The sequence below is a fragment of the Flintibacter porci genome (assembly GCF_041925195.1).
Classification (GTDB): Bacteria; Bacillota; Clostridia; order Oscillospirales; family Oscillospiraceae; genus Lawsonibacter; species Lawsonibacter porci.
In genome coordinates this window covers 1-55,419 of sequence record NZ_JBHEVB010000003.1, presented here as the reverse complement: position 1 = coordinate 55,419, position 55,419 = coordinate 1, and the positions used below count along the sequence as shown (strand labels likewise).

The 55,419-nt window shown below is 54.8% G+C and carries 57 protein-coding genes, 1 tRNA gene, 3 pseudogenes and 1 riboswitch (1 of these 62 only partly in view); of the genes and pseudogenes, 24 read left to right on the top strand and 37 right to left on the bottom strand.

Features of this window, described 5'->3' with window-relative positions:
• The 3 genes from ACEVJL_RS03765 to ACEVJL_RS03755 form a co-directional block, all read left to right on the top strand.
• Positions 1–1,515, top strand: the 3' portion of a protein-coding gene (locus tag ACEVJL_RS03765) for a hypothetical protein (RefSeq protein WP_374736907.1). Its footprint begins 621 nt before the window's first position; 1,515 of the gene's 2,136 nt are visible here — the last part of the coding sequence; its start codon lies beyond the left edge, outside the window; its stop codon occupies positions 1,513–1,515.
• A gap of 719 nt (positions 1,516–2,234) precedes the next feature.
• Entirely contained in the window at positions 2,235–3,317 is a 1,083-nt protein-coding gene (locus ACEVJL_RS03760) for a hypothetical protein (protein ID WP_374736906.1), read from the top strand.
• A 248-nt stretch (positions 3,318–3,565) separates the two neighbouring features.
• Complete coding sequence (locus ACEVJL_RS03755) at positions 3,566–3,784, top strand: hypothetical protein (protein WP_374736905.1); 219 nt, start codon at positions 3,566–3,568, stop codon at positions 3,782–3,784.
• 99 nt (positions 3,785–3,883) lie between these two features.
• Here the strand turns inward: ACEVJL_RS03755 and ACEVJL_RS03750 are convergent, their stop codons facing one another.
• Both ACEVJL_RS03750 and ACEVJL_RS03745 read right to left on the bottom strand, forming a co-directional pair.
• The gene (locus tag ACEVJL_RS03750) at positions 3,884–4,012 is read right to left on the bottom strand and encodes a hypothetical protein (RefSeq protein WP_374736903.1); all 129 of its coding nucleotides are present in this window, start codon (positions 4,010–4,012) and stop codon (positions 3,884–3,886) included.
• A 16-nt stretch (positions 4,013–4,028) separates the two neighbouring features.
• A complete protein-coding gene (locus tag ACEVJL_RS03745; protein ID WP_374736902.1) occupies positions 4,029–4,253 on the bottom strand; it encodes a helix-turn-helix domain-containing protein in 225 nt (74 codons plus the stop codon).
• A 207-nt stretch (positions 4,254–4,460) separates the two neighbouring features.
• Here ACEVJL_RS03745 and ACEVJL_RS03740 point away from each other — a divergent pair, with 207 nt between their 5' ends.
• The 5 genes and pseudogenes from ACEVJL_RS03740 to ACEVJL_RS03720 form a co-directional block, all read left to right on the top strand.
• Positions 4,461–4,739 carry a hypothetical protein gene (locus tag ACEVJL_RS03740; RefSeq protein ID WP_227151598.1) on the top strand — a complete coding sequence of 93 codons (279 nt, stop codon included), beginning with the start codon at positions 4,461–4,463 and terminating at the stop codon, positions 4,737–4,739.
• A gap of 128 nt (positions 4,740–4,867) precedes the next feature.
• Positions 4,868–5,515: a SprT-like domain-containing protein gene (locus ACEVJL_RS03735; protein WP_374736900.1), complete on the top strand. Its 648-nt coding sequence runs from the start codon at positions 4,868–4,870 to the stop codon at positions 5,513–5,515.
• A gap of 159 nt (positions 5,516–5,674) precedes the next feature.
• A complete protein-coding gene (locus ACEVJL_RS03730) occupies positions 5,675–6,238 on the top strand; it encodes a tyrosine-type recombinase/integrase (protein WP_374736899.1) in 564 nt (187 codons plus the stop codon).
• 89 nt (positions 6,239–6,327) lie between these two features.
• Positions 6,328–7,353, top strand: a complete 1,026-nt coding sequence (locus tag ACEVJL_RS03725; protein ID WP_374736898.1) for a helix-turn-helix transcriptional regulator — start codon at positions 6,328–6,330, stop codon at positions 7,351–7,353.
• Between the two features lie 263 nt (positions 7,354–7,616).
• Positions 7,617–8,144, top strand: a pseudogene (locus ACEVJL_RS03720) (GMP synthase (glutamine-hydrolyzing)); the annotation flags it as partial.
• A gap of 176 nt (positions 8,145–8,320) precedes the next feature.
• On the opposite strand, the gene ACEVJL_RS03715 reads toward ACEVJL_RS03720, so the two are convergent.
• Complete coding sequence (locus ACEVJL_RS03715; protein WP_374736897.1) at positions 8,321–9,151, bottom strand: pyridoxamine kinase; 831 nt, start codon at positions 9,149–9,151, stop codon at positions 8,321–8,323.
• 205 nt (positions 9,152–9,356) lie between these two features.
• Here ACEVJL_RS03715 and ACEVJL_RS03710 point away from each other — a divergent pair, with 205 nt between their 5' ends.
• The 3 genes from ACEVJL_RS03710 (at position 9,357) to ACEVJL_RS03700 (ending at position 11,365) form a co-directional block, all read left to right on the top strand.
• Positions 9,357–10,535 carry a helix-turn-helix domain-containing protein gene (locus ACEVJL_RS03710; protein WP_374736896.1) on the top strand — a complete coding sequence of 393 codons (1,179 nt, stop codon included), beginning with the start codon at positions 9,357–9,359 and terminating at the stop codon, positions 10,533–10,535.
• A 97-nt stretch (positions 10,536–10,632) separates the two neighbouring features.
• Positions 10,633–10,884: an IreB family regulatory phosphoprotein gene (locus tag ACEVJL_RS03705; protein ID WP_008981805.1), complete on the top strand. Its 252-nt coding sequence runs from the start codon at positions 10,633–10,635 to the stop codon at positions 10,882–10,884.
• 46 nt (positions 10,885–10,930) lie between these two features.
• Entirely contained in the window at positions 10,931–11,365 is a 435-nt protein-coding gene (locus ACEVJL_RS03700) for a 2-thiouracil desulfurase family protein (protein WP_235397616.1), read from the top strand.
• A gap of 63 nt (positions 11,366–11,428) precedes the next feature.
• On the opposite strand, the gene ACEVJL_RS03695 is transcribed toward ACEVJL_RS03700, so the two are convergent.
• Positions 11,429–11,869, bottom strand: a complete 441-nt coding sequence (locus tag ACEVJL_RS03695) for an Hsp20/alpha crystallin family protein (protein WP_374736895.1) — start codon at positions 11,867–11,869, stop codon at positions 11,429–11,431.
• Between the two features lie 209 nt (positions 11,870–12,078).
• Between ACEVJL_RS03695 and ACEVJL_RS03690 the strand changes: the two genes are divergently transcribed.
• The 3 genes from ACEVJL_RS03690 (at position 12,079) to ACEVJL_RS03680 (ending at position 15,682) form a co-directional block, all read left to right on the top strand.
• Positions 12,079–12,882 carry a branched-chain amino acid transport system II carrier protein gene (locus ACEVJL_RS03690; RefSeq protein ID WP_374736894.1) on the top strand — a complete coding sequence of 268 codons (804 nt, stop codon included), beginning with the start codon at positions 12,079–12,081 and terminating at the stop codon, positions 12,880–12,882.
• Between the two features lie 95 nt (positions 12,883–12,977).
• Positions 12,978–14,198: a M20 metallopeptidase family protein gene (locus tag ACEVJL_RS03685; protein WP_302668698.1), complete on the top strand. Its 1,221-nt coding sequence runs from the start codon at positions 12,978–12,980 to the stop codon at positions 14,196–14,198.
• A 92-nt stretch (positions 14,199–14,290) separates the two neighbouring features.
• The gene (locus ACEVJL_RS03680; protein ID WP_235397626.1) at positions 14,291–15,682 is read left to right on the top strand and encodes a YfcC family protein; all 1,392 of its coding nucleotides are present in this window, start codon (positions 14,291–14,293) and stop codon (positions 15,680–15,682) included.
• A 297-nt stretch (positions 15,683–15,979) separates the two neighbouring features.
• Here the strand turns inward: ACEVJL_RS03680 and ACEVJL_RS03675 are convergent, their stop codons facing one another.
• The gene (locus ACEVJL_RS03675; protein ID WP_008981812.1) at positions 15,980–17,176 is read right to left on the bottom strand and encodes an acetate/propionate family kinase; all 1,197 of its coding nucleotides are present in this window, start codon (positions 17,174–17,176) and stop codon (positions 15,980–15,982) included.
• Positions 17,177–17,350: 174 nt separating this feature from the next.
• On the opposite strand from ACEVJL_RS03675, the gene ACEVJL_RS03670 reads away from it, so the two are divergent.
• Both ACEVJL_RS03670 and ACEVJL_RS03665 read left to right on the top strand, forming a co-directional pair.
• Positions 17,351–18,559: a tRNA(Met) cytidine acetate ligase gene (locus tag ACEVJL_RS03670; RefSeq protein ID WP_374736893.1), complete on the top strand. Its 1,209-nt coding sequence runs from the start codon at positions 17,351–17,353 to the stop codon at positions 18,557–18,559.
• Between the two features lie 11 nt (positions 18,560–18,570).
• Entirely contained in the window at positions 18,571–19,710 is a 1,140-nt protein-coding gene (locus ACEVJL_RS03665) for a DUF3810 domain-containing protein (RefSeq protein ID WP_374736891.1), read from the top strand.
• A gap of 92 nt (positions 19,711–19,802) precedes the next feature.
• Here the strand turns inward: ACEVJL_RS03665 and ACEVJL_RS03660 are convergent, their stop codons facing one another.
• Complete coding sequence (locus ACEVJL_RS03660; protein ID WP_302668695.1) at positions 19,803–20,663, bottom strand: rhomboid family intramembrane serine protease; 861 nt, start codon at positions 20,661–20,663, stop codon at positions 19,803–19,805.
• 231 nt (positions 20,664–20,894) lie between these two features.
• On the opposite strand from ACEVJL_RS03660, the gene ACEVJL_RS03655 reads away from it, so the two are divergent.
• From ACEVJL_RS03655 to deoC, 3 genes are all read left to right on the top strand, one after another.
• Positions 20,895–22,139, top strand: a complete 1,245-nt coding sequence (locus ACEVJL_RS03655) for an adenosylhomocysteinase (protein WP_374736889.1) — start codon at positions 20,895–20,897, stop codon at positions 22,137–22,139.
• A 51-nt stretch (positions 22,140–22,190) separates the two neighbouring features.
• A riboswitch (SAM riboswitch) is annotated at positions 22,191–22,290 on the top strand.
• A 73-nt stretch (positions 22,291–22,363) separates the two neighbouring features.
• The gene (gene metK, locus ACEVJL_RS03650; RefSeq protein WP_302668693.1) at positions 22,364–23,551 is read left to right on the top strand and encodes a methionine adenosyltransferase; all 1,188 of its coding nucleotides are present in this window, start codon (positions 22,364–22,366) and stop codon (positions 23,549–23,551) included.
• 209 nt (positions 23,552–23,760) lie between these two features.
• The gene (gene deoC / locus ACEVJL_RS03645; protein ID WP_008981818.1) at positions 23,761–24,414 is read left to right on the top strand and encodes a deoxyribose-phosphate aldolase; all 654 of its coding nucleotides are present in this window, start codon (positions 23,761–23,763) and stop codon (positions 24,412–24,414) included.
• A gap of 71 nt (positions 24,415–24,485) precedes the next feature.
• Here deoC and ACEVJL_RS03640 read toward each other — a convergent pair whose 3' ends face one another.
• Positions 24,486–25,802, bottom strand: coding sequence for a sodium-dependent transporter (locus tag ACEVJL_RS03640; protein WP_302668692.1), 1,317 nt, complete (start codon positions 25,800–25,802; stop codon positions 24,486–24,488).
• Between the two features lie 135 nt (positions 25,803–25,937).
• The gene (locus ACEVJL_RS03635) at positions 25,938–26,471 is read right to left on the bottom strand and encodes a hypothetical protein (RefSeq protein WP_235397636.1); all 534 of its coding nucleotides are present in this window, start codon (positions 26,469–26,471) and stop codon (positions 25,938–25,940) included.
• A gap of 236 nt (positions 26,472–26,707) precedes the next feature.
• Here ACEVJL_RS03635 and leuS point away from each other — a divergent pair, with 236 nt between their 5' ends.
• The 3 genes from leuS (at position 26,708) to ACEVJL_RS03620 (ending at position 29,977) form a co-directional block, all read left to right on the top strand.
• The gene (gene leuS / locus ACEVJL_RS03630; RefSeq protein WP_374736887.1) at positions 26,708–29,131 is read left to right on the top strand and encodes a leucine--tRNA ligase; all 2,424 of its coding nucleotides are present in this window, start codon (positions 26,708–26,710) and stop codon (positions 29,129–29,131) included.
• A gap of 348 nt (positions 29,132–29,479) precedes the next feature.
• Positions 29,480–29,662: a 30S ribosomal protein S21 gene (gene rpsU, locus ACEVJL_RS03625; RefSeq protein WP_008981822.1), complete on the top strand. Its 183-nt coding sequence runs from the start codon at positions 29,480–29,482 to the stop codon at positions 29,660–29,662.
• A gap of 239 nt (positions 29,663–29,901) precedes the next feature.
• A tRNA-Ala gene (locus ACEVJL_RS03620) sits at positions 29,902–29,977 on the top strand.
• 53 nt (positions 29,978–30,030) lie between these two features.
• Here ACEVJL_RS03620 and ACEVJL_RS03615 read toward each other — a convergent pair.
• The 10 genes from ACEVJL_RS03615 to ACEVJL_RS03570 all read right to left on the bottom strand — a co-directional run bounded on the left by ACEVJL_RS03615 (position 30,031) and on the right by ACEVJL_RS03570 (position 38,529).
• Complete coding sequence (locus ACEVJL_RS03615) at positions 30,031–31,635, bottom strand: recombinase family protein (protein WP_278903994.1); 1,605 nt, start codon at positions 31,633–31,635, stop codon at positions 30,031–30,033.
• A 75-nt stretch (positions 31,636–31,710) separates the two neighbouring features.
• On the bottom strand, positions 31,711–31,923 hold the full coding sequence (locus tag ACEVJL_RS03610) for a hypothetical protein (RefSeq protein ID WP_278903992.1): 213 nt from the start codon (positions 31,921–31,923) through the stop codon (positions 31,711–31,713).
• Positions 31,924–32,059: 136 nt separating this feature from the next.
• On the bottom strand, positions 32,060–32,260 hold the full coding sequence (locus ACEVJL_RS03605; RefSeq protein ID WP_119346631.1) for a hypothetical protein: 201 nt from the start codon (positions 32,258–32,260) through the stop codon (positions 32,060–32,062).
• A 331-nt stretch (positions 32,261–32,591) separates the two neighbouring features.
• Complete coding sequence (locus tag ACEVJL_RS03600; RefSeq protein WP_278903989.1) at positions 32,592–33,014, bottom strand: RNA polymerase sigma factor; 423 nt, start codon at positions 33,012–33,014, stop codon at positions 32,592–32,594.
• Between the two features lie 402 nt (positions 33,015–33,416).
• The gene (locus ACEVJL_RS03595) at positions 33,417–34,403 is read right to left on the bottom strand and encodes a hypothetical protein (RefSeq protein WP_278903988.1); all 987 of its coding nucleotides are present in this window, start codon (positions 34,401–34,403) and stop codon (positions 33,417–33,419) included.
• Entirely contained in the window at positions 34,400–34,957 is a 558-nt protein-coding gene (locus ACEVJL_RS03590) for an RNA polymerase sigma factor (RefSeq protein WP_278903987.1), read from the bottom strand. The genes ACEVJL_RS03595 and ACEVJL_RS03590 overlap by 4 nt, the downstream gene beginning before the upstream one ends.
• Positions 34,958–35,258: 301 nt before the next feature.
• Positions 35,259–36,623 (bottom strand): relaxase/mobilization nuclease domain-containing protein, encoded by a 1,365-nt coding sequence (locus ACEVJL_RS03585; RefSeq protein ID WP_278904193.1) that lies wholly within the window; start codon positions 36,621–36,623, stop codon positions 35,259–35,261.
• 140 nt (positions 36,624–36,763) lie between these two features.
• A complete protein-coding gene (locus ACEVJL_RS03580) occupies positions 36,764–37,051 on the bottom strand; it encodes a CD1845 family protein (protein WP_278903986.1) in 288 nt (95 codons plus the stop codon).
• 294 nt (positions 37,052–37,345) lie between these two features.
• Positions 37,346–37,867: a helix-turn-helix domain-containing protein gene (locus tag ACEVJL_RS03575; protein ID WP_195560860.1), complete on the bottom strand. Its 522-nt coding sequence runs from the start codon at positions 37,865–37,867 to the stop codon at positions 37,346–37,348.
• Between the two features lie 200 nt (positions 37,868–38,067).
• Positions 38,068–38,529 carry an SLOG family protein gene (locus tag ACEVJL_RS03570; protein ID WP_278903984.1) on the bottom strand — a complete coding sequence of 154 codons (462 nt, stop codon included), beginning with the start codon at positions 38,527–38,529 and terminating at the stop codon, positions 38,068–38,070.
• A 150-nt stretch (positions 38,530–38,679) separates the two neighbouring features.
• Between ACEVJL_RS03570 and ACEVJL_RS03565 the strand changes: the two genes are divergently transcribed.
• A complete protein-coding gene (locus tag ACEVJL_RS03565) occupies positions 38,680–38,994 on the top strand; it encodes a helix-turn-helix domain-containing protein (protein WP_195560858.1) in 315 nt (104 codons plus the stop codon).
• A gap of 139 nt (positions 38,995–39,133) precedes the next feature.
• On the opposite strand, the gene ACEVJL_RS03560 is transcribed toward ACEVJL_RS03565, so the two are convergent.
• From ACEVJL_RS03560 to ACEVJL_RS03515, 10 genes are all read right to left on the bottom strand, one after another.
• A complete protein-coding gene (locus ACEVJL_RS03560; protein WP_110440530.1) occupies positions 39,134–39,481 on the bottom strand; it encodes a plasmid mobilization protein in 348 nt (115 codons plus the stop codon).
• Positions 39,478–39,657, bottom strand: coding sequence for a DUF4316 domain-containing protein (locus ACEVJL_RS03555; RefSeq protein WP_278903982.1), 180 nt, complete (start codon positions 39,655–39,657; stop codon positions 39,478–39,480). The genes ACEVJL_RS03560 and ACEVJL_RS03555 overlap by 4 nt, the downstream gene beginning before the upstream one ends.
• 8 nt (positions 39,658–39,665) lie before the next feature.
• The gene (locus ACEVJL_RS03550; protein WP_278903981.1) at positions 39,666–40,442 is read right to left on the bottom strand and encodes a defense against restriction DarA-related protein; all 777 of its coding nucleotides are present in this window, start codon (positions 40,440–40,442) and stop codon (positions 39,666–39,668) included.
• Between the two features lie 134 nt (positions 40,443–40,576).
• On the bottom strand, positions 40,577–40,930 hold the full coding sequence (locus ACEVJL_RS03545; protein ID WP_278903980.1) for a cysteine-rich VLP protein: 354 nt from the start codon (positions 40,928–40,930) through the stop codon (positions 40,577–40,579).
• A 4-nt stretch (positions 40,931–40,934) separates the two neighbouring features.
• Positions 40,935–41,111 (bottom strand): hypothetical protein, encoded by a 177-nt coding sequence (locus ACEVJL_RS03540; RefSeq protein WP_195560854.1) that lies wholly within the window; start codon positions 41,109–41,111, stop codon positions 40,935–40,937.
• Positions 41,108–41,848 (bottom strand): DUF4366 domain-containing protein, encoded by a 741-nt coding sequence (locus ACEVJL_RS03535; RefSeq protein WP_374736885.1) that lies wholly within the window; start codon positions 41,846–41,848, stop codon positions 41,108–41,110. Before ACEVJL_RS03535 ends, ACEVJL_RS03540 begins: the two co-directional genes overlap by 4 nt.
• The gene (locus ACEVJL_RS03530; protein ID WP_204876498.1) at positions 41,845–42,102 is read right to left on the bottom strand and encodes a DUF4315 family protein; all 258 of its coding nucleotides are present in this window, start codon (positions 42,100–42,102) and stop codon (positions 41,845–41,847) included. The genes ACEVJL_RS03535 and ACEVJL_RS03530 overlap by 4 nt, the downstream gene beginning before the upstream one ends.
• Before the next feature lie 11 nt (positions 42,103–42,113).
• Positions 42,114–43,727, bottom strand: a complete 1,614-nt coding sequence (locus ACEVJL_RS03525; RefSeq protein WP_278903976.1) for a C40 family peptidase — start codon at positions 43,725–43,727, stop codon at positions 42,114–42,116.
• On the bottom strand, positions 43,708–46,092 hold the full coding sequence (locus ACEVJL_RS03520; protein ID WP_368076352.1) for a VirB4-like conjugal transfer ATPase, CD1110 family: 2,385 nt from the start codon (positions 46,090–46,092) through the stop codon (positions 43,708–43,710). The genes ACEVJL_RS03525 and ACEVJL_RS03520 overlap by 20 nt, the downstream gene beginning before the upstream one ends.
• Positions 46,022–46,396 (bottom strand): PrgI family protein, encoded by a 375-nt coding sequence (locus tag ACEVJL_RS03515; RefSeq protein WP_374736883.1) that lies wholly within the window; start codon positions 46,394–46,396, stop codon positions 46,022–46,024. The genes ACEVJL_RS03520 and ACEVJL_RS03515 overlap by 71 nt, the downstream gene beginning before the upstream one ends.
• Positions 46,397–46,485: 89 nt before the next feature.
• Between ACEVJL_RS03515 and ACEVJL_RS03510 the strand changes: the two genes are divergently transcribed.
• A complete protein-coding gene (locus tag ACEVJL_RS03510; RefSeq protein ID WP_278903974.1) occupies positions 46,486–46,956 on the top strand; it encodes a hypothetical protein in 471 nt (156 codons plus the stop codon).
• Between the two features lie 52 nt (positions 46,957–47,008).
• Here ACEVJL_RS03510 and ACEVJL_RS03505 read toward each other — a convergent pair whose 3' ends face one another.
• From ACEVJL_RS03505 to ltrA, 9 genes and pseudogenes are all read right to left on the bottom strand, one after another.
• On the bottom strand, positions 47,009–47,581 hold the full coding sequence (locus ACEVJL_RS03505) for an MT-A70 family methyltransferase (protein WP_425475190.1): 573 nt from the start codon (positions 47,579–47,581) through the stop codon (positions 47,009–47,011).
• Positions 47,582–47,583: 2 nt separating this feature from the next.
• The gene (locus ACEVJL_RS03500) at positions 47,584–48,369 is read right to left on the bottom strand and encodes a DNA-methyltransferase (RefSeq protein WP_278903973.1); all 786 of its coding nucleotides are present in this window, start codon (positions 48,367–48,369) and stop codon (positions 47,584–47,586) included.
• Positions 48,359–48,610: a hypothetical protein gene (locus tag ACEVJL_RS03495; RefSeq protein ID WP_278903971.1), complete on the bottom strand. Its 252-nt coding sequence runs from the start codon at positions 48,608–48,610 to the stop codon at positions 48,359–48,361. The genes ACEVJL_RS03500 and ACEVJL_RS03495 overlap by 11 nt, the downstream gene beginning before the upstream one ends.
• A 14-nt stretch (positions 48,611–48,624) precedes the next feature.
• A pseudogene (locus tag ACEVJL_RS03490) lies at positions 48,625–48,900 on the bottom strand (hypothetical protein); the annotation flags it as partial.
• A gap of 102 nt (positions 48,901–49,002) precedes the next feature.
• Positions 49,003–50,835 carry a group II intron reverse transcriptase gene (locus ACEVJL_RS03485; RefSeq protein ID WP_278904188.1) on the bottom strand — a complete coding sequence of 611 codons (1,833 nt, stop codon included), beginning with the start codon at positions 50,833–50,835 and terminating at the stop codon, positions 49,003–49,005.
• 574 nt (positions 50,836–51,409) lie between these two features.
• On the bottom strand, positions 51,410–52,078 hold the full coding sequence (locus ACEVJL_RS03480) for a VirB6/TrbL-like conjugal transfer protein, CD1112 family (RefSeq protein ID WP_484489532.1): 669 nt from the start codon (positions 52,076–52,078) through the stop codon (positions 51,410–51,412).
• 12 nt (positions 52,079–52,090) lie between these two features.
• The gene (locus ACEVJL_RS03475) at positions 52,091–52,303 is read right to left on the bottom strand and encodes a Maff2 family mobile element protein (RefSeq protein ID WP_050004291.1); all 213 of its coding nucleotides are present in this window, start codon (positions 52,301–52,303) and stop codon (positions 52,091–52,093) included.
• Positions 52,304–52,400: 97 nt separating this feature from the next.
• Positions 52,401–53,507: pseudogene (locus ACEVJL_RS03470) on the bottom strand (VirD4-like conjugal transfer protein, CD1115 family); the annotation flags it as partial.
• A 135-nt stretch (positions 53,508–53,642) separates the two neighbouring features.
• Positions 53,643–55,419 (bottom strand): group II intron reverse transcriptase/maturase (gene ltrA / locus ACEVJL_RS03465; RefSeq protein ID WP_374736881.1); only part of this gene is annotated, 1,777 nt, incomplete at its 5' end.

The window sequence follows — 55,419 nt, the reverse complement described above, 5'->3', positions numbered from 1 at the left end:
GACGCAATTCAAAAGGAAAAAGAAAAAATCAAGTTACACCTGATGGAAGAACGTCCGCAGGAAGAACTGATGGAGGCACTGCAATTCTCACAACCTGAGGCTAATTTTACCTCAAGTGGTACGATGCTGATTTATGTAACAGTCAGCAGCAAAAAGCAATGGAAAATCAGCGGCGTGGATGCTGTTATTGATGGTAGCTTTCTGGCGGAGATTTACGAGGGTGACAGGCTTATCGGCTGTGCATACCTCAATCTGCCCCGTGATGGTATCGTAGAGACTGTGTCTATGGAAGGACATTGTCCGGCAGCCAAACCGGGAGGAGATTACACAGTCGTAATAATCCCTAACGCATTGTGGCTGATTGAAAAGTACACACCGCCTCAGATTTCTTACAATGACGCTTACCATGTAAGAGAGCAGAAATATTGCGATATTCTCGATTTCCATGGCCTGTTTAAGGCACTTGCGCGGGTAGACACTTCTTGGAAGCCAATTCCTGTAAGGCTTACCTGGCAACAGCGCCTGAAGGAGATTGAGAAAGAAAAGAGCCGAAAGGCCGAAGCCGAACAGCAGCAAAAACAGAGAAACAAGAAAATGGCGTTGATAGCGCTTCTTGCTGTGGCTGTTTGCATTGTGGTGGTTATGGTACTTTCCAATAAGCAAAAAGAAGCTGAGAGACTGGATGCTTACAATACTGCCATTTCCATGGCGGAAGCCGGAAAGTATGATGAAGCAATTTCCGCGTTTGAGGATCTTGGGGATTACAAGGACAGCGTTGAGATGATCCGCGCCGCGAAGTATGATAAGGCTATCTCTCTTGTGACCAGCGAGCGCTATGAGGCAGCAATTTCTATTTTCGAAGAATTAGGAGATTATCAAGACAGCGCAGAGCAAATAGCCAATGCAAAAGCGGCTATAGAGGAGAGTGCTTACAACGATGCTTACAACGTTGCACATGATCTTCTGAGTGACGGATATTATGAAGAAGCGATAGATGCGTTTTCTGAGCTTGGAGACTATAAAGACAGCGCCGCTTTGGCTGCAAAGATTTCTGAAGAGTTATCCGCTTGCAATACGGCGTGGGTGAAATGCCTGGAAGGTGATATTGAACCGCTGAAAACTGCCATCGACACCCATGAGTATGTCATGTTCGACGAAGATATCCGGGCGATTGTGAATTTCAGTTATCCCTATCTTGGAGAGTGGGAATATCTCTCTGGCAATGCCCAGGCATTTTCTATGCGTAAAACGGATAGCAGCACATACACCACCTGCAATTCGCTCACCGCAGAATTACGTTTTAAGAGCGACGGTCAACCATTCATTTTCGTACAGAGTGACGGCCAGTCTATGGATTTTAAAATCAACTCCGAAGAGTGGAAAATTAAGCCTGTCACCGGATGGAGCGGCGGAGATTTTAATATTAAACTCACGGAGAATGATACGTTTGTGATTACCGTCGATCGGGATGACGGTACGGTCGTTACCTGTGAATATCAGCGCGCGGCAAAATAACCAATACAAAGCAGGGCGGGATTTTCCCGCCCTGTTTTTATGCCTTGCCGTTCCAAACCTCCGCCGCGTCCTCCGTAATCGGTCGTTTCCGCCGTGTTTCTCAGCGGTCTGGAAAACGGTCAACCAAAACCAAGATCGAAAATCACCGATGAAATTTCCCAAAACCATCCCCCGCCGCCGCGTGGTATTCCATTGTCCCGCTCCCCCGCCGGGCCTCCCGCTCCTTGAAGCTACACTTTCAATGTGCCGCTTCCCTTCACCCGCTCGAAAGAGCCGAGGGTATGAATGAGGGTAAAACTGACAACTTCTGAGAACTCAGGGCAACTTTGCGTGATCTTGCATCAACTATCAAGCAGAAAGAGGCAACTTTGTTGCAGAATTGAGGAAATCAGAGCGTTCAGCGGCTTCTTTGTGCCAAAAAAATTTTTGAGGTATAATAAAGATAGAAAAAAGAAGAATAGCCAATCCAACAGTAAAGAACCCTTTTGCTTTGTAGGTTTAGTTAAGCCACGGATTGAAAAGTCCTTTCCGCTTTTCATCTGGGTAGAATGTACTTCTATCATCGTCCGGGCGGCTGGCTTAGTGCTGGTAACACGTTATCCGTGGTTTACCCAAATCTATGAAGAAAGGACGAGTACCAGATGAAGAATTAGCATCCGTTACCAGAGGATAGCAAAGAAGAACAGAAGTACAGTTTTCGCGGCAACCCCATTGAATGGGTGACAACAGAACGGACAAACAAGGCAGCAAACGCCTTTGGTGAAGCTGATGAGTGGGTGTCAGCGCATCAACACAAAATACGATACGAAGGAAAGGACTACGAACCAGACGAGTTTTTCGCGGCTCACTTTCCCGAATACAAGAAGTTCCCCAAACGCGTCAAGTTTCTGGGCCAAGCGGCGAAAGATGTTCTCAGGCTATCCACCAATCAGCGCAACAGGCTACAATACGACATTTTGGCAAAAAGGTTAGGTTTGGTCGATGTGGCCGAACAGGACGCACAGGAGATCAAGGCGTTTTTCCGCTCCGGCAACAATCTTACAGCGGCCAGAATTGCACACAAGATGGGCTATCCAGACGGAGTGCAGAAGATCGTTACCTTTGGGTGCGGCTTGAAAATGGATGGCAAATATCCGGGCGTGTGGTGTTACAAGGTTCACCGCGAAGAAAACCAATGCACCTATGAGGGCGTTCCCATGACATGGGAACAATGGGGAAACATGGTTGCACAGAATATTGATTTTTGCCGCACAAATAGGGCTATGCGTTTGCATGGCCTTGAGCTGCAAGATTATCTCAAACGCGACCCAGAGGAACTTGACGGCTTTATGAGCGCATTGTACTACTCAGACCACAAATACATGACGCTGCCGCTGGCCGAAAAAGAACTGTTGGAACGCTGGGTGCATCAATATGTGCGTCTTAGCTTTCAGAAATACAACGAATACTACGCCGATCATGCCGCAAAACCACCGCTTCTGTTCCCGCTCCACGGTGATACAGGTAGTGACGAATACAGCTTCACTATCGACTTTGACAAGGATGTTGAGATCGTCCCAAATGTGAGCTGGAAGCGGAACGCAGCCGAATACAACAGAGATCAGAACGCCGCCAAGGGCAGGCAGCGAGTGGAGCAACGAGCCAGTGCAACGCTGCCTGATGGTGATTTCACAAGGGACGATCTGGCCGCGCTGGGGTATGGGCCTAAAGCCATTTCAAACCTCCGCCGCGACAAGCTGATCGTTGACACCGGACGCCGTACACCGGAACGCAAGTTCATTTTCAGGAAGAATTTTGTGTAAGTCTGCCGCCGATGTACCACACCCGAAGGTATAATAATTAAGAATAAATAATACCTCCGGGCATGGTACATCTACCGCCGCCGGCACTTGAAAATACACTTTCAAACAAGATCCATGAAGGAGGAAAAACGATGTTCATTGAAGTTGCAAAGATTTTTTAGGAGTTTGAACAGGAAGAAAAGCTGTTTGCGCTCCATGCTGCCAATCTGAAAAACGCCGTCCCAACCGATGACCCGGAACAGACCGCCGTGGAGAACTATAAGAAGGCCAAGCGGGAAGGTTTGGGAACCGACGATAAAAAGCAGCGTTTCACCGAATTTCTGAACCGCCGCCGCGATCTGCTGGAAACCCTGACCCAAAGCGTGATCGACAGCAGCGGCAAGGCAATACAGGCCACCGTGGAAAAGGCTTTGGATGACGAGGCCCGCAAGCTGACCGACAAGATGGTGTATTGGTATTTTAAGTAAGAGCGGCGCGGCCTGTCCCGCTCCCGCTCGAAGTTATTGTAAGAAGTCAAAAAGTCGGAGGAAGATGCAAAATCTTCTCTCCGACTTCTCTTTTTGTATTCAAGACTTTTCAGAAGTTGTCCCAAGTTGCTGATTGTTGTTGCTTTCGGCCTCTTTGTCCTCTTTCTTCTCCCATTCCAAAATCTCTTCCATGATAAGGGCAAGGGGAAGCTGAGTATTGTCAAACATGGGCGGCAGCTCCTTTTTACTGGTCGTTCTCCGCTGGCTCCTTGACGTATTCCATGAGATCACCGGGCTGGCAGTCCAGCAACTCGCAGATTTTGGAAACATTCTGCAAGGCTATGTATTTGTTTTCTCTCAGGGCTTGAATGACCCCTTCTGACAGCAGCTTTTCTTTTCTGAGCTTGTTGGTATTGTACCCCGCTTCTTTGAGCGCGGCCAGAATGTCGATCTTGTATTTGATTGGCATGGTGCTCTCCCTTCCGGGGCCGCTCAAAAATGGTGGCCCTTCTCCATTGTCCTCATTCTAACACAAGATTACACAGAAATCAATGTAAAAGTTAAACAAATAATTACACAGATATTTGTGTAATCTGCGAATTGAAATTACACAGAAAATGGTGTAATATATAATCAGTCAAGGGGAACACCCCTCAAAAGAAAAGGAGAATGAACAATGAGCAGAAATGAACTGATTGCTAAGATCGAAGCCCTGAACGAGTGGGAGGCTGTTATTGAGGAAGCCAAGGCCGAAGCCGAAGCCATCCGGGACAGCATCAAACAGGAAATGCTGGAACGCGAAACCGAAGAGCTGACCGCTGGACAGTACATCGTCCGCTGGACTTCCGTTCTTACCAACCGCTTTGATACAACAGCCTTCAAGAAAACCTACGGTGATCTTTACAAGGCGTTCACCAAGCAGAGTGCGTCCCGCCGCTTCACGATCAGCGCATGAGAAAAGCCCCTTGCCTGACTGCCGACCAAAGCTAACAGGCAAAGAGCTTCCACCCCAATCCAAACGGAGAGGGCAAGGACATTATAACTTGCCCTCTCTCCAAAATCAAGAACAGGAGAGAAAAAGACATGAAGGAACTGACGAGCTACAACCGCGTTGCCGGGTATCTGAACAAGGTATTTGACCTGCTGAACCGCGAATTTTTTGAAGGTGTACTTTCAAGACCGACCATCACCATCCAGTCAACACCAAAGGCATACGGCCACTTTTCCCTCCGGGAAGATACATGGGTATCCAAGCTGGGCGGCACCCATGAGATCAACATTGGCGCGGGCACGCTGTCCCGGCCCATTGAGGAAGTCACCGCCACGCTGCTGCATGAGATGGTGCATTATTACAACTACGAGATGGGCGTACAGGATTGCAGCAGGGGCAACACCTACCACAACCGTCGCTTCAAGGAGGCAGCCGAGGCCCACGGACTTTGTGTGGAACACAGCGACAAATACGGCTGGTCGCATACTTCCCCCAGCGAAGCCCTGTTAGACTTCATCATCGAAAACGGCCTGACCGATATTCTGATTAACCGCAACGAGTTTTACGGCTTCCGCGTCACCGGAACCGGAACCCACAGCGGAACAGGAACCACACCGCCGCCGCGCACATCCAGCACCCGCAAATACATCTGCCCTTGCTGCGGTAACTCCGTCCGGGCAACCAAGATCGTCAATATTGCTTGTCTGGACTGTGCCGAGCAAATGGTACTGGCTGGGTAACAGGGAAGGGCGGGGAGCAATCCCCGCCCCGCCCCGGAGTTCCTAAAAGTGGAGAAATACGAACACCAAAACCCAGTAATTCCGGGACATTTCCGCCGCCGCCCCGCATACACGAACTTTACCGCTTGAAAAGACGAACTTTTGACGATGGAGGCCACCATGAATAAGAAAACAAAGGCGCTCACCACAGAGCAATACAAAGAGATCATACAGACCATGAAAGAGGGCTTTTGCGGGTGCCGCCCCAATGAGCGGATTGCAACCGCCCTTGTGCTGGAAGGAAATTTGGGCTTGCGCGTCAGCGATATATTGAAGCTCCGCCCGTGCGATATTGTCCGGGATGGAGACAGATACCGTTTGGAGATCACCGAGCAAAAGACGGGCAAGCGCCGCGTGTTCACCGTCCCGCTGGTCATACAGCAATACATAGAAAACTATTGCTTGCGGAATGGTGTCCGCCTCGACGAGCTGATTTTCCCCATTACCGAGCGGGCCATACAAAAGCAGCTCCGCCTTGTGTGCGATTATTTGGGCTATGAGGGTATCAGCACACACAGCTTCCGCAAATGGTACGCAACGGAGATTTACAAGGCAAACGGCTATGATATTGCCCTTGTCCAGCGGCTTTTGCAGCACAGCTCCGCCGCCGTCACACAAAGATACATCGGTATTGAGCCGCAACGGATAGAAACGGCGATACAGAACCACGCGCGGCTTATTTGACAGGCGGGCCGCTCCCATGAGCGGCCCGTTTCCTTTTTCGCGGTTTTGTGGTACACTTGAACCAAGATCACGAAGCGGAGGCCGCGCACATGGCAAGATCGGAAAATCAAAAGCTGAAAACCCTCTATGTGGCAAAATACTTTCTGGAAAATTCCGACGAAAACCATCCTGTCACAGCCGGGGATGTGGTTGACTATCTGCAAGACGAATGTGGGATTGAAGCAGAGCGCCGCGCCATCTACCGTGATATTGCCATTTTGCGTGACGAGTTCGGCATGGACATTGACGGAGGGCAAGGCGGCAAATACAGGCTACTTTCCCGGCAGTTTGAATTTGACGATCTGCGTTTGCTGGCTGAGTGCGTCCACGCGGCCAAGTTCATTTCCGCTGCCAAAGCAAAGGAGCTTGTCGGAACGATCAGCGAGTTTTGCAGCATCCATCAAGCCGACCAGCTCCAAGAGGAAGTCTTTTTATGCGACCGCGTAAAAACCACCCAGCGGGGAACCATGACGATCATTTCCAAGATCAATGCGGCCATGGCAAAGAAGCTGGACGGCAAGCCCCACACCCCACAAAAGATCAGCTTCAAGTATTTGAAACATACACTTCAAGATCGAAGTACCCAAGTGGAGCGGCGCAAGGGTGCGATCTACAAAGTCAGCCCCTACAAGTTGCTGATAAACGAGGGCAATTATTATCTCCTGGCCTTTGACGATAAAGCCCAAGACATGCGGACATATCGTATTGACCGCATGAAGGAAGTTAAGCTGCTGGAAGAGCCGAGGGAGGGGGCGGAAGCCTTTGAAGCTATTGACATGGAAAGCTACACCCGCCGCGTGTTCTCCATGTTTGGAGGCCAGCAAAAGCGTGTCAGCGTCCGCTTCATCAATCCGCTGCTTGATACCGTCATTGAGCGGTTCGGCACAACCCCGGATGTATTTTACAGGCCAGACGATGAACGGCACTTTGTTGTGACCGCCGATGTGGAGATCAGCAACCAGTTTTTCGCGTGGGTGTGCGGCTTTGGGAAGCGGGCCAAGATCACCTATCCCCCCGAAGTGGTGGAGGATTTTCAAAAGTTCTTGTCAGGTATCAGCGAGATGTATACAAATTAAGGAGGATAAAATGTCGGTAGATTTGATTTACAAAGAAAAAGTAGTAGCATTTTTAGATATGAAGATGCCACCAGTGTATAAATAGTTGATAGAAGAAGTCAGAAAGTTCGTATTTCTGGCTTCTTTCTTTTCAAAAGTTTGCAAACCTTGAGTGGGAAACTTGAACAGTAAAAAATGGCGTGCTATAATGAGTGGGAAAAGTGAAGAAGGAAGCCAACACTTTCTTTTTCTGCAACGCTTTTTGGGACGTGAAATGAAGTTCCGCCGCCGTCATCAAGAGCCACCACAACGTGGGCGGCCTGCCCGACTATGTGGACTTCCAGGAGATCATCGAGCCTCTGCGTATGCTCTTCAAGGACGAGGTGCGTCAGCTGGGCCGCGAGCTGGGACTGCCTGAGTACCTGGTGTCCCGTCAGCCCTTCCCCGGTCCCGGTCTTGCCATCCGTATCATCGGCGACATCACCAAGGAGAAGGCGGACATTCTGCGTCAGGCCGACTTCATCTTCCGGGATGAGATTGCCAAGGCCGGCGAGGACAAGAACCTCAACCAGTATTTCGCTGTGCTTACCAACACCCGCTCCGTGGGCGTTATGGGCGATGGCCGTACCTACGACTATACCCTGGCTCTCCGTGCCGTAACCACCAGCGACTTTATGACCGCCGACTGGGCCCGTATCCCCTACGAGGTGTTGGATAAGATCTCTGTGCGCATCGTCAACGAGGTGCAGGGTATCAACCGCATCTGCTATGACATCACGAGTAAGCCTCCGGCAACCATCGAATGGGAGTAATATTAGAAGCCCGAAAAGTCTGTCATGACAGGGATTCTAAGGTTTAATATCCCTTGTGGCAACGATTTGGCAACACTTTTTCATTCTTTATAAAAAAGAGCGAACTGACTTTGATTTCATCAGTTCGCTCTTTTTCTTTGCCCAAAAGATGAATTGAAAAGGAGAATAAAATGGAATCACCCCAGGCGACGGACCAGGTAGGGGATGACCTCCTCAAAGTTAACGCCGTACCAGCTGGGCTTGGGATCGGCCAGAGTGGCGCGGATGCACTCCACAGTGTAGTCGGCAGCCAGAGCCAGAGCGTCGCCCAGAGACTTGCCCCGCATCAGAGCGCCCACGCAGGTGGAAGCAAACACATCACCAGTGCCGTGGATGGCTACGGGCAGGCGCTCATTAAAGTAGCTGCCGTACTGGCCGGTCTGCTGGTCGTAGTACATAACGCCCAGCTTTTCAGGCTTAAAGCTGACACCCGTCAGGGCCACATACCGGGGACCCAGCTTGGCCAGCGCCTGGAGCATCTGGCGGATATATTCTTCGTCGTACTCCGTGCGGTAGGGCAGGCCGGTAAGCAGGCTGGCTTCGGTGAGGTTGGGGACGATCACGTCCGCCTTGGCGCATACCTTGGCCATCTCGGCGGGGAAGTCGGGACCAAAGGCGGGGTAAAGCTTACCGTTGTCCGCCATGGCAGGGTCGACCAGAATCAGGTTGTCCGGGGTTTTGAAGGTGTCAAAGAAGGCGCACACATCGCCCACCTGCTCTTTGGAGGCCAGGTAGCCGGTGTAGATGGCGTCGAACTGGAACCCCTCCTGCTGCCAGTGATGGGCAATGGGGTTGATCTGGTCGGTGAGATCCTTACAAGTGAAATTTTTAAACATGGTGTGGGTAGAGAGCACCGCGGTGGGGAGGATGGAACATTCCACTCCCATGGCGGAGATAATGGGCAGAGCCACCGTCAGGGAGCACTTACCCAGGCAGGAGATGTCCTGTACACTGACGATCCGTTTCATGGTGTGCACTTCCTTTGTTTGATTTGAGTGCATTGTATCAGAACAACTGACCTGAAGAAAGGACCAAATATTGATTTTCTAACCATACCAGATGGAGAGGGAGAAGAAAATCCCATCTGGCGAGATAGAATTCTCAGGCTGTGAGGTAGTCAAGAGAGTGGATTTCCGGTAAGATAAAGGCGAAAAGAAGAGGGGAGGGAACCCTATGAACGAACAGGAATTTGCCCAACGTCTGCGGCAATACCGGAAAAACAAAGGGATGACCCAGCAGGAATTGGCGGATCAATTGGGAGTGTCCAATAAGACGGTGTCCCGGTGGGAGAGCGGCAGCTACCCTGACGTGACTACCATGGTGGCTTTGGCACGTGTTCTGGGCGTGACAGTGGATGAGCTGCTGGACCCTAAGGCTCCGGTGCGGACCCTGGAGAAGAGCGACTGGCAGAACCTGCTGTCCTTTGCCTTTGCCATTGGAGGAGGATTGCTGTTTTACCTGCTGGCCCAGTTTGTGCCGCTTCCCCTTTGCTGGGTGTTGTATCTGGGCTGCCTGGCCTACGGAATCTATCTCCAGGCTCACTACACCTACCATACTCATTGGTTTCAACTGGGGGTGTGGGTGATGGTGTTTTTTGTAAGCTGGTCGGTGGTGGGGATGCTGCTTTCCGGGGCTGGGGCTGTGCTGGGAGCTGTCTCGATGGCGACCTTGCTGGAGAGGTTTTGGTACGTGCTGGAGATGGGAACCAGCATTGGCGGTGTAGTATTACACTTGCTGGTATATTTTCTCATTTGGACAGGACTGACGATAGCCCTAAGCTACTTGACGGTATATTTAGCCCATAAGCTGGCACGGGAGCCTGTATCCGGCCACAATTTTCCCTGGGCCTCCCAGAAGGAGATCCCGCGGCTACGTTTATGTCGGACAAAGTTCTACTGGATGAAGGCAGTGCCCGCGCTGGCCCCTTTGATTCTCATGGGGTATTGGTGCCTGTTTTGGCGAGACGATTTGCCTGGGTGGCTCTATGTCTCGCAGGAAGAACTCTACCTTCCGGTTTGGGCAGGGATCAGCTTGCTGACTATGCTGCCGCTGCTGAAAAAAGGACGGCGGGGGATGCTGGTGGCAGCAATCTTCTTGACGCTGACAGACTTGGGATTTTCCGGGCTTCTGGCTTATCCAAGGGCTTATAATTTGCTCAGTGAACGAGTGGTGGCAAATATTCAAGGAAACACACTGAATGTATGTACCTTTGGTCAGGCCAGTGAGGAATTGGTTGCGAGTGCCATCGTGTTGGCGCTGCTCTATCTGATCTGCTGCTTTATTGCCATAAAACGTGTGCCGAAGGAGGAGAAAAAAGAGGAGACAGAGCCGGAGGAGAGTGGCACTTTCTAAAAAATTATTAAATTTTTACCTGCTGCCCTTTACACAACGGGGTTTTTGGAGTAAACTAAGCACATCTTTTCCATGCTTAGTTTAGGAGGTGTTTTCGATGGACGAGATGGATTTCACCCGAAAATTCCGTCTGGGCGACCAGCGCGATCTGGAGATCAAGGCGATCCTGGCTACGGTGTATCAGGCGCTGCAGGAAAAGGGATATAACCCGGTAAACCAGATTGTGGGCTACATTCTCTCCGAGGACCCCACCTACATCACAAACCATAACAATGCCCGGGCACTGATCCGGAAGATAGACCGGGATGAGCTGCTCCAGACCCTGGTCAAGTATTATCTCACTCACTAAGCCTTGAAAGCCCGCTGAAAAGCGGGCTTTTTTGTAAGGAGACGCCATGAAAATTTTAGTCAGTGCCTGTCTGTTGGGGTGTCCCTGCCGATATGACGGGCAAGGGAAAAAGCATCCGGAGGTGGAGGCCCTGCGGACGCGGGGGCATGAATTGATCCCCGTATGCCCGGAGGTGCAGGGTGGCCTGCCAACCCCGCGTCCTCCCGCCGAACGGCAGCGTGACGGCCGGGTGGTGAACCGGGAGGGCACGGATGTGACCGAATCATACCAGGCAGGAGCAAAGCTGGCTTTAAAGACGGCTCTGGAACAGGGGTGTGAGCTGGCGGTTCTTAAAGAGCGCTCACCCTCCTGCGGCAGCGGAGAGATCTACGACGGGACGTTTTCCCGGCGTTTGATACCGGGAGATGGAGTGACAGCCCAGCAGCTGCGGCAGGCGGGAATCAAGGTTCTGGGAGAATCTCGGGCAGAAACCATCCAATAAAAAAGCCCCGGATCTTCGGTCCGGGGCTTGCGGCGCGTCGGAAAACCGGCGCGCTGTTTTGTTTTACTGAATGGCGATGTGGTTCTGATGCTCCATTGCCTTTTGATCGGCCTTGGGCAGTGTCAGCTTCAGAATGCCGTCCTCATACTTGGCGTGGATATCCTCAGGCTGGATGTCGCCCACATAGAAGCTGCGGCTGCAGGAACCGCTGTAACGCTCCTGGCGGATATAGTGGCCCTCGTCGTCCTTCTGGTCCTTATCCAGGCCCTTGGCGGCGCTGATGGTCAGGTAGCCGTTCTCCAGTTCCACATTGACCTCATCCTTCTGGAAACCGGGCAGGTCAACAGCCACTTCATAGTGGTCGTTTACGTCCTTTACATCGGTTTTCATCAGGTTCTTGGCATGCTTACCATACAGGGGGTTATGGGTTCCGAAGAACTCCTTTTCCAGAGAATCATCAAAGAAACGATCAAACAAACTTTCACCAAACAGGCTGGGCAACATAAGTCATTCCTCCATTCTTGCTGTAGCGCGACAAGTTTTTTGAGAAATTGGGACAGCATACTTGAGAAAAAACGGGCCAATCTTAGAAGCATTTCCGAGCCTGCTCGCTTGCGTCAACCGCCCCCCCAGAAGCACGGGAGCGGCACACGCAAGAGGGCGGGATCAAAGCATACGGGAGGAGCGACGAATAGCCGCCCCTCCCGTGCTTTTTGCCCTCTTGTGGGTTAGGTTATGCTACCCTTACCGCATACAATACCGGCGATATCCCCACCGGCCTTATCTGCGCAGGTATCTTTTTGGGCAGCATCAAGGCCAAGGGGTATACCGAATATAAGGATCAGAAAAATATTCTGGTGCGGGCCATCGGAGTGGCCTTCATCATTCTGGTTGTGGTCTACGGCGGACTGTGCTGGCTGGGTGCCTGCGGTACCCCCTACTTCGCCGCTGATATGGATTCCACCGCCCTGCTCAACGGTCTGGTGCAGAAACTGGCTGGCTACGGCGGTATCGTAGTGCTGGCGGTGGCCGTAATCTTCGCCTGCTTCACCACTGCCGCAGGCATGATTGCAACTGCCTCCGACTGGGTGTTGGAATGGACCCGGGGCAAGATCCCTTACCGTATCATTGCTCTGGTAATTACCGCCATCATCTTCCTCATGTCCGCTACCGGCGTGAGCAACGTACTGGCCTTCTCCGGGCCACTGTTTACGCTCATCTTCCCCATGTCCGTAGTCATGACGGTGCTGGGCGTGTGCAAGCGCCTGGTACCCAACGACGGAGCCTGGAAGGGTGCGGTATATGTGGCTACTTTGATCAGTGCCTATGACGCTTTCGTAGTAGCGCGGGCAAACGGACTTCACTCCATTTCTACCGATGGATTGGATAAGCTGATGTCCTATATCCCTCTGAGCAGCCTGGGTTTTGACTGGCTGATTCCCTCTGTCATCGGATTTATCGTAGGTGCAGTGATCTATGCCATGGTTAAGGGCAAGGCAGCTGCTGCGAAATCATAAATTACGCACTGCATTTCCAGCGGCCATTTAGGCTGGGCGGCAGTCGTACAACGTGTTATCTCGGAAAGACCGGAAACAGAAAGGAGCCCCAGAGCATGAAAGAATTGTTGGAAGAAGCCAAACTGCTTCAGGAGCAGATCGTGGCCGACCGCCGCTATCTCCACCAGATTCCCGAAGTCGGCATGGACCTGCCCGAATCGGCAGCGTACATTGAAAAGCGGCTGGCCGAGATGGGGATCGAGTCCCACCGCTGCGGTGTGATGGAGGAGAGCGTACGGCAGAAGTATATCAAGATGGGTTTCCCCGATATGAGGGCATCCACCGGCGTGGTAGCCACCATCGGCAGCGGCAGTCCCTGCATCCTGCTGCGGGCTGACTTTGATGCCCTGCCCATGGAGGAAATCAACGACCTGCCCTTCTGTTCCAAGCGCAATGCCAGCCACATGTGCGGCCACGACACTCACGCGGCCATGCTGCTGGGTGCGGCCAAGCTTCTTAAGGACCATGAGAGCGAGCTGAAAGGCACCGTCAAGCTCATGTTCCAGCCCGGCGAGGAGATGGGATACGGCTCCAAGACCATGATCGACGACGGTCTGCTGGAAAAGCCCAAGGTGGACGCCGCTATGGCCATCCATATCTTCTCCACCACCCCCGTGGGCCAGGTGACCTATTGCTCCGGCGTGGCCAGCTCCTCTCTGGATACCTTTGCCATCCATATCCAGGGCAAGGGCGGACACAGCTCTACGCCCGACCTGTGTGTGGACCCCATCATGATCGCCAACCAGATCTACACCGCCCTCAACATGCTCATGACCCGGGAGGTATCTCCCCAGGCGGTCGCGACCCTGTCCGGCGGCGTGATGCGCTCGGGTACGGCAGTGAACATTATCCCTGACACCGCTGACCTGCAGGTAGGCCTGCGCACCTACAACGTGGAGGCCCGCAAGCATGTGCTGGAGCGGCTGCCTGAGATCGTGGATGCCTATGCCAAGGCGTGGCACGGCGAGTACGAGATCACCATGTTCAACTGTCCCTGCACCTTTACCGATGAGGCCACCACCAAAGAACTGCTTGAGTCGGTGGCCGAGATGGTGGGGGAGGAAAACATTCAGGCCATGCCCCCCATGGCCGGTACCGAGGACTTCAGCTACGTGGCCGAGCAGGTGCCCAGCACCTTCCTGGTACTGGGAGCCGGCGGACCCGAGCAGTATCCCCACCACAACCCCAGAATGGTACTGGATGAGAGCGTGTTCTATCAAGGAGCCGCCATCCACGCCAACTGTGCCATCGAGTGGCTGAACAAGCACAGCAAATAATCAGACCGCACCAGCCCCATAGAAAATGAATCAGGCTTTGAAATGACAATCAAACCGAAAGGAGTGCGCGGGTGCCTGCCGCGCAGAGAACTATGGAAAAGAAAAAATTTAAATTCACAGTGCCCCACGTCTTTGTCATCCTGGCCATCATCATGCTCCTTGTTTTTATAGTCTCGTTCTTTGTCCCCAGCGGAAACTTTGAACGTGTACTGGATGAAAACTCCGGCCGCGAGATCGTCAACCCGGATGTGTTTAATTGGGTCGAAAAGCAGTATCTGACCTTCTCCGACTACTTCCAGTCTTTCTATAACGGCATTGTGGGCGGTATCTCCATCATGGGCAACCTGCTCATCTGCTCCGGCGTGCTGGGCTTCCTGGAGTCCACCGGTGCTTTCTCCGCCGGTATCCACAAGCTGGTGCGGGCTACCAAGGGCAAGGAAATCAGCCTGGTAGTGATTATGTACGTGCTGTTTACTGTGTTTGGTGTGTTGGGCTACGGCGAAGGTGCCTACCCCTTCTATGGTCTGGCAACGGCAGTGATTATGTCGGCGGGCTATGACCGGATGACCGGTGCGGCGGCGGTGCTGCTGGGCTCCTGCGGCAGCTTTGCCTGCGGCATGCTCAATATGTTCACCACCGGTGTCTCCCAGCAGATCGTGGGTCTGCCCATCTTCTCCGGCATGTGGTATCGCTTTATCGTGCTGGTGGTCTTCTTCACCATCGGTCTGATCTTCCTGGTTCGGTATGCCAACCGTTCCCGCAAGGACCCCACCAAGAGCTACTGCTACGAGGAGTATAAGAATCAGGACGCTTCCGCTTCTATCGGCGAGGAGGTCCCCATGACCTGGAAGCGGGTTGTTGCTCTGATCGGCTTTGTGGCGCTGATCGTAATTCAGGGTTACGGCTGCGTGGCTCTGAAGTGGAGCTTCCCCAATATCACGGCTCTGTACATCATCTTCATGATTCTGTTGGCCATCCTGTTCCAGGTCGGCCCCACTGAGACCTGTAACCGCTTCACCGCCGGCGCTGCCCGCGTGCTTGGTCCTGCGCTGGCCATCGGCTTTGCTAACTCCGTGATGGTCCTGCTGAACAAGGCCAACATCATGGATACTCTGGTGTACTACATGGGCAACGCCCTCCAGGGCAAGAGCCCCATGGTCACCCTGCTCATCATCTACATCTTCGTCACGGCCCTGAACTTCTTCGTGGTCTCCGGTTCCGGCAAGGCAGTCATGATGATGCCCATCCTCAGCCCCCTGGGCCAGATGCTGGGTATCAACCAGCAGGTTATGGTTCTTACCTACCAGCTGGGCGACGGCCTGACCAACACCCTGTGGCCTGCGGGCGCTGTGGTTGCCTGCTCTCTGTGCGGACTGGACTTCGGCAAGTGGTTCCGCTTCGCCATCAAGTCCATCGGTACCATGATGATTGCGGCTTATATCCTCATCGTCATTGCCAACGCCATCGGCTACGGTCCCTTCTGATTCAGACATACAAAAATCCCGGTTCCTTTGGGAGCCGGGATTTTTTATCGGCAAAAAAAGAACGGCGCTGGAAGATTTCCAGCGCCGCTCGTAAATAGTTTAGAAATCAGGCCTTGACGATGGCGGCAGTATCCATAGCGATCATCAGTTCCTCGTTGGTGGGGATGTTCCCAAACGCATTAGATGCGTTTGGGTGCCCGCTGATTGAAATGCTCGGGCGAAGTGAATTCGCCCTGCGCAAAATCTCCGCGTTGCTTCGATTTTCAGGTCATCCCCACCGTAGAAGACTTGTGTTATTTAGGCCTTGACGATGGCAGCGGTATCCATAGCGATCATCAGTTCCTCATTGGTGGGGATGACCAGGACACGTACCTTGGAGTCGTCGGTGGCTACGTCCACTTCCTTGCCGCGGGTGTTGTTCTTCTCCGCGTCCAGCTTCACGCCCATGTACTCCAGGCCGGAGACCACATTGGCACGGGTGTCGGGGCCGTTCTCACCCACACCGGCGGTGAAGATGATGGCGTCCACGCCGCCCATAGCAGCGGCATAAGCACCGATGAGCTTCTTCACGTTGTAGTCGAAGGAGTCCAGAGCCAGCTGAGCACGCTGGTTGCCCTGAGGAGCAGCAGCCTCCAGATCACGGAAGTCGGAGGACACGCCGGAGATACCCAGCACGCCGGACTTCTTATTGAGGATGCTGAGCATCTCGTCGATGTTGTAGCCGTGCTTGTTCATCAGGTACTCCAGGATGCCGGCGTCGATGTCGCCGCAGCGGGTGCCCATGGGCAGACCAGCCAGGGGAGTGAAGCCCATGGAGGTGTCAACGCTCTTGCCGCCGTCGATGGCAGTGACGGAAGAACCGTTGCCCAGGTGGCAGGAGATCAGCTTGAGCTCCTCGATGGGCTTGCCCAGCATAGCGGCAGCGCGCTGGGAGACGTACTTGTGGCTGGTGCCGTGGAAGCCGTAGCGGCGGACCTTGTCCTGCTCATAGTACTCGTAGGGCAGAGCGTAGGTGTAGGCCACGGGGGGCATGGTCTGATGGAACGCGGTGTCGAACACGGCGACCATGGGGGTGTTGGGCATGAGAGCCTGGCAGGCCTTGATGCCGATGATGTTGGCGGGGTTGTGCAGGGGAGCCAGAGGATTGCACTCCTCGATGGCAGCCATGACCTCGTCGGTGATAAGCACGGAGGAGGCGAACTTCTCGCCGCCGTGAACCACACGGTGGCCCACCGCGCCGATCTCATCCATGGAAGCGATCACGCCGTTGGCAGGGTCCACCAGAGCGTTGAGCACGGCCTGGATGGCCTCGGAGTGAGTGGGCATGGCCACGTCGGCCTCCTTGACAGCCTCCTTGCCGGTGGGCTTATAGGTGAACTTACCGTCGATACCGATGCGCTCACACAGACCCTTGGCCAGGACCTCCTGAGTCTCGGGGTTGAGCAGCTGATACTTCAGAGAAGAACTGCCGGCGTTGATTACCAGAATATTCATGGGAATCGTCTCCTTCACAAGTTAATTTTTAAACACGCCTTGGGTTGCCTTGCTTGGGTTCCTGTAATACAATAGGGGCAAACCCAGTTTGTGTTTTTATTTTAACGCTCTTTCCTGAGAAAGACAACCGTTTTTCTGAAAAAGAGGAAGATAATCCACCAGGAGGTCAATCTCATGCAGGTTATTGGCATCGTTGCCGAATACAATCCCTTCCACACCGGACACGCCTACCAAATTGCCCGTACCCGCCAGGCTCTGGAGGAGGACTGTGCCGTGGTTGCCGTGATGAGCGGCAACTGGGTCCAGGGTGGACGGCCCGCCGTGCTGGACAAGTGGACCCGGGCGCGGCTGGCTCTGCTGGGAGGGGTTGACCTGGTGCTGGAGCTGCCCACCGTGTGGGCGGTGTCCTCCGCGGAGACCTTCGCACGGGGCGCGGTGACCATTCTGGAGCGCAGCGGCGTGGTGGATGTGCTGTCCTTTGGCAGCGAGTACGGAGACGTGGAAAAACTCCGGCGCCTTGCCGCCAGCCTTAACACCCCGGAGTACGAGGAGAGCCTGCGCCGGTTTGTAGGGGAAGGGATGCCCTTTGCCGCGGCCAGACAGGCGGCGGCGGACAGCCTGTTGGGGGAGGAACTGTCCCTTTTGCTCTCCCAGCCAAACAACAATCTGGGGGTGGAGTACCTGCGGACGCTGGACAGCCTGAACAGCAAGATCCAGCCCATGACCGTCCGCAGGGAGGGCGCCCCCCACGATAGCCTGCTGGAGGGCGCGGACCGTCCCCGCCACCTCTCTGCCACCCAGCTGCGGGCCTATTTGGAGCGGGGGGACTGGCCGGCATTGGAGCCCTATCTCCCAAAGGGCGGGGTGGAGGTCCTGAAAGAAGGATGGAACGGGTTTCCCAGTCTCCAGCGCATGGAGCGGGGAATTTTGGCCAAGCTTCGCACCATAACGGCGGAGGATTGGGCGAAACTCCCGGACAGCGGAGCCGGGGAAGGCCTGCCGCCCCGGCTGGAGCGGGCTGGAAAGCAGTGCCGCTCTCTGGAGGAATTTGTTGTCCTGGCAAAACCAAAGCACTGGACCCAGGCCCGGATGCGTCGGCTGCTGGTGTGGGCTTATTTGGGCCTGACCCAGGCGGAGCGACCGGGACAGCCTGCCTATCTTCGCGTGCTGGGGTTCAACACCCGGGGACAGGAGGTCCTGCGGCAGATGAAGGAGCGCTCTAGTCTGCCCATTCTTACCAAACCTGCCCATGCCAGACGGCAGTTGGAAGGAGACCTGAGGCTGTTTGAACTGGAGGCCCGGTGTACCGACCTGTACGACCTATGCCTTGAAACCGTCCCAGGGCCGGGACGAGAGTGGACCACCGGCCCGGTGCGGATGTGAGAGGAGAAGCGATGAAAAACAAGATAACTTGGATCAAGTGGGGGGCAGGGTTGGCTCTGCCTCTGGCGTTGGTGGGGCTGTTTGAGCTGCTCAAAGGCGATCAGGCCCGAATGGGCTGGTGGGTAGACCATGTCATGGCCCCGGTGGAGCAGTTTTTGGCCCGGATGGGCTGGTGGGTAGACCATGTCATGGCCCCGGTGGAGCAGTTTTTGGCCCGGATCTGGTCCATATTCCCTGCTTTTTCCGTGGCCGAGGTGCTTACCGCTCTGGCCTTGATATTTGGGGTGGTGTGGCTGATCCGGGCAGTTGTTTTGCTGATCCGGAAACGGGAGGGACGCATCTTTGCAAAACGGCTGCTGGCTATGCTGGGGGCGGTGCTTTGGATTTGGTGTGCCATGGATTGGATGTGGAACGCTGCCTACTATGCTCCTTCCTTTGCCCAGCGCAGCGGATTGGAGACACAGCCCTATTCTGTGGAGACGCTGGAACAGGTTACCGCCCTGTTTGCCGAAAAGGCGGCGGAGTATTCCACCCAGGTGCAGCGGGATGAAAATGGCCTGTTTGCCGAGGATACCGCCGCCATTTTTGAGAAAGGTCCCGAGATCTATGAGAATCTGACGCAGGAGTTCCCATGCCTGGAATTGAAGCATCCCACCCGGGCCAAACCCATCTTTTTCTCCAGATTACAGAGTATTTTGGGGTTTACCGGGGTGTATTTTCCTTTCACCGGGGAGGCCAACGTGAATGTGGATGCCCCGTCTTGTCTGCTGCCCGCCACCATCGCCCACGAGATGGCTCATCAGCGTATGGTGGCCGCTGAGCAGGAGGCAAATTTTGTGGGTATTGCTGCCTCGGTCACCAGCGGAGATCCGGTATATGTTTACTCAGGATATTTGATGGGTCTTATCCAACTGTGCAACGCGCTGTATCCGGTGGACCCGGAGGGGTGGAGCGCCATCGTGGAGCAGTATTTCACACCGGAGCTGGCCGCGGACTGGAATGATAACAACGCCTACTGGGCAGAGCTGTCCTCTCCGGTGGAGGATGCCGCGGAGCAGGTGTATGACTCATTTTTGAAAGGCAACGATCAGAAACTGGGCATGCGCTCTTACGGCGCCTGTGTGGACCTGTTAGTCACCTACTTTTCTTAGAAGAAAAGTAGGCAAAAGAATTTTGTGCGAAACTTTGTTTCGCCTCTGGAGTACAAAAAAGCCGGCCGCCAATGGCGGCCGGCTTACCTATTTTATTGTACGTGGACGTGGTCGTTAATGTGCTTCATGCAGTAGCAGTAATAGCCGTTGCACTTGGAGCAGTAGCGGAACTCCATATTGGGGTCGTCTGCGTCGGTAATGCCGCACACAGCGCACTTGTGGAGATATCCCTTCCGCTGCTGGACCTCCTTCTGGGCCTTTTTGAAGTTGATGGTCTGGGGCCGGGCCTGATAGGTCATCCGGCCGGTTTTCCGGCGCACGATGTTCATCAGATCGTCCCAGAAGAAGAGGAAGTAGTTCAGAATGGCCACCACAGGAATGAGGGCATAGCCCCAGGCCCCCAGCATCAGGTAGCGGATGATATCAAACAGGAACAGGGCTGCGTCCAGCCAGGCCAGCCACTTGACTTTCAGAGGCAGAATGCCGTAGAGCAGCACCTGCATCTCCGGGTACAGAGTGGCGAAGGAGAAGAACATGGACATGTTCACATAGTACATGGTGACGCTGGTCTGGAAGGCAAAGCCGATGATGAGGTTAAGGATGGCTCCCAGGAAATAAAATACAGTAAACCGGGTGGAGCCCCACTGGCGTTCCAGGGCGTTGCCAATGTAGTAATAGAACAGAGTGGTCATGGCAAACCACAAAATGGAGAACATATCGCTGGAGCTGTAACCGCTCACCGGCACAAACAGGAAGGTGATGATCCGCCACACCTCGCCATGGAGGACTGCGCTTGGATAGAACATGCACAGCAATGTGGCGTAGCCGCGGGAGAACATATCCAGCAGGTAGATGAGTACATTGCCGATAACAATAAACTTCATCAGATTGGGAATGCCGAAGCGGGGATGTTTGTAACAGAAGCGGTCCAGCCAGCGGGAAATGGCCTTCATGGACAGCCCTCCTTTTTATCATCAATAAAATTGCCGCAGAGGCGGCAGAAATGTCCAGAGAGCATTGTACCCGTTTTCTATGGAAAAGTCCATGACGAAAGTGTAAACATTTTCTCGGGGAAGTGGGGAATAAAAAGTTGTGCTTTTCCTGAAAAGGGGAATATGATAGAATAAATAAGAATGTGGGCGGCTTTGGCCGCTTTTGAATTTATAGAAAAGAGCGAGGAAGCTATGAGTATTGTAAAAGATATGTCCCTGGCCCCCTCGGGCCTGCAGAAGATCCAGTGGGTGCGGGATTTTATGCCCGCCCTCAGCGGCATTGAGGAGCGTTTCCGCAAGGAAAAGCCCTTTGCCGGATTGACTATCGCCGTGTCGGTCCATCTGGAGGCCAAGACCGCCAACCTGGGGCTGGTCCTGCGGGAGGGCGGAGCCGATGTGCATCTCACCGGCTGTAACCCCCTGTCCACCCAGGACGATGTGGCCGCCGCCATGGCCCACCTGGGTGTAGATACCTACGGCGTTCACGGGGTTACTCCCCAGGAGTATGAGGACCTGCTGGTAGAGACCCTGAAGTGCCGTCCCCACCTCATCGTGGACGACGGCGGCGACCTCATCTCTCTGCTGGGCGGACGCTGCGCCGATCTGGGTGAGCGGCTCATCGGCGGCTGTGAGGAGACCACCACCGGTATCCACCGCCTCATCGCCCGGGAGAAGGCGGGCATCCTGCCCTGCCCCATGATGGCGGTGAACGACGCCAAGGCCAAGCACTACTACGACAACAAATACGGTACCGGCCAGTCTACCTGGGACGCCATTATGCACACCACCAACCTGATGGTGGCGGGCAAGACCGTGGTGGTGGCCGGCTACGGCTGGTGCGGCAAGGGCATCGCCATGCGGGCCAAGGGCATGGGCGCCCACGTCATTGTCTGCGAGGTGGATCCCTTCAAGGCGCTGGAGGCCACCATGGAGAACTTCCAGGTCATGCCCATGGACGAGGCGGCCAAGGTGGGCGACCTGTTCGTCACCGCCACCGGCTGCAAGGACGTGATCGTGGAACGGCACTTTGCCGTCATGAAGCACAACGCCATCCTGTGTAACTCCGGCCACTTTGACTGTGAGGTGGACGTGGCCGCCTTGGCCGCGGAGGCGGTGGAGCGCTTCCCCCGCCGGGAGGGCATCGAGGGCTTCCGCCTGAAGGACGGCCGCATCCTCAATGTACTGGCTCAGGGCCGGCTGGTGAACCTGGCCGCGGGCAACGGCCACCCCGCCGAGATCATGGACATGTCCTTTGCGGTCCAGGCCCTCTCTCTGGAGTGGCTGGCCAAGCACCGGGACGGCCTGGAGAAGAAGGTCTACCAGGTGCCCGACGAGATCGACGACCAGATCGGCCGGGTGAAGCTGGCCGCCATGGGCCTCTCCATCGATACCCTTACCCAGGAGCAGAAGGACTATCTGGCCGGCTGGGAGGCATAAACCTATTGACAAAGGCGGAAAAACTGATATAATCCATCTGTACAACTGAAAACCTTATCAAGAGCGGTGGAGGGAACGGCCCTATGAAACCCGGCAACCTGCGTAAGACGCAAGGTGCTAAATCCGGCGGCAGTGTATCGAAAGATGAGGGTGCTTAGACGATAAAACGCTCCGCCAATGCGGAGCGTTTTTTTCACCCCCCAGAAAAAGAAAGGAAAAAGATTATGGCAAAGAAACTGTTTACCTCTGAATCTGTAACCGAGGGGCATCCCGATAAGATCTGCGACCAGATCTCCGACGCGGTGCTGGACGCGATGCTTGCTCAGGATCCTCGGGCCCGTGTGGCCTGCGAGACCACGGTAACCACCGGTCTGGTCCATGTGATGGGTGAGATCACCACCAGCTGCTATGTGGACATCCCCAAGATCGCCCGGGACGTGGTGCGGGACATCGGCTATGACCGCGCCAAGTTCGGCTTTGATTGCGACACCTGCGCGGTGCTCACCTCCATTGACGAGCAGTCCCCCGATATCGCCATGGGCGTGGACAAGTGCCTGGAGGCCAAGGAGGGCGAGCAGGACGACGGTCTGGACAACGGCGCCGGCGACCAGGGCATGATGTTCGGCTACGCCTGCGACGAGACCGAGGAGCTTATGCCTCTGCCTATCACCCTGGCCCAGAAGCTGGCCATGCGCCTGACCCAGGTGCGCAAGGAGGGCAAGGTGGACTACCTGCGCCCCGACGGCAAGACCCAGGTCACCGTGGAGTACGACGAGAACGATAAGCCTCTGCGTGTGGACGCGGTGGTCGTCTCCACCCAGCACAGCCCCGAGGTGGAGCTGAGCCAGATCCGCCAGGATATGATCGACCTGGTCATTCGGCCCATCATCCCCGCCAGCCTCATGGACAACGACACCAAGATCTACGTCAACCCCACCGGCCGCTTCGTGGTGGGCGGTCCCCAGGGCGACTCCGGCCTCACCGGACGGAAGATCATCGTGGATACTTACGGCGGAAGCGCCCCCCACGGCGGCGGCGCCTTCTCCGGCAAGGATCCCACCAAGGTGGACCGTTCCGCCGCTTACGCCGCCCGCTGGGTGGCCAAGAACGTGGTGGCCGCCGGTCTTGCTTCCCGCTGCCAGGTGCAGCTGGCCTACGCTATCGGCGTGGCTCAGCCTGTCTCCGTGCGGGTAGACACCTTCGGCACCGGCCGCGTCTCTGACGAGGATCTGTCCGACGCGGTGCAGCAGGTGTTTGACCTGCGTCCCGCTGCCATCATCCGGGATCTGGATCTGCGCCGTCCCATCTATCGCCAGACCGCGGCCTACGGCCACTTCGGCCGCAGCGACCTGGATCTGCCCTGGGAGCGCACCGACCGCACCGACGCCCTGCTGGCCAAGGTGCAGGCATAAACGAACTGGAAAAACAAGGAACAATCTGCGCCGGTTTCGGCTATCCTTTCAGGGTGGAAGTGACCGGCCGTGCGGGCCGGAGGGGTTCTCCGGCCCGCTTTTTGTCAGTTTTTGGGCTGGACAGACGGGGGCGGCGGGAGTAGAATAAACCTGCATCAGAGCTTCTGTGTGGGACCCGGTCCCACTTCTGTGTAAGGAGGAAACGACTTATGGATCGGAAAGAAATTCTCAGCCGGGTAGACCATACCCTGCTTGCGCAAGACGCCACCTGGGAGCAGGTGAAGGTCATCTGCGATCAGGGTTTGGCCTGTCAGACCGCCTCGGTGTGTATCCCGCCCCGGTATGTCAAGCGGGCGGCAGACTATGTGGGCAACCGCCTGAAGATCTGCACTGTCATCGGCTTCCCCAACGGCTATTCCACCCCCGAGGTGAAGGTCTTTGAGACCGAGGACGCCATCCGCAACGGTGCCGACGAGATCGACATGGTCATGGACATCGGTCTGGCCAAGTCGGGCGACTGGGAAGGCGTGCTGGAGGAGATCAAGGCGGTCAAGGCATCCTGCAAGGGTCGTATTTTGAAGGTCATTGTGGAGGCCTGCCAGCTGACCCAGGAGGAGAAGATCGCCGCCTGCCGGATTGTCTCCATGTCCGGAGCCGACTTTATCAAGACCTCCACCGGCTTTGCCCAGGGCGGAGCTACCGTGGAGGATGTGAAACTGTTCCGGGAGCACATCAGCCCCGACATGCGTATCAAAGCCGCCGGCGGAATCCGTACCTTTGAGCAGGCCCAGGCCATGCTGGATGCCGGCGCCGACCGTATTGGTGCCAGCGCTCTGGTGGCCCTGTACCAGAAAAACGGCTGAATCAATTTAAACACAAAAAAATCCCCGCTGGGAATCTTCCCAGCGGGGATTTTGTATCTTTGAGTATTTGATCAGCCGATGCCGCCGTAGTAGATGCCAAGCACCAGAACTGCCGCCGCCACGATCACGTAGAAGTAAGCGATGACGTCGAAGCTGCGGCCCAGGGGCTTCTTGCGGCCCAGGTTCAGTTCGGCCTTGATGTCCTTCATGCCCAGGATGAAGTAGATAAACACCGCACACAGCAGAGCGCCGAAGGGGGCGATATAGATGGTCACGGTGTCCAGCCAGGCGCCCATCTTGGGCAGGGCCTCCAGGAAGATGGACACGCCGAAGACCACCACGGCGATGACACACACCGCCAGGCGGCGGGAGAACTTCAGCTGACTGGAGAGAGCCTCGCTGCAGGCCTCCATCATGTTGATGAGGGAGGTAATGCCCGCAAAGAAGACGGACACAAAGAAGAATACCGCAAACAGCCGGCCCATGGGCATGCTCTGGAACACCTGAGGCAGGGTGACGAACATCAGCGGGGGACCGGAGCTGGGGGAGATGCCGAAGGCGAACACCGCCGGAATGATGGCAAAGCCGGCCAGCAGGGCGGCAATGGTATCCAGAATGGCGGTCATGACCGAGTGGTGGATGATATCCTCTGACTTCTTCATATAGCTGCCGTAGATCAGCATGCCTGCGCCGTTGATGGACAGGGAGAAGAAGGCCTGTCCCATGGCCATGACCCAGGTCTCAAACTTGCCCAGGTAGCTCCAGTCGGGGGTGAGCAGGTAGAGGTAGCCCTCCCAGGAGCCGGGGAGGAAGGCCACGCGGATGGCGATGATGAAGAAGAGAATAAAGAAGGCGGGCATCATGAACTTGCTGATTTTCTCGATGCCGTCCTTCACGCCCATCAGCAGTACCGCAGCGGTGAGAACCACGGCGATAAGGTGCCAGGGGATGGAGCCAAAGTCCACAGCCATGGCGTCAAAATAGGCCTGGGGCTCGTTGGTGAGCACTGCACCGGTGAGAGAACCCACCGCGTATTTCAGCACCCAGCCTACCACCACCGAGTAGCCGATGGCGATACCCAGTACGCCCAGCAGGGGCAGAATGCCGATGACCGAGCCGCCCTTTTTCCCCCGCTTTTTCAGCACGTAATCAAAGGAGCCCGACGTGCCCGTTCCGGTGAGACGGCCCAGGCCAAACTCGCCCGACAGGCCTACATAGCTGAACAGGGCCACAAAGATAAAGTAGGGCACCAAGAAAGCGCCGCCGCCGTATTGTCCAATTCGATAGGGGAACAGCCAGATATTTCCCATGCCTACCGCGGAGCCCACGGCGGCCAGAATAAAACCGGCTGAGCTGGCGAACTGCCCGACAGTTCGTTTATGTTCCATTTCTGATCCTCCTTCTTTCGTCGCGTTGATGCTTTACAGCGTCAAAGCAGCGAAGTACAGTGTCCTTCTATTATAGCGTAGGAATCGGTTCTGTCAAGTCCGGAGGAGAGAGAAAGAGGCAAACAGAGGAAAAGATCAGGCTGGGGAAGGGACAAACACGCCCTGGCGCACGGAGCGCAGGCCCCGCAGAGAGCAGAAATCCACCGGGCGGACCAGATCGGGACATTTGCCCAGCTCCGCCGCGCCGCTTTCCTCCAGCAGACTGGCCACAAACTGAGAACAGAAATAGTGGTGCTCCCGGCGCAGAGGCTGATGGAAGTAGCAGCTCAGTGCACCCAGCAGATTATAGTGGTATTGCTCCCGACGGGCGTACATGGAAGAAAGCTGTTGTTTCAGATGGTTATAGGCCTGGGAGGAGACCTCCAGCTCACATAGACACCAGGGCGTCTCCCGGCCGCCCATGGGACTGCCGTCCAGCCGCTCCTGGACCAGTCCGGCCGGCAGGGCAAAGCGGGGGTCCAGACGGCCAAAGCTGTAAAAGGGGCCGGCGGGACCGTCCAAACCGATGGAGGCATGGGTGTAGCAGTCGTCGGTGGCCAGGTGAATGAGCCGGGAAAACCAGGTCCCGGAACGGGTGAGGAGAATATATACCGTTTTGGTCTGCGTCATATGGACCCCGTCCTTTCTGGATTCAGAATAGCAGACAGGATATAAATTCCATGGAAGAGGAAATTAAGATTTTTATAAAATTGGATTTGAGGATCCTGAATTTTCCCTCGAAAGTCCAGGAACCGGGCGAGCTGTATGGAAGCCCTTGCAATCTGGACAAATTGCGGGTATAATGTTACGGTCTCAATATATAAGTGCCGACTGGCGCGGTAAAAATACAGGAGAGCGTGATTGATTTGAAGTACGATTTCGCGGCCATTGAAAAGAAATGGCAGAAAAAGTGGCTGGAAGAGAAGACCTTCGCCTGCCACACCGGTGACACCGACAAGAAGAAGTTCTATGCTCTGGTGGAGTTCCCCTACCCCTCCGGCCAGGGTCTGCACGTGGGCCATGCCCGGCCTTACACCGCCATGGACGTGGTGGCCCGTAAGCGCCGCATGGACGGTTACAATGTGCTGTTCCCCATGGGCTATGACGCCTTCGGTCTGCCCACCGAGAACTACGCCATCAAAAACCATATCCACCCTGCCAAGGTGACCCACGATAACATCCTGAATTTCCGCAAGCAGCTGCAGATGCTGGGTTACTCCTTTGACTGGGACCGGGAGGTCAACACCACCGACCCCAGCTACTACAAGTGGACCCAGTGGATCTTCCTGCAGCTGTACAAGCACGGCCTGGCCTATAAGACCACCATGCCCGTGAACTGGTGCACCTCCTGTAAGTGCGTGCTGGCCAACGAGGAAGTGGTGGAGGGCGTGTGTGAGCGCTGCGGCGCCCCCGTCATCCGCAAGGAGAAGAGCCAGTGGATGCTGAAGATCACCGAGTATGCCCAGCGTCTCATCGACGACCTGGACGATCTGGACTTCATCGAGCGCGTCAAGATCCAGCAGAAGAACTGGATCGGCCGCTCCACCGGCGCCGAGGTTACCTTCAAAGCCACCACCGGCGACGACATTGTGGTCTACACCACCCGTCCCGACACCCTGTTCGGCGCCACCTATATGGTCCTGTCTCCCGAACACAAGTTCCTGGACAAATGGATGCCTCTGCTGAAGAATGCTGACGAGGTGAAGGCCTACCAGAAGCTGGCCGCCTCTAAGTCCGACCTGGAGCGTACCGAGCTCAACAAGGAGAAGACCGGCGTTTGCCTGGACGGCGTGAAGGGCATCAACCCCGTCAACGGCAAGGAGATCCCCATCTTTATCTCCGACTACGTCCTGGCTACCTACGGCACCGGCGCCATCATGGCCGTGCCTGCCCACGACGACCGTGACTGGGAGTTTGCCAAGAAGTTCGGCTGTGAGATCATCGAGGTGGTCTCCGGCGGCGAGGATGTGCAGAAGGCCGCCTTTACCGCCAAGGACGAGACCGGTATCCTGGTCAACTCCGACTTCCTCAACGGCCTGACCGTCAAGGACGCCATCCCCGTCATCACCAAGTGGCTGGAGGAGAAGGGCATCGGCCACTCCAAGGTCAACTACAAGCTGCGTGACTGGGTGTTCTCCCGTCAGCGCTACTGGGGCGAGCCCATCCCCATGGTCTACTGTGAGAAGTGCGGCTGGCAGCCCATCAGCGAGGACCAGCTGCCCCTGCTGCTGCCCGACGTGGAGAGCTATGAGCCCACCGACGACGGCGAGTCTCCCCTGTCCAAGATGACCGACTGGGTGAACACCACCTGCCCCTGCTGCGGCGGCCCTGCCAAGCGGGAGACCGACACCATGCCCCAGTGGGCCGGTTCCAGCTGGTATTTCCTGCGGTATATGGATCCCCACAACGACAAGGCCCTGGCCTCCAAGGAGGCTTTGGACTACTGGAGCCCCGTGGACTGGTACAACGGCGGCATGGAGCACACCACTCTGCACCTGCTGTACAGCCGGTTCTGGCACAAGTTCCTCTATGACATCGGCGTAGTGCCCACCAAGGAGCCCTATCAGAAGCGTACCTCCCATGGCATGATCCTGGGTGAGGGCGGCGAGAAGATGTCCAAGTCCCGCGGCAACGTGGTCAACCCCAACGACGTCATCGAGCAGTACGGCGCCGACACCATGCGCACCTATATCATGTTCATCGGCGACTTTGAGAAGGCTGCCGCTTGGTCGGACAACGGTGTGAAGGGCTGTAAGCGCTTCCTGGACCGTGTGTGGAACCTGGCTACCGAGCAGGAGCACACTGGGGACGAGTACTCCCAGGTCAACGAGGTGGCTGTCCACCGTGCCATCAAGAAGGTGTCTGAGGACATCGAGGCCATGAAGTTCAACACCGCCATCGCTACCCTGATGGCTCTGGTCAACGACTTCTACGCCAACGGCGCCAGCCGGGGCGATATGAAAGCTCTGCTGCTGATGCTCTCTCCCTTTGCCCCCCACATGTGCGAGGAGCTGTGGGAGATGGCGGGCTACGGAGGCCAGGTGTGCCTGCAGCCTTGGCCCACCTATGATGCAGCCAAGACCGTTACCGCTACCACCCAGATGGCAGTGCAGGTGGGCGGCAAGGTCCGTGCCAACATCGTCGTGCCCACCGACAGCAGCGACGAGGAGGTCGTGGCTGCCGCTCTGGCCAACGAGAAGATCGCCCGCATGGCCGAGGGCATGCAGCTAGTGAAGTCCATCGTGGTCAAGGGCCGACTGGTGAACCTGATCTTTAAGCCGAAGGCGTAATTGCGGCCCGCAGACCACCCGCGCGTCAGCGCGGCGCGCCTATGGCGCGTCCAAGCGTTTTGCCAGGGGCAAAACCTTGCCGCAGGGCGGATTGATTCCGCACGAGGATTAAAAAAGCAGGGGTCCCCGCCGAACCGCGTTCGGTGGGGGAGCCAAGGGCCGCCTGGTGAACCTGATTTTCAAGCCCCAGGCCTGATGGTGCATTGTGCCGTTACAAAAAATTCAAATTTGCAGAGCAAAGAAGAACTTGACATTTGACAGAAAGTCAAATATAATGGTTCTGTTAAAGCCATACAAATGGCCCTTTCGTGGCAGAAAATCTGCCGCGCCGGAGGGAGGGAAATATAAATGTCGGAAGTCCGTGTAAGAGAAAACGAGTCTTTGGAGAGCGCTCTGAAGCGCTTTAAGCGCAGCTGCGCCAAGTCTGGCGTGCTGGCCGAGGTTCGTAAGCGCGAGCATTATGAGAGCCCCAGCGTGAAGCGCCGCAAGAAGTCTGAGGCTGCTCGTAAGAACCGCAAAAAGTATTACTAATCAGCACATCGAAACGCCGCAGCGCTGCACAGCGCTGCGGCGTTCTTTGGTTTTTGAAAAAAACGAAAAAAACTTTCTTTTTATGCTTGACAAGTGAGCGGGTATCTGGTATTATAAGTCCTGCGCTGAGGCCAAGAGCCAAAGCAACAAGAAAATATGGGGGTATAGCTCAGCTGGGAGCCCGGTTGAAGCGGTTACACACCCCTCACAAAACTTAATAAATGTTCTTTCCCACATCTGGGGGTATAGCTCAGCTGGGAGAGCGCTTGAATGGCATTCAAGAGGTCAGCGGTTCGATCCCGCTTATCTCCACCATCTCAAGGGAAAGAACTTTTCCTCGCTTCCGAAAGGAAGCGAGGTTTTGTTTTTTATGCGGCAATCGTCACGATGTCCAGCCCGCCGCAGAACTGCTCAAAGTCGATATTGAAATCAATGTGCAGCTTGTAGTCCCGATAGACATCCACCCGCTTGATTAAGCAGTTGACGATCATTTTTTTGGCCTCCATACTGGCCGTGTCGTACATTTCAGCCCATGAGATTATATCGTCATATTGGGCGTTCAGCGAAGCAAGCACCGTTTTCCCTTCGTCATAGGCTGCCTGTGCCGTTTCCATGTTCTCTTGAAGCTCCTGGCATTTGGCCTCGGCCTCGGCAATCAGAGAGCTTAACAGCTCCTTGGAAAAGGTGCTCTCCCCACGGATCGTCTTGATAACCTCGCCTTTCAGCGTTTCAAGGTCAGCAGCGGCCTTGGCGTATTCCGCCCGGACGCTATGGAGCAGGCTTTTCCGTTCCTCCATCTTTTCCCGGTAGCGGATATTGACTATATCGCTTTTGGGGATTGCTTTCATGCGCTCAAAGATCTGGCGCACCAGCTTATCAATGATCCCGTCAAGGATATGGGCCGTGTAGCCCGTCTGACCGTCACAGTCGGTCTGCTTGCGGGTTTTCCCGTAGCAGACATACCGCACACGCTTTACCACCCGATTGGGATCTTCCTTGCAGGGATAAGCCTTGCCGTTGGTGGTGAGGGACAGCCTCGCCCCACAATGACCGCAATACACATTCCCAGCCAAAAGGGAGTTGCCCCGGGTGTTCAGCGGGATATGGCGTTCTTGTTCGGCGCTGTTGGCCCGGGAAGTACGGATATGCTGGGCCGCTTCAAACAGCTCCGACGAAATGATTTGCAGGTGGGGCAGCTCTTGGGAGCGGCTTTCCCCACACCGCAGGACGCCCGTATAGGTGAGATTACAGACAATGCCACGGATACTGGCGTGGTGCCACATCTTACCCGTTCTTGCCCGGTAGCCCTGTTTGTTCAAGTAGGTGGCAATCCGTTGAGCGCCGAAGCCCTCATGCACATACTTGTCAAAAATGATCCGCACCACGGCGGCCTCGGTTTCGTTGACTACCAGATCGTAGAGCTCATGCTTGCGCTTGTTGAAGCGCCCGCTTTTCACAAGGTCATAGCCGTATGGAGCAAGGCCGCCTTTGAAGCCGCCGCCCTCAACAAGCTGGCCCAATGCGGTTTTGGTACGGATAGAAGTCTTTTCGCTTTCACCGTCAGCCTGCCAAAAACGGATGTAGTTAGTGAGCTTGTCCGTGTGGCTATCGAAGCGTTGCTCCCCCTCTTGGGTGCTCCATACCTCGATCCCGTTTTTTACGAACCATTCCACCACAAAGGGCGTTTCGTCAGCGATACGCCCGATGCGGTCAAACATGAACACCAGCAGAATATCAAACTTTTTCTGCTTTGCCAGTTCCTTGATGATTTGCAGCTTGTCCCGGTTTTCCGCCCTTACCTTGTGGCCGGAAACACCTTCCTCTTGTTCCTCGTGGACAATCACCCAGCCCATCTTTTCGCAAAAGGCATGGCAGGCTTTTCGCTGCATGGGAATGTCAGCTTGGTTTTTATCGTTATGATCCACCTGCTTGTCGGTAGAAACACGGTATAATGTGCAAACTCGATTTTTCATTGTTGACCCGTCCTTTCATATTGTCAATGGGTCAATATGAAGATACGGTTCAATACACAATCTATTATGTAGTTTTCAAGGTACATGGTGTCTACCACCATCCTTATTATACCTCTGCTCGGGGGGCATCACAAGGATGTCGCCCGAGCCGGACTTGGGGGAGCTGTTGGCAAACGACGCCAGCAGGATTTGTTTCAAATGGCCGGAAATGGCCGTGTTTCGGGTTTCGGCAAAGGTGGCAGCAATCTCGTACCCGTCCACCTTTAGCGTGGTAGAGTTTCTCGGCATAGCGTTACCTCCTCAACGGAACGAAAAACAACAACCTAAAAAGTTCCCCGTGTCCCGTGGGGAAACGCAAGAGGGCGGCACCTTCGGCGGTGCCGCCCTCTTGCCTTGCTCCACTTTGGGACAAGTTGTCCCAAGGTCAGTAGGGGCTGTTCTCAAAGTGCTGCTGGGCCTCCTCCAGCCCGCAGAAGTCAAAGACCTCATGGAGCTCTGCCACCACACGCCGGATGTCCGTGGGAGAAAACCCGCAGTTTTCCATAGCGTAGATGACATAGCCACGACAGGCGTTGTTGCTCCACGGCTGGGCAAGCAGGGCCGCCAGTTCGGGATCATACTTCATGTTGGTTTCCTCCTTGATAAAAAGTATCGGGAGCGCCACGCTCATTTCCTTGGCCCGTCATAAGACAGCAATACTCAGCATGACGCTCCCGAGGGGGCGGCGGCCCGGAGGGGCAAGCGGCCAGCTTGTCCGTTTGCGGATCGTGGCCGTGGGGTGGCTTGTCCCACTTGCGGCGCTGGTGTTGTTCGCTCGTTCTCCTGCCTGAGAAGTCACAGCGCACCCGCCGCCCGGCTCCTCGCTCTATGGCTCGGGGCCGCCGCTATTCAGTTGTTGATCGGATGTAACTCCTCTCATATACCAAGGACAAAAAACATCCCAATGCGGGGGCAACTTACAAAACTTTTTTCAAATATTTTTTCATGCTCTCCAAACCGAGCTTCACGGACTCCCGCACCGAGCTTTCATTGACACCTTCGGCCTCGGCCACCTCCCGATAGCTCTTGCCGAGGATCACACAGGCGTCCACCCGGCGGCCCTGCGTTTCGGGCAAGGAATTGAGCGCAGCGCACAAATGGCAGAACAGCTCCATGCGCTCCAGCAGCTCCTGCGGGGTGGGTTCAGAAACGCAGGCAGAGTATTCGATCCCGTCCTCGCAATCGAGGGAATACTGCGCTTTGTTGCGGATAACACGCCGCTGATAGGCAGCCTCATACAGCCTGCTTGCCCGGAGCTCGTCGGCTACTTCCTCGGAAACCTCTATGTATTCGTCGTGGGTGTACCACGGATAAAAGTCTTTCAGATTGATCGTCGTCATTTGTAATTCCTCCGTTCAGATGGTTAGGGGGTGAATGGCGATCTGAACGGAGGGCGGCGGGGAACGACACCCCGGGCCGCCTTTGCCCACTTCGGGACAAGTTGTCCCAAAGCAGCCAAAACAAAATGCGCCTGTGTACCACAAAGGCACACAGGCGCAGGAAATTACATATTCACTTAAAAGCTGACAATTTTCGCATCCGCCACCGGACTGATCCCATCGGAAAAAGTAGCTTTTTTTGATGGGTTAGGCGGATGGAAAATGAGAGCTAACAAAAGGCACCTCCTTATTAAACTTACATAAAAGCCGATTGTTGTTGGTGTCAAAATAGCAACCGCAGTCTATTGCAGCATCTGAAAAGTATTTGTTCTTGCTGTTTGAGTTTTCAAAGACTTATTCGCCTCATGCTGGCTTATCTATCTTCAAAATATCGTGTACGATAGAAGCCTGTTCCGCCGTTAATTGGTTGTACGCAATACCAGAATACTCGTAAAACATATTCGATACTGCAGTATACTTTAAGCCATCAATTTCATTGCCATAGTCTGTAACAAGTGTCAAATAACGACCTAACCATACGGCCTCGTGAGATGTTTCTGTATCGACTGCTGCATCTGTACTTCCCAGCTTTATCTTGTCCCAATTATTTTTCCCATAGCAAGTTAAGCTACAAAGAATTTCATATATTTCTTTAATGCTATCTTCACTTGTTATGACCTGTGACCCGATCTCTGCTTGAATCGCTTTTCCTACATTTGTGTTATCCATTGTTGCCGGATGGACTTTTATCTCAGAAATATTGTCGGCGGAAGCTATTTTGTATACAATTTCCAAAACATCCCGATACGCATATTCATCGCTATCAAAACACATGAATTTCCAAAGAGAATAGTTTCCGTTATTATTTTGAATTAGATATTGCAAATCATCATGCCCGGAAACACAATACCATGTTTCTGCTCCCGGAACGAGTGTTCCTGTACTTTCCCTTAAAATGTCACTATCGACTGAACGGATTTTCTCATATAAGCCATCATATTGCCCGATTGTTACAGAAGCAATTTCGAGTGTCTGATTAGAATAATCTGAATTACTTTCTGCAAGTAAAGCGGACACAGATATAAAAGTCTGATTTTCTGGTGACGAGGATACAGGAGTGGAAGTATGATCTTCTGGTGATGGTGTATCATCTGATACCAAAGGAGTTGTGATGGTTTGTGATGGAGATTGCGAAAAATGTATTCCACCAATAACGAGCAGGCACACACAGGCTGCCATAGCGCCCCATTTTATCCAGCGTCTGGTTTTTGGCCGCTGATAAGCTCTTGCATCAGCGATTGCCTCGTCATTGATCGTTCCGATAGCATCCAAAATCTGATCATTTCTCATTGGAAGCCCTCCTTATCTAAATAATTACGCAGGCTATTTCGTGTCCTGTGAAGCATAACCTTTACTTTACTTTGCGAAAATCCAAACCGCTGGCATATTAAAGCGATAGGATCAAGATACCAGTATCGGCAAATAAAGACCCGGCGTTCCATAAGGGGCAAAGCCATCACAAAGCGATCAATCGCTTTTCCCAATTCTGCTGCTTCGATTGCTTGCTCAACATTAGTACCAAAAGGTACACAGTCAGACAATTCATCCAAGGCCAGAATGATTTCACCGCCACCACGCTTCTCTGCGTTGCGGGCTCTCCACTTATCAATGGAAATCCGGCGGGTGATTTTCCCCAAGAAAGATGACAGAACAGATGGACGCTGGGGTGGCATACTGTTCCAAGCGGCAAGATATGTGTCATTTACACTTTCGTTTGCATCCTCTGTATTGGCGAGGATATTATGGGCTATGGCATAACAGTATTTTCCGTATTTTGCGGAAGTTTCATCTATGGCTGTTTCTGATCTTGCCCAATAGAGATCGACAATGCGGGCGTCCTCCATTTGCTGCCTCCTTTCACTACTTGATAGGGCCCTTCATCCATCTACTCGTAATCCAGAAAAAAAGGTTACAGCTTTTTTGATTTTCTTTGCGGAAAATGTCGAAAACCATTTTTACATTGTACTCAGCTAATTCCCAAAACACAACGGTGGGGGTAGCGCACTAATGGCAAGCAGGGCAAGTGTGGCCACACTTGCTATTTTTGCAGCCCGAGGGGGCCGCAAAAACGCTTGTTGGGGAGCCTCCCCAAACCCGGCACTTCGGGACAAAATGTCCCAAAGTAAATTGTCTGCGTCACCGTCGCTACCGCTCCTGTTCCTTATTCTTGTGCCCGTCCGTCACGCCCAGCAGATAATCAATGTTGGTCTTGACCGCCACGGCCTGCCGCATTTCCTGTTGGGCGGCCCGGTACTTGGCGTACAGGGCCTTTTTCTCCGCCGCCAGCTTGCGGCGCTTTTCTTTTAATTGGGCCATCTTGGGCAGTTTGGCCCCGTCCAGCAGATCGTTCAAAGCGGCCTTGGCTGCCCGGTAGTCCGCCAACTCCGCCTCGTGCTGGGCCAGAAATCTCTTGCTATACTTGGCCGCCTTGTACTCGTCGAACACGGGCCGGGTCTTTGCGTATTGCACCACAGCCCCCATGAGCTCGGAAGTATAGGCAAGGTCAGCCTCAGTCTGCCGGAGCTGCTCCGTCAACGCATGGAAACGGGCGGACGCAGCCTCGGCCTCGGTGGTGAGCTGGTCATATTCTCTGATCTGATGCTCCCGCATGAATTGCAGAGCAGCGGCCATCTGTTTAAGGTTATACACCTTGGCCCACCGCTCATAGGCCGGGCCTTTCCCGGAGCGGAGCCGCTCCTGTATATCCACGATCAGATCGACACGCCTGGGCGCAGCGGGGGGCGGAGCGTCCAGTTTCGGCAGGGGGTGCTTGCCTGCAATTACATCCCGGATGTCCCCGGGATCAAAGCCTTCTCCGAGGGTAGATGAGCGGAGCCGGGTGGCCCGCTGCTGCCCCGGCACAAGGAATGAGATCGCACCGCCCCGTCCCCGCTTGACCGCATAGCCGGACTCCTCCATGAGCAGAAGAAAGGCGTCAAAGCTGTCCGGGCCTTTTGCAAGTGCATCGTAGATGGCCGCCCGCAGTCGTTCCTTGTAGGAGGGCTGGCGCTCCGTCCCGATCCATGCTCCGTAATGGAGAAAACGACCCTTGCTATGGAGCTTGGGGTTGGTGATCACAGACAGGTCATTTTCCAGACACACCCGGTCAGAGAGCCGCCGCACCGCCCGGGCCGAGCCGATGAAATCCCGGAATTTGTGGGAGCAATCCAGCGAAGTGGAGTTGTAGTAGATGTGGTTATGAATGTGCTGGCGGTCTGTGTGGGTGGCGACGAAAAAGGCATACTTGCCCTTTGTCCAGCGCATCGCCGTTTCGTAGCCCACCCGGTTTGCCTCCTCCGGGGTGATCTCGCCCGGCTTGAATGACTGGCGGATCTGATAGCACAGTACATCGGCATCCCGCCGCTGTTCCCGGCCCGTGGCGGCCTTGTACTTGGCCTTGGAGAGCAGGAACTCCGCATCGGCGGTCATGTAGTCGCACTCGTAGGAGGAAATCAATTCGCCGCCCTGCGTCTTGTCCGGGTTTTGCCCATAGTCAAACCGCTCTTTCAAGGATTGGGCAACGGTTTCACCCTTGCTGATCTTGTGCTTTTTGAAATAGGTTGTGGCCGTAGGCAGCCCTCCTTTCGATACGACAAACGGCGGCTGTTGCCAGCCGCCGCTCAAACTTTGGGACAAGTTGTCCCGAAGTATCAGCCTGTGATGAAATCCTGCAAGGAGTATTTCAGCGAGTAGAGCCTGTCCATAAGCCAGTCAGCGATGGCCGGGATGCCAAAGGGCGAAACGAGAAACGCCAGTACAAGGAACACCACGCCGCCCAGCGTCTGGCCGCCGATGAACAGGACAAGGGCCAGCAGGGTCAGTACTACGCAGCCTATATGACACAGGGCCGAAGCCACGCAATAGAGAAACGACACGATGGCAACGAACAGGGTCAGCGCCACCACAAAGGGGGCGGCAAGGATTTTGAGAACGATCATATCAGCTACCTCCTGTAAAATCTGCTTGGTTTGTCCTCCTATGATAATTATAACTCCGTAAAAATAGGGGCACAAGGATGTCGAGCTGATATGACTTTGGGACAAAATGTCCAGAAGTTTATTGTTATCGGTCAATTCCTTACGGGATTTCTCCCTCGGTTTCGTCATGGGGGCTCCTTTCTGCTCATGGGCAAAAGAAAAGAGCTGCCATTTTCTATGCAAAAATAGCGTTCCTCTCCAAAAAGGCTATTAAACTTTTTGTGGTTGTGTGTCTGGCTCGGTAATAACTGTGTATTATTTTTTGCTTTTGAACTTGATATATGTTCCTATTCCAAAGAGTGCAATACCCAGAATAATAAGGGCAATAGAAACAGTAAAGAAGTCCATAGCACCATAGCCTTTGAGCAAGCCAATAATCCCTACCGTTCCATTTAATGTAACATCATTTAGTGTAGCCAGCGTCATTAGAACAACAGAGAAAAATACGCCTATCAGCGAGATGAATACGCCCATCATCATTATTCCAGACATTTTAGCACCCCCTCGTTGAGAATTTTCTAAAAGGCTATTTATTATTTGAAATTGTATTGCTTGATTAACGGCGTTTGTATTTTCCAACGGGACTTTGCTTCCAAGTAAAGTTTCCACAGACACTTCTAAAACTTGCGATAATTTTATAAGCATATCTCCATCTGGAATTGATAGTCCCTTTTCCCATTTCGAGATAGTCTGGCGCACAACATTTAATTTCTCTGCGAGAGCCTCTTGGGAAAGCCCCTTTTCTTTTCGTGCTTTTTTCAAATTATCTCCAAACATATAGTTCAGCTCCTCTCTAAGTTATTTTTATTATACTCAAAATATCCCGCAGCCACAAGCAACCAAAAGCAACGCAAATTAACATTTGGTTCCGTATGCACTATTGGTCATGCTTAAAAAACAGGTCTATAATTTTTTCATCGTCTATTCGACAACCAGCTTTGAAGCGTGCAAAACTTTAGGACAAAATGTCCCGAAGTTTATACCCGTATCATCCGGACTTCCTTCCCCAGCGTATGAGCATAGCGCATGGTGAAAAGCGTCCCTCCACGATCTCGCCCATCATAAACAGCGATCACCCGCTGGGACTCCCCAGCCATATAACGGTTTCGCTGCATGAAGTATGAGTGCTCATATTCCTCGCATACAATCTTGACCCCGTTGCAGGCCCGCAGCAGCTCATGGAATTGTTGATTTTTCGTTTTTATGCGGCCCGCATAGGGAATAGCTGCCTCCAAAAACAGCTCGGGATGGTGTTCCATTTCCTCGGCTACAATGGCCGCAAACATGAGGTCAGTTCCCTCTGCAAAGCCAGAAATAAAACGGGTATATCCATCCTCAATCGCCGCCCGCACTTCCCGCCGGAGCTCTTGCTCTACATAGGCAATTCGTTCAGCCGGAATATCCCGATGCCCCGTAACGCAGCAAGTCTTTTTGTCCATTATAGTCCTCTCCTTTTCGCAAGATTTGAGCCTGTGTATATTCAAAAGATAAAGGATTTAATATCGTATGTCAAGGAATACACAGGACAGCATATCGTATTTAAGAGGGGTGTACGATATAGAATAATGCGAGAAGGGAGGGTTGTTCCCGTGTACGAGGAATTTACTCAAAACCGTATCGCACAGTTGCGGATGCAAAAGAATGTTTCGGCCCGTGATATGTCGCTGTCGCTGGGCCAGAACAACAGCTATGTCAATCAGATCGAGAACAAGAAAGCCCTGCCATCTTTGCAAGGTCTGTTCTATATCTGCGAATATTTTGGCATTACACCACAGCAGTTTTTTGATGATGGCAACGCCTATCCTGCCCAGATTGCCGATCTGGTAGAGGATATGAAGAAGCTGGATGCTGCTTCATTGGAGCATTTAGCAGCGATTGTAAAAGAAATGGTAGGCAACAAATAACCTCATGTGCGATGCAAGAGAACAGGGACAAGACAGAGATCAGCGAATCTTCGCCTTGTCCCTATTCTTTTGGTTACTTCGGGACAATTTGTCCCAAAGAAAAAAGCCGGGGAGCAGCACAAGGCCACTCCCCGACAGGTCAGAGCTCCACCACCGCCGACAGCTTTTTCAGCAGATCGGACAGCGGCCCCCAAAGGTCAGCGTAGTCCCGTTGCAGGGCCTTGATCTCGTCGGGGTAAATGCCGCCGTAGGTGTTCACATGGATTGCCACTTGGTTGAGGTTGTTGGCGCACCGCCGCTGGAGGGACACCAGCTCCCGGATGTCCGAGAGGTCAACATGGAGCACATAGCCATTCAAGGCCATTTTCCGCACATAGGCCCCCATGTTGGAAATGCCCGCCTCGGCCATGCGTTCCCCGATCAACGCCTGCTCCTCCGGCGTCACCATGACATGAAGATGGACGCAGCGGCGGCGTTTCTTTGTCACCGCTCCTCACGCTCCCGGCTCCTGTGCTTGTTGGGGGGCTCCTTCACCTTGTCCAGCTCCTTTTCCGGGGGCTGGGGCGGCAAGGCCGGGGCGTTGTTCAGCAGGCCGTCGATCATGTTGTAATTCTGCTCGGTGGACAGCTCCACGGTTTTCAGAGGGTGATCCTGTTCGTGCATAGTACCTCCTATCTCTCGTCACGGCGGGGAGCGGACTTCTTGGGGGCGGTCTGGCCCCGGTGCTCCTCGGCCTGTTTTTGGGCGGTTTTCATCTGCTGGGCAATCGGCTGTTTGTCCTCCTTGTGGGCCTTTGCTGCCGCTTGGCGCTCCACCCCATGAGCACGGGCGGCAAGCTGCTCCGGGGTGACATACTCTTTCGCCACATAGCTGCCGAAGTCGGGGTAAAACCATGTCAGCCGCCTTTGCTCGGGGACATGGTGGGCATCCTCCCATTTGCCCACCACCTGAGCCTGGGCGTCCATCTGCCGCCGGATGTCCAGATTTTCACGGGCGGGCCGCAGCTCATAGTCCCGCATTTCCCGATCCGTCAAGGGTTGGGCATAGGTGATCGCCCCCCATGCCTGAAACGCCTCGCCCGGCACCTGCTGGCGGGTAAAGTAAACATCCATGTGGATCGGGCGGTTGAAGTAACTCTTGGGGTAGGTGCCGATGTCGATAGGCCGCTGGGTGGAGTAGTATTTGTAGGTTTCCTTGTCCGGGGCCTGCTCCACCTCCTGCACATGATAGCGCCGCTGATAGTCCTCGGCCCGGTTATGCAGGTCACGCTCGGCCATATCCGGCTCGTTGTGGTAGTGGCCCCAAAAGTAGTCCCGGTGTCCGTCCTGCTCGTTGAATTGCCATGTCACATAGGGGTTTGGGGCCTTGGGGTTTTCCCCCAGCACAAAGCCGCATTTGTTGTCAAACAGGATGGTGCGGCGGATCACATAATCCGCATTGATCTCCACGGGCAGCCTCCTTTCCAAAATGTTAGCACTATTCCGGCAAAACCGGGGCAGACGGGAAAAGGTATTGCCCCCTCCCGAACCGGCCCCGGAAAGCCTTGTGACAAGCGGGTTTTCCGGGGCCAAATGCTAACGCATTACCCCCGGTATTTCCGCATATAGCCCCGCTGCTTTTTGAGCCTTGCGGCCTTGGCGCAGCCGGAGGAACAATACCGTGTCCGCCCATCCGGGAGAAAGGCCCTGCCGCATACCGGGCAAGGCCGTGTTTCCGGGGCGGGGCCTTCCGCAGCAAGGGACGCCTCCAGCACGGGATCATTGGGCAGCACCGCCTCCCGGAAGTAGCGGCACAGCGCCCCCGTCCAGCACTTCTCCAGCATATAGCAGGGGCAATCCAGCGGCAGGCAACCCGCATCCCGGTCATAGTTGGCGCACAGCCTTGTCACCAGCTTGCGGATGGCCGCCTTTTCCTCACGGGTCAGCTCTCGGGCCACCGCTTCACCTCCCGCCGCCAGTGCCTTTCAACAGCTCCCGGTAGCAGGCCACGCACCCGATCCCCCGCCAGTAGGGGCAGCCGTGGCAGCGGGAGCCCTCCGGGGCCTTGACAGGCTCGGGCCGCTCATACCGGGGAACCTGCTGCATCATCGTTTCATAAGGGCTGTTGGTGAATTTCATTTGTCGCCCTCCGTTTCGTCCTCGTCCTCCTCGTCCCACGGCGGGGTATCGTCGTAGGTTTCCAGCTCGTCCCCGTAGTCCTCCTCGGTTTCAGCGGCCCGCTGCTGCTTGGGGCGGTAGACCTTGAAATACCACCCAGCACCGCCGCCCACCAGCGCCACCGCCAGAATGAGCAGGAGCGTCCCGGTGTTTCCCCCCGTCTGTTCGGGCTCCGGCTCTGTGGTAGGCTCCGGCTCCTCCACGGGTTCGGGCTCGGGCTCCGCCCCCACGCACTCGGTCATATTGGTGGAGCAGACCGGGCAATCCATATTGATCGCCCCCGCCACGCACTTTTCCGTACAGGTACACTCGGGCAGTTCCGTCCCGGACGCCTCCAGAGCGGCAAGCAGATCGGCCTCGTCCACCACGCTGAAAAAGTAGGTTTCATATTGTTCAGCGTCCTCGTCGGTGGGCTTGTCGTAGTCAATGACGATGTAAAAGGTGCTGCCGCCGCTGGTCTGGACGGTGATAAATTGCTTGTTGGTGTGCTCGTCATAGAGCAGATCACGGGTCACAAGGTTGCCCTCCTCCGTGAAGCCCTCGCCGGGCTCAATGGTGGGCTCGGGGGTGGTGGTTTCCTCCGTCGGGTCAAGGCCCTCCCATTCGGGGCCGCCCCCGGCGTAGGCCGTGACGGAGAAGCCGCACAGAAGAACAACGGCGCAAAGCGCCGCTGTCAGCATCTTAATTCGCTTTTTCATTCGCTGTCCTCCTTATCCTCAGTTTCGGACTTCGGGACATTTTGTCCCAAGGTGGCCCCGGCCCGGATCTGCTGGAGCACCACGGGCAGCTCGGCAAGAGGGATGCTCATGCCCCGCACGATGTCCACGATCTCGCTGTTTTCCGCCTCCACCTTTTTCTGTTCCAGCTCCTTCAGCCGGGCCTGCTGTTCGGAGATTTTGGCCTTGACCTTTTCGATCTCAGCCTCGATCTTTGCGCTTTTGGAAATTGCCATGAAAGCCTCCTTTACGGTAAACGCCCGTAGGCGTAGAAATGAGATTGCCAATAGCTGCTGTTGAGGTTGGCGTAGCTGATGGGATCACCACAATGGAGCATCCAGCCATCCCCCACATACAGCCCACAATGGCTGACCCCCGGCGTGTCGTAGGTGCCGACAAAAAACACCAGATCACCCGGCTGGGGCGAGCTGGTGGGGGTACAGTAGTTGTATAGGCCCTGTGCGCCCAGCCGCCCCACATTCCAGCCGCATTGATTGAGCACCCATGAGAGATAGCCGGAGCAGTCAAAGGAAGTGGACGGGCTGGAGCCGCCCCAGACATAGGGATAGCCGATATACTTTTCCGCCTCGGTGAGCAGGGCGGAAAAGGTTTCGTCCGTCAGATATTCCTCGGGGACTTCATGCTCCACGGGATCGCCCGTGTACTTGCCCACATAATCGGAGCCGGGGAACAGATCGGGACGGTTGCCCAGCGTCGCCATGTAGAGGGCATACCGGGAAAGCTGTTCCTCGCCCATGATGTAGACAGGCAGGTGGGAAAGGTTTTCGCTTTCCAGCGTGACATAGCAGATATACCATGTGTAGGGATCGCCCTCTGCGTCATACCGGGTTTCCGTTACCACCGTTTCCGTGAGCGTGTACTGACGGTCAAAGAGCATTTGCAGGGTGTCCTGCACCTCGGCCAGCGTCCATTCCCCCTCATGCCATGCGCTGATGATGGACAGCAGCACATAGGGATCGTGTTCTATTTCATCGAGGTCAAAATGGTATTCGTCGTAGCTGTGGGTGCTGGTGTAGGTGTCCAGATAGTTTTGCAGATCGGCCTCCATGCTGGAATAGGCAGCCTCGGCCCCCAGCAGGTCAGCGTCCTCGGCGGGATAGGTGGATGCCCCGATAGCCCCCGCCGTGCCGTTGCCCAGCGTTGCCAGCGAGGACATACAGGACTGCATCATCACCAGCAGCAGGAACACCGCTACAAACAGCAGCGCCCCCACGGGATGCCGCTTGACGAAGCCCACGGCCCGGGCCGCCAGCTTTTCCGTGGTAACTGCCGTTTTTTCGGCGGCCTTGGCTCCTTGCTTGGCGGCCTCCCGTGCTTGTTTGGCATATTGCCGCTTGATCTTCTGCTTTTGGAGCAGCCGGGACAGGGCGTTGCCCCGCATTTCCGGGTGCTCCTGGACAGCCATGCGGTAGTGATAGTCCGCCGTGGCCTTGATGTGCCTGGACTCGGCCTTGCGGACAGCCTTGGCCGGGTGCTCCCGGATTTTCTTTTGCACAAATCGCTTGCCGTGGCGCAGGGCGGACTCGCCCACCAGCTCGGAGCGGTGAGCGCCCTCGGTGCCCACATTTTCCTGCTCCACCTCAAACATCTTGCCATGCACATACCCGTGAACGCCGCCGCCCACCGTCCCGGCCACCCGGCGAACCGGGCCGGGCGGTTTGGGCGGTTTCTGCTTCGCCAGCTTTTCTTTGGCCTTCTCCAGCTTTTCACCCCGCTTTTCCATGCGGAGCTTGCTGGCGGCGGTCTGCTCCTGCTGGCTCTTGTGGCGGAACTTGGACTTGGGGGACTTCGGGACATTTTGTCCCGAAGTGGCCCCGGCCTTATTCGTCTTTTCGTTCATGGGCCATATCCTCCGGGCGGGTGGTCAGCAGGTTATAAATCTCTCCCTTGGGGAACCGATCCACAAACGGGATGGTCACATTTCCATAGAACAGCAGCCCCTCGCCGGAATTGGAATGGGTGATATAGGAGAGCTGGTGCTCAGAAATGCCCAACTGCTTGGCGAGGATCGCTCGGTCACTTTGGGCCTGCGACAAGAGAATTAGAAAATCCGTGTTGTCCAGAATGTTGGAGATGGCCGGGCTTGCCAGCAGGTCTTTCACATTCTGCGTCAGGGCGCTGGGGACGCAGCCCTTTTTGCGGAGCATCTTCCATACGGCCACAAAGTAGCTGGCGGTGAGCTCGTCCCGCAGCAGGATATGGAACTCGTCAAAGTAGCACCATGTAGCGATCCCGGCCTTGTGGTTGGCGTTCACCGCCGCCGTGACAAACTCGTTGGTGGTGTGCATAGCGATCTTGCGGAGGTTTTCGCCCAGCCCTTTGAGGACGATGCACACCACCCGGGAATTGAGGTTGACATTGGTGGGATGGTTGAACAGGTTGAGGGAGCCGGTGCAATAGAGCTCCAGCGCCGTTGCCACACGGCGGGCCTCCGGCTCCGGCTGCTTCAAAAGCTCCTCGTACAAATCCTGCAACAGCGGCGTTTTGGCCGTTTCCAGCCCCAGCGCCATTTCCCGGTACACCAGCCGCACACAGCGGTCAATCACGGTTTTCTCAATGGGCTGCAAGCCCTCCCGTCCGCCCACGATCAGCTCGCACAGGGACAACAAAAAATCCGCCTTCATAGAAAGCGGACTTTCATCGTCGTTGGCGTTCATCTGCAAATCCATAGGCGAAATGTGGTGGGGGCTGTCCGGGGCAATCTCAATGACCTGCCCGCCCAGCCGCTGCACCAGCGGGGCATATTCGCCCATCGGGTCTACCACGATGATCCGGTCATTGGTGGCGAGGAATACATTGATCAGCTCCCTTTTGGCGGCAAAGCTCTTGCCGGAGCCCGTGGAGCCGAGGTACATTCCGTTGGCCGATTTCAGCTTTTTGCGGTCAGCCATGATGACATTGTGGGAAAGGGCGTTCATGCCGTAGTAGAGCGCCTGCCCGTCCATGCGGAGCTCCCGGGTCATAAAGGGAATGAAGATGGCCGTGGAACTGGTGGTCATGCCCCGCTGGATTTCAATGCCGTTGTACCCCAGCACCAGCGAGGACACGAAGCCCTGCTCCTGCTGCCAGTCCAGCCGTTTCAAGGCGCAGTTGTATTTCTGTGCGATGCCGCCCACGGTGAACACATCATTTTCCAGCCGCTGCCGGGTGGGAGCGATGTTCACCACGGTAAAGGTCAGCAAAAACATCCGCTCGTTGCGGGACTGGAGATCGGCCAGCAGCTCGGCGGCGTCCTTGGAAAAGGTAATGAGGTCAGGGGGCAAAATCTCCATATCGTACCCGGCCCGCACCGCCTTTTTCTGCTCCTCGGCCTTCATGCGGCCTATGTCAGAAATTTTCCCCTTGATAGTTTTAATTGCTCTGAGCTGATCCACCGTTTGGATATGGAGCGTGACGGTGAGCTCGGCGTCCAGCTCCAAGATTTCCGCCAGCAGCTTGTCCGAGAGCTCCGACGCTAAAATCTGCAAGTAGGACGCAGCGCCCCACGACTGGCCCACCCGGAAAGTCCGGGATTGCCGGAAGTCGAAGCTGTCCGGGGCGATATAGTCCTTCGTTCCCATGCCGTGCTGGGGAATGTCCTTCCACGAAAAGCGGAACGGCTCCCGGCTCCCCGGGTGCATCTGGCCGTGGAGCACCGCCAGACGGTCACGGCCATCCAAGGGCTGGGACTGCACCCCCAGCCGTTTGAGGTTGCCCATGACATCCGCCTCCACACGGCCCAGCCGGGGCCGGGCCTCGCCCACGCTGCCAGCGGGCAGCCCAAAGGTGATGTACTTGGTGCGCTCAATGCCGTTGTTGCTCTTGGCAATCTGGCCTTTGAGCATCTCCACATATTCATGCCGGATGCTGTTGAACTCGTCCTCCTGTTCCGGGATGTTCACCTTATAGCGGTTGGCGCTGCGGGAACGGCGGTTGACAAAGGAGAGCTGAAAGGGCAAGGAACTGTCAAAGTAGTTGAGAAACGAGCTCCACCCGCCGAAGATGGCGGTCTGATCCTCGGTGGACGCCACGGCGTAGTTGATGTCCTCATACTCCACGGTCTTGGTGTAGAGCCCGCCGGGGAGCTGACAGATCCCGTCCGGGTGCATCGCCACATAGGGGATGGTCTGCTGGGCGGATACCACCGCCCGGCGCTCATTTCTTTTTGCGTTTGGTTTTGTTTTGGCTGCGTTCAATAGACTCCTCCTTTCCTGTGAATGGAGCATAGATATTCTGCGTCCGATAGGGCCGGATGCCGGGGCGCAGGAACTTGGTGTTGATCATGTTCCGCAACACCTTTTCAAAGGGAAGCCCGTCCTTTTCGTACATCGCCATGAGAAAGGCCGGGAGCATGATCCCCAGCATGACGAACAGCGCCCCGGTGTTGCCGATGGCCCCACGGGTCAGCAGATAGGTGGGAACCCCGATGGCCGCCCCGATCCCGAAGCAGATCAGCTGCCGCTTGGTGAGGTTAAAGGCAATCTTGGTTTTGATTTTGGACAGGTCATTGGGGACATTCACATAGGGCATATTCAGCCTCCTTCCTTGGAATATGATGTTTTCATGCTTTCGGAGCTGTGATATAATAAGCCAAATCCTTATTACAGGGGGGCACAGAGATGAAAAGTGCAGATATGATTGCTAAAATTGACGAGCTAATTAAAGGGCCCGTTTACCACATTGATATTTTCCCATGCACAGTCCATCCAAAACATGACAACCGCTGTGTTGAAGTTGAGAAATTTTTTCAGCATAACAGAAAAGAAATTGATAAAAAATTTGTGAATATCCTCCTCAAGCTATATTGCTATTATGATTTTTGCGTTTCTGCATGGGTGTCAAAGCACGAGGTTTTTGAAAATCCAGATTTAGACCGACTGATAAGCCTCATTGAACATTGTTTTGAGGGAGAATGGGAAGCAAGAGACTACATCAACATTGTTTTGCCAGAATGTAATTCCATGATCATATTGAATGGCGATGATTTGTATATGGGGGTCTATCACCCAAACGAAAGTCTGAAAAATCTCATTCTGGAGTTGGCCCAAAGCGAGGGATTATTTTTCCATAAGATTTCGGCGGATGGTTAAAGGTAATCTTGGTTTTGGACAAGCCATTGGAGAAATTCACATAAGGTAGAGATCAACCTCCTTTCATGCCCACCTTGGGACAATTTGTCCCGAAGTTCTGAAGCGTGGACTGTACCTCGTTGCCCCACACATCCCAGCCGGGCGGGGTCTGCCGGGCGAACAGCTCCACACGGGGCAGATCGCCCATGAGGGCCACAATCTTGTCCCGGGTTTCTCCCGGTTTTTTGCTGTGGGCCTCGATGGGCGAAATAATAAACTGGTGGATGTTGGCCGCCTGCCGCTTGGGGTGGCCCCGTGTCGCCAGCAGACACACCTCCGCATTGGCCCGTGTCCAGAAGCCCAGCCCATAAAACCAGCTGTCCGCCTTGCGGTTTTTCTTGAGCCAGACAAAAGCCACGCTTTTGTAGGTGAAGCCCCATTCCCGGATCAGCCGCAGGGCCTCCGGGAGCTGGGGAAAGGTGGCCCACAGGAAAAGTGCGCTGTCCGGGGCCGCAAGATCGGCCACAGGCAGCGCACAAAGCTCGTCTATGCTCATGGTGGGGTAATGATGCTCCGCCGCCCCCTGCAAGCCTTTTTGGGAGTAGCGCCACGGGGGATCGGCATAGATGATGGAATATGCTCCGATAATTACACTCCTTTCCCGCCACGCTCCACAGCCAGCCGTGCCTGCTCAATGCGCTGGACGGCGGGGCCATAGATGGCCGGGGCGTTTTCAAAACAGATGAAGCGGCGGCCCGTATTGAGGGCCGCCACCGCCGTTGTGCCGGAGCCAGCGCAAATATCCGCTACCACCGCTCCTTCGTCGGTGTAGGTCTTGATGAAGTATTCGCACAGCTCCACAGGCTTTTGTGTCGGGTGGATGCCGCCCATCACCGTGGGGACAAACAGCACATTTCCCGGATAGCGCCGCCCATCGCTGGAGCCGGTGCCTTGCCGCACAAATTTCCCGTAGTTGGCACTCATGCCGCTGCTGGTGTGCGTCCGGGTGTATGGCTTGCCGTAGGTGAATTGCGGGTGATAGACCGGGGACTTCTGGTAAAACACCAGAATGTTCTCCGACTTTTTCAGCGGGGCTCGGTTGGCGTTGAGGAAACCCGTTCCCCGTTCTTTGTACCATACCCACTCATAGCGGAGCATGGACAGGTTGGACGCCCCCAGCACCTTGTCATAGGGGCATTGGGCGAAGAACAGCACCGCCCCGTTGGGCTTGACCGCCCATTTCACCGCCTCCCACAGCTCGGGGAGCGGCAGCGGCACATCCCAGTAATTCCGGGTGGTGCCGTAGGGCGGATCGGTGAGCAGCATATCAACCGAGTGCTGGGGCAGGGACAGCAGCCCCGTGATCCCGTCCATGAGGTAAAGGCCCTCCGCCATGTTTGGGACATTTTGTCCCAAAGTGGCTTTATCGGTCATGCCCGGACTCCTTCGCCGCTGCCTTGGCGGGGCGGGCGGCGTTGTCCCGGGCGGCCTGCGTGCGGCCCTCGGCCAGCCGCTGGGCAATCGATCTGGCGTCGCTCTCACCGCCCAGCAGCTCCCGCTTTTGCAGCACCTCCTCCGTTTCCGCCATGAAACGGTACACATCCGCCTCGGAAAATTCCTCCGGGGCTTTTCCATTCCACAGGGCCGTTCCGTCCGGCCCGTATCTTCTTGGCATACAACACCCCTTTCTTAATGAGCACTAAAGATGCTCCGGGCAATCGTCCCTGTTTTGAACAGGCAGAAGCACAGCAGCACCGTGTACCCCACACAGCCCCAAATGGCCCCGATGGGGTCGCCGCCTGTGGCGATCCCTTGAATGAGCACCGCATAGATGGCGACGCACACAAGGATCAGCATCCCTTGGAATCCCACGGCAAACAGGGACTTCAAGTAGTTTTGGCCCACGCTGCCCAGCTCCCGGTTGGAGAGGGTCGCCACGGGCAGCGGAGCCAGACTTGTGAGCAGTAGGGTAAGAACCCGGCGCCTTGCCATATCGCTATGGCAGGTTTCCGAGAACTCCCCTCCGAACCGGACTTACACCTCTCAATGTATCCGGCTCTCCAGATGTCAGTCTAATTTCCCGGCGTGTAACTTATCGTGACAGTCAACGCAGAGTGCCATTGTCTTGCGCTTGCGCCCAATCATGGCAATTTCCCATTGTTTTCTGCCACTCAAATCTTTGAGTTTTCGTACATGGTGTATTTCAAGCGGCACATTCTCTGCGCCGCACCACTCGCATTTATTCGCTTGCAGTCTTTTAATCAAGCTGTTGCGTCCGTAGTTCTCAACTACTCTTGCTACTATGTCGGGATTGCCGCTTTCAACTTTTGTATTCCGGCGGAATCCGTTATTGTAGAACAGCACCTTTCCAACCTGTCCATTTTTCTTCGGATACTCCACAACAAAATCTTTCCCTTGGCGGTACTTCTGAATGATTCTGCTGATTCGTGTTCGGTATTTTCCGGCAAAGGTCTTGAGCATACTGTATCTCATCACATAGTAGAAGTTGTTGAGGACAGACACATTGTTTGCGAGCCGGTAGTAGTTGTACAATCCACGGATTTCTGCGTTGTACTGGTTCAGGATTTCCAAGTCGTCCAGGTGCAACAGGCGGGTGCGCCGGATGGGTTCCCAAACCTCCTTATTTCCATTCTGCTTATCATATTTGATTTTGAGGGCATTGTAAGATAACAGTCGTTTAACCCATTTGTCATGGGGAACATAGAGCAGGACTTTTCCGTTGTTCACTCGTCTGGTAGCCCCCGTCTTGGTCTTTTTGTTATATTCGCCTTTGGCGATTGTGACCTCGTATCCCAAAAACTTTGCAAAGTCATGCCCATGGGTAATCAATGTTTTTTCTTCGGACATTTCCAGATGAAGTTTTTCCCGGATAAAACAGCCTACCTCTTGTTTTACTTGTTCTGCGTCCTCTTTACTGCCGATAACTCCTATTAGAAAATCATCCGCATATCGGACATAGCAAATCCTTTTATAGCTGTCGTCCATCTGGTCGCTGTACGGTGTAGATTTCAGACTACGCCGCAGTTCCCGGATTTCTGCAATTAAGCCCTCTTTTTCTTCCTCGCTCATTTTAGAGAGATTTCTTTTAAGCCTTTGCTCTTTGCCACGGCAAACATCAAGCTTTTTCTTGAACGCAGGATTGATTTTACGACGGTTTCCGCAGTTAAATTTTTCTGCGTATTCTGCCATGTAGCTATCCAGTTCGTTCATATAGATATTTGCAAGAATAGGGCTGATGATAGAGCCTTGCGGAGTACCAGAATATGTATTGTGGTAGTTCCAGTCCTCCATATACCCGGCTTTCAGAAACTTCCAAAGCAGACCAATGAAATGCTCATCTGCAATCCGTTTCCGTAGAATTGCAACCAGTACATGATGGTCTACATTGTCAAAACAGCCCTTTATATCCCCCTCAACGAACCACTTTGTCCCTGTGAAATATTTCTGCACATACTTGAGCGCCGTATGACAGCTCTTGTTCATGCGGAAACCGTGGGAGTGGTCGCTGAAGGTCGGCTCATAGATACTCTCCAGTATGAGCCGCACCACCTCCTGTATCAGTTTGTCGTCGAATGACGGTATTCCCAAGGGGCGCATTTTCCCGTTGGATTTCGGGATATATGTTCTCCTTGCGGGGTTTGGCTGGTAGCTGAAATCCCGCATTTTTTTAATGAGGGCGTTGATCCTCGCCATTCCCATGCCGTCAATGGTTTTGCCGTCTGTTCCGGCTGTCATATTGCCTGGTTTCGCCTGTATCCGCTGGTATGCCAGCAGATAGAATTGTGGATTGTACAGGTTGCGGTATAACCGCTCATACTTGTAACTCTTGTTACACGCCTTGGATTTTAGGCTTTCCAACACATTCTCAGGACTTCTCATAATGCCCCACGCACCTTTCCTTTTTATGAGTTGGTTGACATCCTGCCTTCCTTCGCCATGTAGACGGCTTTCCCGTCCTCGGACTACTACGAAGGCTCCGTTGCCATGCCGGATATTCAGCGTCATCTTTCTTGGGTTTTTACTCCTTGAAATTTTTCACCTTGCGGCATTACGCATAGCCGGATACTTCCGGCGTTCCGGTTTAGGCAATCTCCAGTTAGACACTTTGGGAAAAGCGTATTGTGATGTCGGAGTGGGTTTTCGTCCTTTTCCGCTTACTGCGGCTGGCTGTCATAAGTATCCTGCGGTCAACGTCTACTTGTCGTTTCCCGCTATGACATACGGCGAATACAACCATCCTGCGCCGCCGGGTCGAGTATCCCGCCTCGGACTGCCCTTAAAGCAGTTTAGCCTTGTTCCTCATTCACAATGTTGCGTCTTGCCGCTCAGTCGTGGGTAGATGGTTTCCCCAACTTGCGACGTCTCCGGTGCGCTATTGTCCCCCTTGTAGTTTCCCTCCGGGGTAAACCGGCTGACGCTAAAGTGACGTTTTTCACGTCTTTGATACTTTCCTTTACCGGCTTGCCAAAGCCGGATTCCCAAAATGCCCGCGCACCGCCTGTGGATGAAAAGCGGCGCTTCTGGACGCGCGGTAAATTTCAATCATGCGCCCGTAGACGATGACGAAAATCACGATGTTCAGCGCCCACATGGTCACATGAATGAGGAACGATTGGAGCCACAACCCCAGCAGGGCTCCAAGGCTCATGGTTTCCAGACTCGCCTCCAGCGTGTCAATCATGGAGGAAGAAATGTCCGTTGAGCCCTGCACGATCCCGGCTGCGCTGGCGATCACGCTTTGGGACACATCAAACACCGCCATAACGATATTGAATGTGTTGGACAGAATGAGGATGGCCGCAGCCGTTTTGAAAATCCACTTGAAAAACAGCCAATAATCGAGATCATGCAGGTTGTTTTTCTCGATAATGAGCTGGATCAGCTCATAGGTGGCAACAAAGGTCAAGACCAGACCGGCAACCGGCAGTATCACCGTTTCAGAAAGCTGCCGTATGAGGGAAAAGACCCCGGCGTTCCACGCCGCCGGGGTTGTCCCCACTTGCACCGCAATCTCTCCGACACGGGTATTGACCGTATCAAAAAGCCCCGTGAGGTTGCCCATGATCCCCTCAATCAGAAGCCCTTTTAACCAGTCTGTCAGCCAGTCGGTGAGAAATCCCATAAGCTATCGTCCTTAAAACAGGCCGGACAGCAGGGGGATCAGGGTGGTGCCCAGCACGATGATGCCGCCGCCCGCCATGAGCTGCTTCATGCCCTGGCTCTTGGCGCCGGGGTTGTCCGAACCGTAACCCTCCAGCAAATTCACCACGCCCCACACGCCAAGGCCAGCGCCGAGGGCAACAACCAGCGTCTGCAAAGTGTCGATGGCAGAAGAAAAGAACTGCATATAGCCTCCATTTCTCCGGGGATACCCGGACATGAAAAAAGCCGCCCATACAGGCGGCGCTTGCCGCACCTTGGGACAATTTGTCCCGAAGTGCTGTTTATACAAAGGCGTCCGGGTCATCGAGATCGTCATAGTTGAGGATGTCCTCGTCCTCGTCTGTGAGCGCCTCGTCCGGCACGGTCGCCTCGTACACCTCACATTCCTCGGCCAGCCCGGGCCGCCTGCGGCGGTTGATCAGCTTGTCGAGGGAAAAGGCGTTTTTCTGTTTGTCGGCCTCCGCCGTGTACTTGTAGTTGGGGTGCTGCTTCAAATCGTACTTCTTGGAATAGAACGGGGGCAGGCCCCGGAGCTGCAAGATGCACCTATCGCCGGGCATGGTGGCAAGCTCGCTGGGGGTCATCAGCTCCCGGCCCAGCCGTTGGTTATTCTGGCTGTAACTTTCCGACTGGCCCCGTGTCCGGCCATCTGTCTGCATGGAGATCGTGGCCTTGCCCAGCCAGTTTTCGGAAATCTCCTTGATGGTGGAGCTTTCCCGCCCGCCGAGAAAAATCACGCTGTCCATGTTTCCGATAATCGTTTCAGCGTTTTTGTCATAAATGGCCTTGCATTGGGCCAACTGCTGGTAAAAGAGGGTCAGACTGACCTCTCTGGAACGAATAACGGCCACCAGCTTCTCCAGCGAGGGCACCTGCCCCGTGTTGGCCGCCTCGTCCCACAGCACCCGCACATGATGGGGCAGGCGGCCCCCGTGAACATTGTCCGCCCGTTCACACAGCAGATTGAACATCTGCGAAAAGGCCAGCGCCACCAAAAAATTGTAGGTGCTGTCGGTGTCGCTGATGCAGAAGAAAGTTGCCGTGCGCCTGTCGCCCATGCGGTCAAGCTCCAGCTCGTCATAGGACATGATCTCCCGGAGCTGGGGAATGTCAAAGGGAGCCAGCCGGGAGCCGCAGGAAATCAAAATGCTTTTTGCGGTTTTGCCGCTGGCCAGCTTGTACTTCTTGTACTGCTTCACCGCAAAGCAATCCGGCTTGCGCTGTTCCAGCCCCTTGAACATATAGTCCACGGCGTTGAGAAAGTCCTCGTCATCCTCCTTCACTTCCATGCCGGAGATCATGTCAACCAGCGTATTCATGTTGCGCTCCTCCTCGGAGCCCTCAAAAATGATGTACCCCAGCAGGGCGCAGTACAAAAGCGTTTCGGCCTATAGTGATAGGTAATCCTTTGAAGTAATCGCCGGATTTTCCCCCACTCCACACCGGACATGCGACTTTCACCGCATCCGGCGTTCCATCGATTGTGTTATCAGGCATTTAATCAATCACCAATAGAAAGTTGTTCAGATTGCCGCCAATTTCGCGGCGGTACGCAGGTCGTTGATTTTGGTCAGTTGTTTTCTTGTAACAGTCAGTTGCTTGCAAATGCTCTTGAGAGCGGTGGCGTCCTGGTCGGTCAGCAAGGGCAGATACCGTCTGTGGAGCAGCACCAGATTGCTGTATCGCTCCTGGCCGCCTTGTTCCTTTGGAACCTTCATGTGACACACAATGCTGTCCGGCTGCAAGAACCATTCACCGCTGACGGCGCACTTGCCCTTCTGGGCAGACAGCAGGGAGAGCCTGCAATCGGCATATTCCAGGCTATGGCCTTGTGGCGGATGTTCCCGCAGATACGCAAACAGGGTCGTATCCATCTCCAGATTATCGTGTATCTTTTTCCGTCCCGCCGGAGAGAAGCAGCAGACGGCGGCGCTGATTCCGATTGCGGTTTTATACTTGATGAACGCGATGGGGTAGATTGGCCGGTTGATACCGGACACATACCGCACCATTTGAGAAGCGCCGAAACGCTCCTTTTCACTGTCTGTCATAGCGCCGCCCTCCCGGACGAGCTGACAGCCGGTTTCCGTGTTCAGACGGTTGGTCAGCACTGTCATAACTCTGCGGTGGATTTTTCGGCAGTCCAGACTGATACAGGTAGCAATCCTGTAGTAGTTCTGGATGCCCAGCACCATTTCGTCAAACAGGCCGATTTCGTCCGGCTGCGTTCGCCCTTGGGCCGGTTTTGCAATGCGCTTTGCCTGCTCCACGAGCTTGCTTTCTTCCAACTGTAGCTTTTTGTCACAGATGTGGGACTTCACGACATACTTACCACCCTTGCGGTACACCATGATTTTGAAGCCGAGAAACTCGGAGTATCGCTTTCGGACATTGACAATGCGTGTTTTCTCTGGGGAGACCTCCAGCTTTAACCGTTCGGTAATCCACCTTATGACAGCCTCCATGGTCTTCTCCGCGTCCTCTCGGTTCCGGCAGAAGATACGGAAGTCATCCGCATAGCGCACAATGAACATTTCTTTGAGATTGCTGTTCCGCATTTTCTGGTAGCCCTTGCTCTTGTCAAAGACCTCGGAGGTGCGGATGGTGCGCCATGTTCCGTAGCGGTTTGCCACGGGGTGTTCCGTCCATTGGCTGTCGATCCAGTGATCCAACTCATTGAGCACCACATTGGCCAGCAGCGGGGAAATGATCCCGCCCTGGGGCGTTCCCTTTGTCGGGTAGACGGTGCTGCCGTCCGGCATACGGATGGGAGCCTTCAGGATGCGCCTGATGACAAACAGAAGCTGTTTGTCCTGGATGCCCAGCGTCCAGAGCTGCTTAATCAGTTTGCTGTGGTTCACATTGTCAAAGAATCCTTTGATGTCAAACTCCAAAACATAGTGTAAGTGCGCCCGTTGCAGCAGGGAGTAAGTACGGGAAATCGCGTGCTCCACTGACCGATTTGGGCGGAACCCATAACTGTTGTTGCTGAACTTTGCCTCACAGATGGGTTCCAGGATTTGTTTGATACATTGCTGCACCAATCTGTCCCAGATGCAGGGGATACCCAGCGGCCTGGTCTTGCCGTTTGGCTTTGGGATGTCCTTCCGGCGCACTGGTTTGGGACGGTAGCCGTGTTCGCTGCCTGTGACGATTTTTCTGACCTTACCGATGACCTCAGCCGGTGGAAGCCGTCCAATGTCACCGATATTCTGCTTGTCTGTTCCTGCTGTGTAGCTGCCTGTGTTGGTCTTGATATTTCTGTAGGCCAACATGATGTTGTCCGGGCTTAATACCAGT

What these genes read in the sequence shown, in the direction of transcription:
- ACEVJL_RS03750 (WP_374736903.1), bottom strand. Translation starts at nt 4,012, where the DNA reads ATGTTTGACAATACTCAGCTTCCCCTTGCCCTTATCATGGAAGAGATT.
- ACEVJL_RS03745 (WP_374736902.1), bottom strand. Translation starts at nt 4,253, where the DNA reads ATGCCAATCAAATACAAGATCGACATTCTGGCCGCGCTCAAAGAAGCG.
- ACEVJL_RS03740 (WP_227151598.1), top strand. Translation starts at nt 4,461, where the DNA reads ATGAGCAGAAATGAACTGATTGCTAAGATCGAAGCCCTGAACGAGTGG.
- ACEVJL_RS03735 (WP_374736900.1), top strand. Translation starts at nt 4,868, where the DNA reads ATGAAGGAACTGACGAGCTACAACCGCGTTGCCGGGTATCTGAACAAG.
- ACEVJL_RS03730 (WP_374736899.1), top strand. Translation starts at nt 5,675, where the DNA reads ATGAATAAGAAAACAAAGGCGCTCACCACAGAGCAATACAAAGAGATC.
- ACEVJL_RS03725 (WP_374736898.1), top strand. Translation starts at nt 6,328, where the DNA reads ATGGCAAGATCGGAAAATCAAAAGCTGAAAACCCTCTATGTGGCAAAA.
- ACEVJL_RS03715 (WP_374736897.1), bottom strand. Translation starts at nt 9,151, where the DNA reads ATGAAACGGATCGTCAGTGTACAGGACATCTCCTGCCTGGGTAAGTGC.
- ACEVJL_RS03710 (WP_374736896.1), top strand. Translation starts at nt 9,357, where the DNA reads ATGAACGAACAGGAATTTGCCCAACGTCTGCGGCAATACCGGAAAAAC.
- ACEVJL_RS03705 (WP_008981805.1), top strand. Translation starts at nt 10,633, where the DNA reads ATGGACGAGATGGATTTCACCCGAAAATTCCGTCTGGGCGACCAGCGC.
- ACEVJL_RS03700 (WP_235397616.1), top strand. Translation starts at nt 10,931, where the DNA reads ATGAAAATTTTAGTCAGTGCCTGTCTGTTGGGGTGTCCCTGCCGATAT.
- ACEVJL_RS03695 (WP_374736895.1), bottom strand. Translation starts at nt 11,869, where the DNA reads ATGTTGCCCAGCCTGTTTGGTGAAAGTTTGTTTGATCGTTTCTTTGAT.
- ACEVJL_RS03685 (WP_302668698.1), top strand. Translation starts at nt 12,978, where the DNA reads ATGAAAGAATTGTTGGAAGAAGCCAAACTGCTTCAGGAGCAGATCGTG.
- ACEVJL_RS03680 (WP_235397626.1), top strand. Translation starts at nt 14,291, where the DNA reads ATGGAAAAGAAAAAATTTAAATTCACAGTGCCCCACGTCTTTGTCATC.
- ACEVJL_RS03675 (WP_008981812.1), bottom strand. Translation starts at nt 17,176, where the DNA reads ATGAATATTCTGGTAATCAACGCCGGCAGTTCTTCTCTGAAGTATCAG.
- ACEVJL_RS03670 (WP_374736893.1), top strand. Translation starts at nt 17,351, where the DNA reads ATGCAGGTTATTGGCATCGTTGCCGAATACAATCCCTTCCACACCGGA.
- ACEVJL_RS03665 (WP_374736891.1), top strand. Translation starts at nt 18,571, where the DNA reads ATGAAAAACAAGATAACTTGGATCAAGTGGGGGGCAGGGTTGGCTCTG.
- ACEVJL_RS03660 (WP_302668695.1), bottom strand. Translation starts at nt 20,663, where the DNA reads ATGAAGGCCATTTCCCGCTGGCTGGACCGCTTCTGTTACAAACATCCC.
- ACEVJL_RS03655 (WP_374736889.1), top strand. Translation starts at nt 20,895, where the DNA reads ATGAGTATTGTAAAAGATATGTCCCTGGCCCCCTCGGGCCTGCAGAAG.
- metK (WP_302668693.1), top strand. Translation starts at nt 22,364, where the DNA reads ATGGCAAAGAAACTGTTTACCTCTGAATCTGTAACCGAGGGGCATCCC.
- deoC (WP_008981818.1), top strand. Translation starts at nt 23,761, where the DNA reads ATGGATCGGAAAGAAATTCTCAGCCGGGTAGACCATACCCTGCTTGCG.
- ACEVJL_RS03640 (WP_302668692.1), bottom strand. Translation starts at nt 25,802, where the DNA reads ATGGAACATAAACGAACTGTCGGGCAGTTCGCCAGCTCAGCCGGTTTT.
- ACEVJL_RS03635 (WP_235397636.1), bottom strand. Translation starts at nt 26,471, where the DNA reads ATGACGCAGACCAAAACGGTATATATTCTCCTCACCCGTTCCGGGACC.
- rpsU (WP_008981822.1), top strand. Translation starts at nt 29,480, where the DNA reads ATGTCGGAAGTCCGTGTAAGAGAAAACGAGTCTTTGGAGAGCGCTCTG.
- ACEVJL_RS03615 (WP_278903994.1), bottom strand. Translation starts at nt 31,635, where the DNA reads ATGAAAAATCGAGTTTGCACATTATACCGTGTTTCTACCGACAAGCAG.
- ACEVJL_RS03610 (WP_278903992.1), bottom strand. Translation starts at nt 31,923, where the DNA reads ATGCCGAGAAACTCTACCACGCTAAAGGTGGACGGGTACGAGATTGCT.
- ACEVJL_RS03605 (WP_119346631.1), bottom strand. Translation starts at nt 32,260, where the DNA reads ATGAAGTATGATCCCGAACTGGCGGCCCTGCTTGCCCAGCCGTGGAGC.
- ACEVJL_RS03600 (WP_278903989.1), bottom strand. Translation starts at nt 33,014, where the DNA reads ATGACGACGATCAATCTGAAAGACTTTTATCCGTGGTACACCCACGAC.
- ACEVJL_RS03595 (WP_278903988.1), bottom strand. Translation starts at nt 34,403, where the DNA reads ATGAGAAATGATCAGATTTTGGATGCTATCGGAACGATCAATGACGAG.
- ACEVJL_RS03590 (WP_278903987.1), bottom strand. Translation starts at nt 34,957, where the DNA reads ATGGAGGACGCCCGCATTGTCGATCTCTATTGGGCAAGATCAGAAACA.
- ACEVJL_RS03580 (WP_278903986.1), bottom strand. Translation starts at nt 37,051, where the DNA reads ATGATCGTTCTCAAAATCCTTGCCGCCCCCTTTGTGGTGGCGCTGACC.
- ACEVJL_RS03575 (WP_195560860.1), bottom strand. Translation starts at nt 37,867, where the DNA reads ATGTTTGGAGATAATTTGAAAAAAGCACGAAAAGAAAAGGGGCTTTCC.
- ACEVJL_RS03570 (WP_278903984.1), bottom strand. Translation starts at nt 38,529, where the DNA reads ATGGACAAAAAGACTTGCTGCGTTACGGGGCATCGGGATATTCCGGCT.
- ACEVJL_RS03555 (WP_278903982.1), bottom strand. Translation starts at nt 39,657, where the DNA reads ATGCACGAACAGGATCACCCTCTGAAAACCGTGGAGCTGTCCACCGAG.
- ACEVJL_RS03540 (WP_195560854.1), bottom strand. Translation starts at nt 41,111, where the DNA reads ATGAAATTCACCAACAGCCCTTATGAAACGATGATGCAGCAGGTTCCC.
- ACEVJL_RS03535 (WP_374736885.1), bottom strand. Translation starts at nt 41,848, where the DNA reads ATGAAAAAGCGAATTAAGATGCTGACAGCGGCGCTTTGCGCCGTTGTT.
- ACEVJL_RS03530 (WP_204876498.1), bottom strand. Translation starts at nt 42,102, where the DNA reads ATGGCAATTTCCAAAAGCGCAAAGATCGAGGCTGAGATCGAAAAGGTC.
- ACEVJL_RS03525 (WP_278903976.1), bottom strand. Translation starts at nt 43,727, where the DNA reads ATGAACGAAAAGACGAATAAGGCCGGGGCCACTTCGGGACAAAATGTC.
- ACEVJL_RS03520 (WP_368076352.1), bottom strand. Translation starts at nt 46,092, where the DNA reads ATGCTCCATTCACAGGAAAGGAGGAGTCTATTGAACGCAGCCAAAACA.
- ACEVJL_RS03515 (WP_374736883.1), bottom strand. Translation starts at nt 46,396, where the DNA reads ATGCCCTATGTGAATGTCCCCAATGACCTGTCCAAAATCAAAACCAAG.
- ACEVJL_RS03510 (WP_278903974.1), top strand. Translation starts at nt 46,486, where the DNA reads ATGAAAAGTGCAGATATGATTGCTAAAATTGACGAGCTAATTAAAGGG.
- ACEVJL_RS03500 (WP_278903973.1), bottom strand. Translation starts at nt 48,369, where the DNA reads ATGACCGATAAAGCCACTTTGGGACAAAATGTCCCAAACATGGCGGAG.
- ACEVJL_RS03495 (WP_278903971.1), bottom strand. Translation starts at nt 48,610, where the DNA reads ATGCCAAGAAGATACGGGCCGGACGGAACGGCCCTGTGGAATGGAAAA.
- ACEVJL_RS03485 (WP_278904188.1), bottom strand. Translation starts at nt 50,835, where the DNA reads ATGAGAAGTCCTGAGAATGTGTTGGAAAGCCTAAAATCCAAGGCGTGT.
- ACEVJL_RS03480 (WP_484489532.1), bottom strand. Translation starts at nt 52,078, where the DNA reads ATGGGATTTCTCACCGACTGGCTGACAGACTGGTTAAAAGGGCTTCTG.
- ACEVJL_RS03475 (WP_050004291.1), bottom strand. Translation starts at nt 52,303, where the DNA reads ATGCAGTTCTTTTCTTCTGCCATCGACACTTTGCAGACGCTGGTTGTT.